Annotated in this window: 55 protein-coding genes (1 of these 55 only partly in view); 25 read left to right on the top strand and 30 right to left on the bottom strand. The window is 65.1% G+C overall.

Annotated features, from left to right (window positions below):
* Positions 1 to 155: 155 nt before the first annotated feature.
* Positions 156 to 908: a sulfate transporter family protein gene (locus HL671_RS33650; RefSeq protein WP_012040560.1), complete on the top strand. Its 753-nt coding sequence runs from the start codon at positions 156 to 158 to the stop codon at positions 906 to 908.
* Here HL671_RS33650 and HL671_RS33655 read toward each other — a convergent pair.
* The 4 genes from HL671_RS33655 to nth all read right to left on the bottom strand — a co-directional run bounded on the left by HL671_RS33655 (position 846) and on the right by nth (position 5052).
* The gene (locus HL671_RS33655) at positions 846 to 2465 is read right to left on the bottom strand and encodes a DHA2 family efflux MFS transporter permease subunit (RefSeq protein ID WP_012040559.1); all 1620 of its coding nucleotides are present in this window, start codon (positions 2463 to 2465) and stop codon (positions 846 to 848) included. The two genes, HL671_RS33650 and HL671_RS33655, sit on opposite strands and share 63 nt — an antisense overlap.
* Positions 2462 to 2968: an isoprenylcysteine carboxyl methyltransferase family protein gene (locus HL671_RS33660; RefSeq protein WP_172242585.1), complete on the bottom strand. Its 507-nt coding sequence runs from the start codon at positions 2966 to 2968 to the stop codon at positions 2462 to 2464. The genes HL671_RS33655 and HL671_RS33660 overlap by 4 nt, the downstream gene beginning before the upstream one ends.
* Positions 2965 to 4017, bottom strand: a complete 1053-nt coding sequence (locus HL671_RS33665) for a type III polyketide synthase (protein WP_012040557.1) — start codon at positions 4015 to 4017, stop codon at positions 2965 to 2967. Before HL671_RS33665 ends, HL671_RS33660 begins: the two co-directional genes overlap by 4 nt.
* Positions 4018 to 4227: 210 nt before the next feature.
* Complete coding sequence (gene nth / locus HL671_RS33670; protein WP_012040556.1) at positions 4228 to 5052, bottom strand: endonuclease III; 825 nt, start codon at positions 5050 to 5052, stop codon at positions 4228 to 4230.
* Between the two features lie 22 nt (positions 5053 to 5074).
* On the opposite strand from nth, the gene HL671_RS33675 reads away from it, so the two are divergent.
* Together HL671_RS33675 and HL671_RS33680 are read left to right on the top strand one after the other, a co-directional pair.
* Positions 5075 to 5608, top strand: a complete 534-nt coding sequence (locus HL671_RS33675) for a DUF2244 domain-containing protein (protein ID WP_041750246.1) — start codon at positions 5075 to 5077, stop codon at positions 5606 to 5608.
* Between the two features lie 248 nt (positions 5609 to 5856).
* Complete coding sequence (locus HL671_RS33680) at positions 5857 to 6756, top strand: methylated-DNA--[protein]-cysteine S-methyltransferase (RefSeq protein WP_172242588.1); 900 nt, start codon at positions 5857 to 5859, stop codon at positions 6754 to 6756.
* 324 nt (positions 6757 to 7080) lie between these two features.
* Here the strand turns inward: HL671_RS33680 and HL671_RS33685 are convergent, their stop codons facing one another.
* The 8 genes from HL671_RS33685 to dnaK form a co-directional block, all read right to left on the bottom strand.
* Positions 7081 to 7704, bottom strand: coding sequence for a 2,3-bisphosphoglycerate-dependent phosphoglycerate mutase (locus tag HL671_RS33685; RefSeq protein WP_012040553.1), 624 nt, complete (start codon positions 7702 to 7704; stop codon positions 7081 to 7083).
* 24 nt (positions 7705 to 7728) lie between these two features.
* Positions 7729 to 8547 carry a 4-hydroxy-tetrahydrodipicolinate reductase gene (dapB, locus tag HL671_RS33690; protein WP_012040552.1) on the bottom strand — a complete coding sequence of 273 codons (819 nt, stop codon included), beginning with the start codon at positions 8545 to 8547 and terminating at the stop codon, positions 7729 to 7731.
* Positions 8548 to 8640: 93 nt separating this feature from the next.
* Entirely contained in the window at positions 8641 to 8943 is a 303-nt protein-coding gene (locus tag HL671_RS33695) for a DUF1330 domain-containing protein (RefSeq protein WP_012040551.1), read from the bottom strand.
* A gap of 50 nt (positions 8944 to 8993) precedes the next feature.
* On the bottom strand, positions 8994 to 9725 hold the full coding sequence (gene pyrF / locus HL671_RS33700) for an orotidine-5'-phosphate decarboxylase (protein WP_172242591.1): 732 nt from the start codon (positions 9723 to 9725) through the stop codon (positions 8994 to 8996).
* A 6-nt stretch (positions 9726 to 9731) separates the two neighbouring features.
* On the bottom strand, positions 9732 to 10310 hold the full coding sequence (locus HL671_RS33705; RefSeq protein ID WP_172242594.1) for an NADPH-dependent FMN reductase: 579 nt from the start codon (positions 10308 to 10310) through the stop codon (positions 9732 to 9734).
* A gap of 45 nt (positions 10311 to 10355) precedes the next feature.
* The gene (locus tag HL671_RS33710) at positions 10356 to 10958 is read right to left on the bottom strand and encodes a class I SAM-dependent methyltransferase (RefSeq protein WP_012040548.1); all 603 of its coding nucleotides are present in this window, start codon (positions 10956 to 10958) and stop codon (positions 10356 to 10358) included.
* A gap of 213 nt (positions 10959 to 11171) precedes the next feature.
* Positions 11172 to 12299 carry a molecular chaperone DnaJ gene (gene dnaJ / locus HL671_RS33715; protein ID WP_172242597.1) on the bottom strand — a complete coding sequence of 376 codons (1128 nt, stop codon included), beginning with the start codon at positions 12297 to 12299 and terminating at the stop codon, positions 11172 to 11174.
* A gap of 142 nt (positions 12300 to 12441) precedes the next feature.
* Positions 12442 to 14337: a molecular chaperone DnaK gene (gene dnaK, locus HL671_RS33720; RefSeq protein WP_012040546.1), complete on the bottom strand. Its 1896-nt coding sequence runs from the start codon at positions 14335 to 14337 to the stop codon at positions 12442 to 12444.
* 493 nt (positions 14338 to 14830) lie between these two features.
* Between dnaK and HL671_RS33725 the strand changes: the two genes are divergently transcribed.
* Together HL671_RS33725 and pncA are read left to right on the top strand one after the other, a co-directional pair.
* Complete coding sequence (locus HL671_RS33725; RefSeq protein ID WP_172242600.1) at positions 14831 to 15766, top strand: hypothetical protein; 936 nt, start codon at positions 14831 to 14833, stop codon at positions 15764 to 15766.
* A gap of 166 nt (positions 15767 to 15932) precedes the next feature.
* The gene (gene pncA / locus HL671_RS33730) at positions 15933 to 16646 is read left to right on the top strand and encodes a bifunctional nicotinamidase/pyrazinamidase (protein WP_172242603.1); all 714 of its coding nucleotides are present in this window, start codon (positions 15933 to 15935) and stop codon (positions 16644 to 16646) included.
* 129 nt (positions 16647 to 16775) lie between these two features.
* On the opposite strand, the gene grpE is transcribed toward pncA, so the two are convergent.
* Together grpE and hrcA are read right to left on the bottom strand one after the other, a co-directional pair.
* The gene (grpE, locus tag HL671_RS33735; protein WP_011942705.1) at positions 16776 to 17396 is read right to left on the bottom strand and encodes a nucleotide exchange factor GrpE; all 621 of its coding nucleotides are present in this window, start codon (positions 17394 to 17396) and stop codon (positions 16776 to 16778) included.
* A 132-nt stretch (positions 17397 to 17528) separates the two neighbouring features.
* Positions 17529 to 18617 (bottom strand): heat-inducible transcriptional repressor HrcA, encoded by a 1089-nt coding sequence (gene hrcA, locus HL671_RS33740; protein ID WP_011942704.1) that lies wholly within the window; start codon positions 18615 to 18617, stop codon positions 17529 to 17531.
* 173 nt (positions 18618 to 18790) lie between these two features.
* On the opposite strand from hrcA, the gene rph reads away from it, so the two are divergent.
* From rph to hemW, 3 genes are read left to right on the top strand one after another with little or no spacing between them, the layout of a single operon-like run.
* Positions 18791 to 19504: a ribonuclease PH gene (gene rph, locus HL671_RS33745; protein WP_011942703.1), complete on the top strand. Its 714-nt coding sequence runs from the start codon at positions 18791 to 18793 to the stop codon at positions 19502 to 19504.
* Positions 19501 to 20145: an RdgB/HAM1 family non-canonical purine NTP pyrophosphatase gene (rdgB, locus tag HL671_RS33750; protein WP_011942702.1), complete on the top strand. Its 645-nt coding sequence runs from the start codon at positions 19501 to 19503 to the stop codon at positions 20143 to 20145. Before rph ends, rdgB begins: the two co-directional genes overlap by 4 nt.
* Positions 20132 to 21289, top strand: a complete 1158-nt coding sequence (hemW, locus tag HL671_RS33755) for a radical SAM family heme chaperone HemW (RefSeq protein ID WP_011942701.1) — start codon at positions 20132 to 20134, stop codon at positions 21287 to 21289. Before rdgB ends, hemW begins: the two co-directional genes overlap by 14 nt.
* Positions 21290 to 21317: 28 nt before the next feature.
* Here hemW and HL671_RS33760 read toward each other — a convergent pair whose 3' ends face one another.
* The gene (locus tag HL671_RS33760; RefSeq protein WP_011942700.1) at positions 21318 to 22565 is read right to left on the bottom strand and encodes a penicillin-binding protein activator; all 1248 of its coding nucleotides are present in this window, start codon (positions 22563 to 22565) and stop codon (positions 21318 to 21320) included.
* Between the two features lie 391 nt (positions 22566 to 22956).
* Between HL671_RS33760 and rsmI the strand changes: the two genes are divergently transcribed.
* The 4 genes from rsmI to HL671_RS33780 all read left to right on the top strand — a co-directional run bounded on the left by rsmI (position 22957) and on the right by HL671_RS33780 (position 26175).
* Positions 22957 to 23850, top strand: coding sequence for a 16S rRNA (cytidine(1402)-2'-O)-methyltransferase (rsmI, locus tag HL671_RS33765; RefSeq protein ID WP_246579752.1), 894 nt, complete (start codon positions 22957 to 22959; stop codon positions 23848 to 23850).
* Positions 23837 to 24247, top strand: coding sequence for a YraN family protein (locus HL671_RS33770; RefSeq protein WP_172242609.1), 411 nt, complete (start codon positions 23837 to 23839; stop codon positions 24245 to 24247). Before rsmI ends, HL671_RS33770 begins: the two co-directional genes overlap by 14 nt.
* Positions 24248 to 24280: 33 nt before the next feature.
* The gene (gene gshB, locus HL671_RS33775; protein ID WP_172242612.1) at positions 24281 to 25222 is read left to right on the top strand and encodes a glutathione synthase; all 942 of its coding nucleotides are present in this window, start codon (positions 24281 to 24283) and stop codon (positions 25220 to 25222) included.
* A 137-nt stretch (positions 25223 to 25359) separates the two neighbouring features.
* Entirely contained in the window at positions 25360 to 26175 is an 816-nt protein-coding gene (locus HL671_RS33780; protein WP_172242615.1) for an exodeoxyribonuclease III, read from the top strand.
* A 108-nt stretch (positions 26176 to 26283) separates the two neighbouring features.
* Here HL671_RS33780 and HL671_RS33785 read toward each other — a convergent pair whose 3' ends face one another.
* Both HL671_RS33785 and HL671_RS33790 read right to left on the bottom strand, forming a co-directional pair.
* Positions 26284 to 26727 carry a cyclic nucleotide-binding domain-containing protein gene (locus HL671_RS33785; RefSeq protein WP_041750244.1) on the bottom strand — a complete coding sequence of 148 codons (444 nt, stop codon included), beginning with the start codon at positions 26725 to 26727 and terminating at the stop codon, positions 26284 to 26286.
* Positions 26728 to 26792: 65 nt separating this feature from the next.
* Positions 26793 to 27479 (bottom strand): response regulator transcription factor, encoded by a 687-nt coding sequence (locus tag HL671_RS33790; protein ID WP_006612692.1) that lies wholly within the window; start codon positions 27477 to 27479, stop codon positions 26793 to 26795.
* 278 nt (positions 27480 to 27757) lie between these two features.
* Between HL671_RS33790 and HL671_RS33795 the strand changes: the two genes are divergently transcribed.
* Positions 27758 to 28279, top strand: coding sequence for a L,D-transpeptidase family protein (locus HL671_RS33795; protein WP_172242618.1), 522 nt, complete (start codon positions 27758 to 27760; stop codon positions 28277 to 28279).
* A gap of 22 nt (positions 28280 to 28301) precedes the next feature.
* A complete protein-coding gene (locus HL671_RS33800) occupies positions 28302 to 29087 on the top strand; it encodes a 2-keto-4-pentenoate hydratase (protein WP_172242621.1) in 786 nt (261 codons plus the stop codon).
* A 46-nt stretch (positions 29088 to 29133) separates the two neighbouring features.
* Here the strand turns inward: HL671_RS33800 and HL671_RS33805 are convergent, their stop codons facing one another.
* Positions 29134 to 29820 (bottom strand): YggS family pyridoxal phosphate-dependent enzyme, encoded by a 687-nt coding sequence (locus HL671_RS33805; protein WP_011942692.1) that lies wholly within the window; start codon positions 29818 to 29820, stop codon positions 29134 to 29136.
* Between the two features lie 109 nt (positions 29821 to 29929).
* Between HL671_RS33805 and HL671_RS33810 the strand changes: the two genes are divergently transcribed.
* On the top strand, positions 29930 to 31627 hold the full coding sequence (locus HL671_RS33810) for a sensor domain-containing diguanylate cyclase (RefSeq protein ID WP_172242624.1): 1698 nt from the start codon (positions 29930 to 29932) through the stop codon (positions 31625 to 31627).
* Positions 31628 to 31641: 14 nt separating this feature from the next.
* On the opposite strand, the gene HL671_RS33815 is transcribed toward HL671_RS33810, so the two are convergent.
* Positions 31642 to 32628, bottom strand: coding sequence for a GGDEF domain-containing protein (locus HL671_RS33815; RefSeq protein WP_172242669.1), 987 nt, complete (start codon positions 32626 to 32628; stop codon positions 31642 to 31644).
* Positions 32629 to 32951: 323 nt separating this feature from the next.
* Between HL671_RS33815 and leuS the strand changes: the two genes are divergently transcribed.
* Genes leuS through holA form a run of 3 tightly spaced genes read left to right on the top strand, consistent with a single transcriptional unit; the run spans position 32952 to position 37161 of the window.
* Complete coding sequence (gene leuS / locus HL671_RS33820) at positions 32952 to 35576, top strand: leucine--tRNA ligase (protein WP_172242627.1); 2625 nt, start codon at positions 32952 to 32954, stop codon at positions 35574 to 35576.
* The gene (gene lptE / locus HL671_RS33825) at positions 35563 to 36114 is read left to right on the top strand and encodes an LPS assembly lipoprotein LptE (protein ID WP_011942688.1); all 552 of its coding nucleotides are present in this window, start codon (positions 35563 to 35565) and stop codon (positions 36112 to 36114) included. The genes leuS and lptE overlap by 14 nt, the downstream gene beginning before the upstream one ends.
* Before the next feature lie 18 nt (positions 36115 to 36132).
* Positions 36133 to 37161: a DNA polymerase III subunit delta gene (gene holA / locus HL671_RS33830; RefSeq protein WP_172242630.1), complete on the top strand. Its 1029-nt coding sequence runs from the start codon at positions 36133 to 36135 to the stop codon at positions 37159 to 37161.
* A gap of 405 nt (positions 37162 to 37566) precedes the next feature.
* On the opposite strand, the gene HL671_RS33835 is transcribed toward holA, so the two are convergent.
* The 7 genes from HL671_RS33835 to hemJ form a co-directional block, all read right to left on the bottom strand.
* Entirely contained in the window at positions 37567 to 38463 is an 897-nt protein-coding gene (locus HL671_RS33835) for a ParB/RepB/Spo0J family partition protein (protein WP_172242672.1), read from the bottom strand.
* 159 nt (positions 38464 to 38622) lie between these two features.
* Positions 38623 to 39474 carry a ParA family protein gene (locus tag HL671_RS33840; RefSeq protein ID WP_011942685.1) on the bottom strand — a complete coding sequence of 284 codons (852 nt, stop codon included), beginning with the start codon at positions 39472 to 39474 and terminating at the stop codon, positions 38623 to 38625.
* Positions 39475 to 39503: 29 nt separating this feature from the next.
* Positions 39504 to 40172 carry a 16S rRNA (guanine(527)-N(7))-methyltransferase RsmG gene (rsmG, locus tag HL671_RS33845; RefSeq protein ID WP_172242633.1) on the bottom strand — a complete coding sequence of 223 codons (669 nt, stop codon included), beginning with the start codon at positions 40170 to 40172 and terminating at the stop codon, positions 39504 to 39506.
* An 11-nt stretch (positions 40173 to 40183) separates the two neighbouring features.
* The gene (gene mnmG / locus HL671_RS33850; protein ID WP_172242636.1) at positions 40184 to 42061 is read right to left on the bottom strand and encodes a tRNA uridine-5-carboxymethylaminomethyl(34) synthesis enzyme MnmG; all 1878 of its coding nucleotides are present in this window, start codon (positions 42059 to 42061) and stop codon (positions 40184 to 40186) included.
* 245 nt (positions 42062 to 42306) lie between these two features.
* Entirely contained in the window at positions 42307 to 43644 is a 1338-nt protein-coding gene (gene mnmE / locus HL671_RS33855; RefSeq protein ID WP_172242639.1) for a tRNA uridine-5-carboxymethylaminomethyl(34) synthesis GTPase MnmE, read from the bottom strand.
* 408 nt (positions 43645 to 44052) lie between these two features.
* Positions 44053 to 45318, bottom strand: coding sequence for a transcription termination factor Rho (rho, locus tag HL671_RS33860; protein WP_008965552.1), 1266 nt, complete (start codon positions 45316 to 45318; stop codon positions 44053 to 44055).
* Between the two features lie 236 nt (positions 45319 to 45554).
* Positions 45555 to 45977: a protoporphyrinogen oxidase HemJ gene (gene hemJ, locus HL671_RS33865; protein ID WP_172242642.1), complete on the bottom strand. Its 423-nt coding sequence runs from the start codon at positions 45975 to 45977 to the stop codon at positions 45555 to 45557.
* 416 nt (positions 45978 to 46393) lie between these two features.
* On the opposite strand from hemJ, the gene HL671_RS33870 reads away from it, so the two are divergent.
* Genes HL671_RS33870 through dnaQ form a run of 4 tightly spaced genes read left to right on the top strand, consistent with a single transcriptional unit; the run spans position 46394 to position 49218 of the window.
* Positions 46394 to 47233, top strand: coding sequence for a pyruvate, water dikinase regulatory protein (locus HL671_RS33870; protein WP_011942680.1), 840 nt, complete (start codon positions 46394 to 46396; stop codon positions 47231 to 47233).
* Positions 47234 to 47243: 10 nt separating this feature from the next.
* Positions 47244 to 47852 carry a Maf family protein gene (locus tag HL671_RS33875; RefSeq protein WP_041750243.1) on the top strand — a complete coding sequence of 203 codons (609 nt, stop codon included), beginning with the start codon at positions 47244 to 47246 and terminating at the stop codon, positions 47850 to 47852.
* A gap of 34 nt (positions 47853 to 47886) precedes the next feature.
* Positions 47887 to 48486: a dephospho-CoA kinase gene (gene coaE / locus HL671_RS33880; protein WP_172242645.1), complete on the top strand. Its 600-nt coding sequence runs from the start codon at positions 47887 to 47889 to the stop codon at positions 48484 to 48486.
* 33 nt (positions 48487 to 48519) lie between these two features.
* Positions 48520 to 49218, top strand: a complete 699-nt coding sequence (dnaQ, locus tag HL671_RS33885) for a DNA polymerase III subunit epsilon (protein ID WP_011942677.1) — start codon at positions 48520 to 48522, stop codon at positions 49216 to 49218.
* Between the two features lie 59 nt (positions 49219 to 49277).
* On the opposite strand, the gene secB is transcribed toward dnaQ, so the two are convergent.
* A complete protein-coding gene (gene secB, locus HL671_RS33890) occupies positions 49278 to 49766 on the bottom strand; it encodes a protein-export chaperone SecB (RefSeq protein ID WP_011942676.1) in 489 nt (162 codons plus the stop codon).
* A 399-nt stretch (positions 49767 to 50165) separates the two neighbouring features.
* On the opposite strand from secB, the gene HL671_RS33895 reads away from it, so the two are divergent.
* The 3 genes from HL671_RS33895 (at position 50166) to HL671_RS33905 (ending at position 53242) form a co-directional block, all read left to right on the top strand.
* The gene (locus HL671_RS33895) at positions 50166 to 50867 is read left to right on the top strand and encodes a Tim44/TimA family putative adaptor protein (RefSeq protein ID WP_011942675.1); all 702 of its coding nucleotides are present in this window, start codon (positions 50166 to 50168) and stop codon (positions 50865 to 50867) included.
* A gap of 155 nt (positions 50868 to 51022) precedes the next feature.
* Positions 51023 to 52654: a murein transglycosylase A gene (gene mltA, locus HL671_RS33900; RefSeq protein ID WP_172242648.1), complete on the top strand. Its 1632-nt coding sequence runs from the start codon at positions 51023 to 51025 to the stop codon at positions 52652 to 52654.
* A gap of 12 nt (positions 52655 to 52666) precedes the next feature.
* Positions 52667 to 53242: a Smr/MutS family protein gene (locus HL671_RS33905; protein ID WP_172242651.1), complete on the top strand. Its 576-nt coding sequence runs from the start codon at positions 52667 to 52669 to the stop codon at positions 53240 to 53242.
* 3 nt (positions 53243 to 53245) lie between these two features.
* On the opposite strand, the gene HL671_RS33910 is transcribed toward HL671_RS33905, so the two are convergent.
* From HL671_RS33910 to HL671_RS33920, 3 genes are all read right to left on the bottom strand, one after another.
* Positions 53246 to 54361, bottom strand: a complete 1116-nt coding sequence (locus HL671_RS33910) for a hypothetical protein (protein ID WP_172242654.1) — start codon at positions 54359 to 54361, stop codon at positions 53246 to 53248.
* Between the two features lie 237 nt (positions 54362 to 54598).
* The gene (hslU, locus tag HL671_RS33915) at positions 54599 to 55903 is read right to left on the bottom strand and encodes an ATP-dependent protease ATPase subunit HslU (protein ID WP_011942671.1); all 1305 of its coding nucleotides are present in this window, start codon (positions 55901 to 55903) and stop codon (positions 54599 to 54601) included.
* A 5-nt stretch (positions 55904 to 55908) separates the two neighbouring features.
* On the bottom strand, positions 55909 to 55989 hold the final stretch of the coding sequence (locus tag HL671_RS33920; protein ID WP_172242657.1) for a GNAT family N-acetyltransferase. It continues 432 nt past the right edge of the window; 81 of the gene's 513 nt are visible here — the last part of the coding sequence; the start codon falls outside the window, past its right edge — the gene reads right to left on this strand; its stop codon occupies positions 55909 to 55911.

Consider the following 55989-nt stretch of genomic DNA (forward strand, 5'->3'; position numbering starts at 1 on the left):
GAACACCTGTCAGCCATGTCCCCGGGCTGAACACTGCGCTCACAATGACGAAGGAAACAGTTGAGGCGCATCTGCGCACGGTGGGGAGGACGGGCTTGCCGAAGCCCGCTTGCATGTCTACCTCTCTCGCGTGTCTGAGAGAGAGGTCCGCCGCCATGATCGATGCCGCCGTCAAGGCGATTTCGCAGATTCTGTCGCCGCCGATGCGCTCGATCCTGTGGCGCTCGATCGGGCTGGCGCTGGTGCTGGTCACGGTGCTGGCGATCGGGCTGCAGCGGCTGTTGAGCTGGCTCGCCACCGCCGGCGAGGGCTGGGCCGAATCGATGCTCGGCCCGAATTCCCATGGCACGCTGGAGGTGCTGACCTGGATCATCTCGATCGCGGCCGGCTTCGGCGTCGTGTTCGGCGGCATCATGCTGATGCCCGCGATCACCTCGCTGATCGCCAGCCTCTTTGTCGACGACGTTGCCGATCTGGTCGAGCGCGAGCACTATCCGGCCGAGCGGCCCGGCGTCGCGCTGCCGTTCGGCGTCGCCATCATTGAAGGCCTGAAGGCGGCGGGACTCACCATCCTGGTCTATCTGGTCGCCCTGCCCTTCGTGTTCCTGGCCGGCGCCGGCTTCGTGATCTTCTTCCTCGCCACCGCCTGGCTGCTAGGCCGCGAATATTTTGAGCTCGCCGCGATGCGCTTCCGCCCGCCGGCGGAGGCCAAGGCGATGCGGCGCGACAATGCGGTCACCGTATTCACCGCCGGCCTGATCATCGCGGCCTTTGTGACGATCCCGATCGTGAACCTGGCGACGCCGCTGTTCGGCATGGCCTTCATGGTCCACCTGCACAAACGCCTATCCGGACCGCGGCCCGAGCTGATCGAGCCGTCGTCGGAGCGCCGGCTGCGCAGCCTCTAGGGCCAGCCGCCGCGGCGATGGGCTCTCGGTCCTGTTGCGGGCAAAGGGAATGAGAATGAAGCCGAGCAGCGCAACGCCGGCAAGCAGCGCCCAGGCCTCGTTGACGCAAAGCGCCAGCGACGCCTTCTCCACCAGCGGCCGGACATAGGCGATCGCGGCTTCCTCGGACACGCCGCGCGGCCGGTTGCGCAACAGCTCCGGGGCCAATCCGATCGCCTTGGCGGCCGCGGTGTCGCCAGCCATCAGCCGGTCGCGGAATGCCTGGGCATGCAGCCCGACGCGGCCGTAGATGATCGTGTCGATCAGAGCGATGCCGATCGCGCCGCCGAGATTGCGCATCAGGTTGAACAGGCCGCTGGCGTCGGCGACCTCGGCCTGCGGCAGATCGCCGAGCGCGATCCGCGTCGGCGGCAACAGGCAGAACATGATGCCGACACCGCGCACCACCTGCGGCCAGAACATTTCCTGATAGTCCGCACTGGCCGGCTGGAACGCGCTGGCGGCAAGGCCGGCGCTGAACAGCGCGAAGCCGAACGAGGTCAGCAGCCGGGCATCGACCTTGCCGTCCAGCGCTGTCACCAGCGGCGCTGCGATCAGTTGCGCCACCCCGGTCACCAGCATGATCTTGCCGATCTCGAACGCATCGTGCTGGCGCACGAAGGCGAGGAACACCGGCATCAGATAGACCGAGCCGAACAGGCCGATGCCGAGACAGAAGCTCGACACGCAGCCGAGCGTGAACGAGCGGCGCTGAAAGCTGCCGAGCCGCAGGATCGGATGCGGCGAAGCCAGCAGCCGCTGGATCAGCAGAGTCAGGCAGGATCCGCTCAGCACCAGCAGCGCGATGCAGTTCGACGAGAGCCAGCCGCCCTTGGGGGCCTCCTTCAGGCCGAGTTCGAGGCTCGCCAGCGACACCGCGAGCAGCATCAGCGCCAGCAGGTCGAGCTTGTCGAGCTCGATGAGATTCATCCGCTGCTTCGGCAGCAGGCTCGGCGTCATCAGCGCAGCGATGATGCCCGGCACGATGTTGATCAGGAACAGCCAGGGCCACGACCAGGTGTTGGTGATGAAGCCGCCGACGACGGGGCCGATGGTCGGCGCGAGCACGGCAACCACGCCGCCGATCGTGGTTGCGACCGCGTGCAGCCGCGCCGGAAACAGCAGGAACACCGCCGAGAACACCACGGGGATCAACAGGCCGCCGAAGAAGCCCTGCAGCACGCGGAACGCCAGCAGCATGTGGAAGCTGCCGCTCATCGCGCAGCCGAGCGAGGCCGCCGTGAAGATGCTGACGGCGCCGACGAATAGCCAACGCAGGCTGAAGACGCGGGTGAGCAGGCCGGTCAGCGGAATGGCGATGATCTCGGCGATCAGATACGCGGTTTGGACCCAGCTCATGGCGTCCGGCGTGATGCCGAGCGCTTCCTGGATCGTCGGCAGTGACGTCGCCACCACCTGGATGTCCAGGATCGCCATGAACATGCCGACGCACATCAGGATGAAGCCGAGCCAAGTGGCGAGGCCTGGCGTCTCCTGCGGCGTCGCCGGTGCGCTCATGCGGTCTGGCTGCGGCTGATGCCCGACAGCGCCTCCGATTCGGCGCGGATCCGGATGACGAGGACGGCCGCATTCAGGCCGGAGAAGATCAGCGCGATCAGCGGCAGGTGCAGCGCCAGCGGCAGCAAGGCGATTTCCGCGGCGACCACCAGATAGTTCGGATGGGAGATGTAGCGGTAGGGTCCATCCGCCACCAGCGGCGCGCCGGGCAGGATGATGATGCGGGTGGTCCAGCGCGGGCCGAGCGTCGCCAGCACCCACCAGCGCAGCCCCTGCAGCAGCACGAAGCCTGACAGCAGCCAGGGATCAACCTCCTGGTCGGTGCCGAGCAGCCACAGCGACACCAGCCAGGCCGCATGCATCGTGATCATCAACGGATAATGATCCGCGCCGACCTCGACCGCGCCCATGGCACGGAGCCGGCGTGTGTTGTGGCGGGCGAGCACGAGCTCGCCGAGCCGTTGCATCGTGACGAGCGCAAGGATGAAGGCTGCAAAGGTCATGCGGCGTGCCTCAGTGAAACGCAGCTTGCGGTGAAGCCAGGTCCGAGCGCCGTCAGCACCGAGCGCGGCGGCAGCCCGCGGGCGCGGGCACGCTCCAGTACGAACAGCACCGTTGGCGCCGACATGTTGCCGTAGTCGGCGATGATTTCGCGTTCATGATCCAGCGTGCCCTGGCCGAGCGACAGCGCGCGCTCCAGCGCCGTGATCACCTTGGCGCCGCCAGGATGACAGACGAAGCGATCGACGTCCGACGAAGCGAGCTTCATGCCGCCGAGGATCTCGTTGACCGCAGGACCCATATTCTCGGTGACGAAGTCCGGAATGGTGCGCTGGAAGATCACGCCGAAGCCTTCCGGATCGACGCTCCAGCCCATGATATCGAGCGTCTCCGGCCACAGCTTCTCGCCGGTCGCCTCGACCCTGATAGCGCCGCCATCGCCGGCGCGCAGGATCGCGGCCGCGGCGCCATCTCCGAACAGGCTGAGCGCGACGATGTTGGCTTTCGTCAGCTCGTCGTGGCGCACCGCGAGGGTGCACAATTCGAAGGTCACAAACAGCACGTTGGTGCCGGGCCGCGCCTGCGCCAGCCGGGCCGCGATCGACAGGCCCGACACGCCGCCGGCGCAGCCGAGCCCGAACACCGGCACGCGCGACACGTCGGAGCGGAAGCCCATGCGACCGGCGACGCGCGCCTCCAGCGTCGGCGTGGCGATGCCGGTCGAGCTCACGCTGACGATGGTGTCGATCTCGTCCGCTTTGAGATCGGCCTGCGCCAGCGCCTTGGTCGTCGCGTCGATGAACAGCGCCTCGGCGCCTTGAAGATAGGCTTCCGTGCGCTCCGGCCAGCCGCGCCGCTCCATGTACCATTCGATCGGCTTGACGCCGTAGCGCTGGCGGATGCCGGTGTTGGCGAACAGGCTCGCCATCGTCTCGAACTGCGGGAAGCGCGGCGACAGCACCACGCGCGCCGCCTCTGTCACTTCGTTCTGGCGAAACTGATGCGGCGGCACCGCGGTCGCAAGCGACATGAGGGCGGCGGTATGGTCCATGCGTCTGATCCTTCCCACGTCCCGGCGCAGCAAAAGTCCGAGAACGCGAGAATCCTCACGCGCCACTCACATCGCCCGGATAACGGGTTTCATCTTATGTCCAATGCGGGCGCCGATGTGGCCCGGCCATGGTGAGACGGCGTCGCCGCGTGACGCAATAGTGACTGTCAAACGCGTTCTCGCGTGCAACCGTTCGTCACGTACAACGTATCAGGCGGTCTTCTCCGGCCAGCGGCACAGGTCCTTGATCAGGCACAACTCGCAGCGCGGCTTGCGCGCCAGACACGTGTAGCGGCCGTGCAGGATCAACCAGTGATGGGCATGCAGCATGAACTCCGCCGGGATCACCTTCTCCAGCCCGAGCTCGACCTCGAGCGGGGTCTTGCCGGGCGCAAGCCCCGTGCGGTTGCCGACGCGGAACACATGGGTGTCGACCGCCATCGTGTGCTCGCCGAACGCCATGTTGAGCACGACATTCGCGGTCTTGCGTCCGGCGCCGGGCAGCGACTCCAATTCAGCGCGGGTGCGTGGCACCTCGCCGCCGAACTCGCTGATCAGCTTCTGCGACAGCGCGATCACGTTCTTGGCCTTGGTGCGGTAGAGGCCGATGGTCTTGATGTAGTCGCGCAACTGCTCCTCGCCGAGCGCGATCATCTTCTGCGGCGTGTCGGCGACCGCGAAGAGCGGCCGCGTCGCCTTGTTGACGCCGGCATCGGTGGCCTGCGCCGAGAGCACCACCGCGACCAGCAAGGTATAGGGGTTGAGATGCTCGAGCTCGCCTTTCGGCTCCGGGTTGGATGCCGCGAAGCGGCTGAAGGCCTCACGGATCTCGGCGGGAGTCCAGGGTTTGGCCGCCTTCAACGCTTTCTTCACCGCGCGGGCAGGGGTCTTCGGCACGGTCTTCGCGTTCGCCGCCGTCTTCGGAGCCTTGGCGGCCGTCTTCGGAGCTGTCTTGGGCGCGGCTTTCGCGGCCTTTTTGGCGGGGCTGCGAACCGGTGCCGGCTTGGCGCGTTGGGGGCGGGTGATTTTGGCCATGATCCGGGTATACTGAGGCCCCATGATGCCAAGCAATGCTTTTGCGTCTCAGGAGACCGGCACCGACGCCGCGGATCAGGAGCTGTTCGCGGCACGGCTGACGCCGCACCGGTCGCTGAACCGCACCGGCTTCGTGGTGCTGATGGTCGTGGTCTGCGCGATCAGCTTCATCGGCGGCATCGCCTCGCTGCTGATGGGCGCCTGGCCGGTGTTCGGCTTTTTCGGGCTGGACGCGTTGGCGATCTACTGGGCCTTCAAGGTCAATTTCCGCCGCGCCCGCGCCTATGAGGAGGTCTCGATCACCCTGACCGAGCTGCGCCTGCGGCGGGTGAGCCACAAGGGCCACGTCATGGAATGGCGCTTCAACCCGCTCTGGGTGCGGCTCGACCAGGTCAGCCACGAGGAGTTCGGCATCGAGAACCTCTACCTCGTCGCCCGCGGCCAGCGCGTGGCGATCGCGAGCTTCCTCGGCCCGGAGGAAAAGGCGAGCTTTGCGAAGGCTCTCACCGCCGGCTTGCAGGCCGCGAAACGGGGGCCGGTGTATAATCCGCTGTAGAAGATATTGTTTCGAGGGAACGAGCACACAGCCCCGAGCTCCGTTCACCTCTCCCCGGCGGGGAGAGGTCGGCGCGGAGCGCCGGATGAGGGGGCCTATCCACCCGATCAGTCCACGTGAGCCTCTCACCCGGTCCGCGAGAGGTGGACGGAGATCGCTGCGCCTGCGGGGGCCGACCGCTTCCACCTATGGCCCCCGGATCAGAAATCGGGTGGAGTCCCCGTCCCGGCCGCCCTACATCCGGACTCATGATGACCCTTGCCATTCACGATTCCGCCCTGGCCAAGCCGGGCCCGCACCAATCGGCCGCGCTGCGCGACTACGACGCCGTGCGCCGGGCGATCGCCTTCATCTCGGAGCATTGGCGCCGGCAGCCGACCATCGAGGACATGGCCGACGCCGCCAGCCTCACGCCGGACGAGCTACACCATCTGTTCCGGCGCTGGGCCGGGCTGACGCCGAAGGCGTTCATGCAGGCGCTGACGCTCGACCACGCCAAGGGCCTGTTGAAGGGCTCGGCCAGCGTGCTCGACGCCGCGCTCGACTCTGGCCTGTCAGGCCCCGGCCGGCTGCACGACCTGTTCGTCACGCATGAAGCGATGTCCCCCGGCGAATGGAAGACCGGCGGCGCCGGCACGACCTTGCGCTACGGCTTCCACCCCTGCCCGTTCGGCATGGCCCTGGTCATGGCGACCCCGCGCGGCCTCGCCGGCCTCGCCTTCGCCGACCCCGGGGAGGAGGCCTCCGCACTATCAGACATGAAGAGCCGCTGGCCCCGCGCTGCTTACATCGAGGACGTCCCCGGCACCGCCGGCCTTGCGCAACGCATCTTCGACAAGAGCCTGTGGCGCCCCGACCAGCCGCTCCGCGTCGTCCTGATCGGTACCGATTTCGAGGTCCGCGTCTGGGAGACCCTGCTCAAGATCCCGATGGGCCGCGCCGTCTGCTACTCCGACATCGCCACCCGGCTGGAGTCACCAAAAGCGTCGCGCGCGGTGGGCGCCGCCGTCGGCAAGAACCCGATCTCATTCGTGGTGCCGTGCCATCGCGCACTCGGCAAGACCGGCGCGCTGACCGGCTATCATTGGGGCCTGACGCGCAAGCAGGCGATGATCGGGTGGGAAGCCGGGCAGGTTGGGATGGGGTAGGACGGCGGCACCACGCCCTCATTGGCCGGGCTTGTCCCGGCCATCCGCGTCGTTCAGCACGCGAGGAGACATGTGGATGCCCGGGACGAGCCCGGGCATGACGAGTAACTAATTAGCAGGATGGCTTGGGGGGACGTTGGGGATGAGGCACTGCCCGTCTGGCGGCCCTCGCCCCAGCCCTCTTTCCGTGAAGAACGGGGAGAGGGGCGCAGCGGCGCTGCGGACGACCGTGGGTCTTCAGCTGACAAGACGCATTCAACTGGCGAGAAACCAACCGACTAGAAACGCCATGGCGCGCGGAGACGGAGCGCCTTGAGTGCGCGATCAGCCCGCCAGGTCCAGCTTCGACTCCACCGTCGAATCCGCCTTCAGCCGGTAGATGATCGGTACGCCGGTGGCGAGTTCGCGCTTCAGAATGCCTTCGGGCGTGAGCTTCTCCAGCACCATGATGAGCGCGCGGAGCGAGTTGCCGTGGGCGGCGACCAAGGTGCGCTGGCCGCGGAGGACGCCGGGCAGGATCTCCTGGACGTAATAAGGCAGCGCGCGGGCCAGCGTGTCCTTGAGGCTTTCGCCGCCGGGCGGCGGGACATCGTAGGAGCGGCGCCAGACATGGACCTGCTCTTCGCCCCATTTGGCGCGGGCGTCGTCCTTGTTGAGGCCGGAGAGATCGCCATAGTCGCGCTCGTTGAGCGCGAGATTCCTGCTGGTCGGCAGGCCGGGCTGGCCGAGCTCATCCAGGATCAGCTTCAGCGTGTGCTGGGCGCGCGTCAGCTCGGAGGTGAAGGCAACATCGAAGGTCAGGCCGTGCGCTTTAAGCTTGCGGCCGGCCTCCTTGGCTTCGCTGACGCCCTGCTCGGTCAGGTCCGGATCCTTCCAGCCCGTGAACAGGTTCTTCAAATTCCACTCGCTCTGGCCGTGGCGCACCAGCACCAGGAGACGTTCGCTCATTGCTCACTGATCCACTTGGTTGGTTTAGAACAGGTCCTTGAGGCCGAGCACATCGCTCATCGTGTAGTAGCCCGGCGGCTTGCCATGCGCCCACAGCGCCGCCTTCAGCGCGCCATGGGCAAAGATCATGCGGTCCTCGGCCTGGTGCGACAGCACCAGCCGCTCCGAGGGCCCGGCGAAGATGACGCTGTGATCGCCGGCCGCGGTGCCGCCGCGCAGCGAGGCGAAGCCGATGTCGCCAGAGCGGCGCTCGCCGGTAATGCCGTCGCGGCCGCGCGCGGAATGCTGGTCGAGCACGACGCCGCGGCCCTCGGCGGCGGCGCGGCCGAGCATCAGCGCGGTGCCGGAGGGCGCATCGACCTTGTGCTTGTGATGCATCTCGAGGATCTCGATGTCGAAGCCGGCATCGAGCGATTTCGCGACCTGCTTGACCAGCGCCGACAGCAGATTGACGCCGAGGCTCATATTGCCGGACTGCACGACGATGGCGCGCTTGGTGACGCTCTTGATCACGGCATCGTCGGAAGCCGACAGGCCGGTGGTGCCGATGATGTGGGCGATGCCGCGCTCGGCCGCGATCGCGACATTGGCGATCGTCGCCGCCGGCACGGTAAAGTCGAGGATGCCGTCGGCCTCGGCCGACATGGTCCAGAGGTCGCCCGACAGCTTGATACCGTTGGCGGGAAGGCCGGCGAGCACGCCGGCATCCTTGCCGATCAGCTCCGACCCCGGGGCTTCGAGCGCCCCGGCCAGTTCCGCGCCGTCGCTGTCGGCGATCGCCCGCACCAGCGCGCGCCCCATGCGGCCGCCGGCCCCGGCAACGATCAAGCGCATCTTTGACATGTCAGTTCCTCCGCCGGATCAGGGCTATAGCCGGGGCTGACAGCGCGGGCAACCGAGCCCGGCGCGGAGCAGCCCCAGCCCCCGCGCAACAGGTCAGGGCTGCGGGCCGTCATAGCCCTCGATGATGACCAGATCGCCTTCCGAGTGCGGCGAACGCATCGCGACCAGACGCTGGTATTCCGGGGAATTGTAGCACGCGAGCGCGGTCTCGTAGTCCTTGAACTCGATCACGACGTTGCGCGACCGCGAGGTGCCTTCCTTGGTCTCGTACTGACCGCCGCGGACCAGGAACCTGGCACCGTACTGATGGAACACGGCGCCGTTCTGCGCGACATAGTCCTTGTAGCCATCCATGTTGTGCACGTCGATCCGCGCGATCCAATAGGCCTTGGCCATCCCTGTGGTCTCCTTGTTATGAGGCGGTCCTGCTTAGGTTCGATTGGTCTCTACGTGCGATTGGTCTTGCCGACCAGCGCGAGGGCGCTGGCGATATCGGCGACGATGCTTTCGGCGGCGGCCGCCGGATCGGCGGCGCCGGTCACCGGACGGCCGACGACGAGACGATCGGCCCCACCGACGATCGCCAGCGCCGGCGTCATGATGCGCTTCTGATCGCCAACGTCGGATCCCGCCGGGCGGATCCCGGGGGTCACGAGCTGCATGTCAGGTCCCACGAGCGGGCGCACCAGCTGGGTCTCCTCCGGCGACAGGATCAGGCCGTGGATGCCGATCTGCTTGGCCTGCACCGCGCGGCGGGCGACCAGCTCCTTGACGCCCATGGCGTAGCCGGCCGCGGCGAGGTCGGCATCGTCGTAGGAGGTCATGACGGTGACGGCGAGCAGCTCGAGGGGGGAGCCGGCGGCACCGGCGAGCGCGGCGGTCATGCTCTGCGAAAAGCCGTGCACGGTGAGGAAGCGGGCGCCGAGCCGGGCGATCTGGCGGGTGGCGCGTTCGACCGTGTTCGGGATGTCGTGCAGCTTGAGGTCCATGAAAACCTGCTTGCCGTCGGCCGCAAGGCGTTCGGCGAGCCCAAGACCGCCGGCATAGGTCAGCTCCATGCCGATCTTGTAGAACGTCACGGCATCGCCGAGCCTTGTGATCATGGCTTCGGCTTCCGCCACGCCCGGCAGGTCGAGCGCCACGATCAGACGGTCGCGCGGGGCAATCTCGGTCGGCATGTCACCTCACATCGTATGTTGCACCAGATCGATCAGCTGCCGCACCAGAGCATCGAGCGCGGCGATGTCGGCCGGCAGCCTGAGCCGATCCATGTCGTTATAGGCCTTGTCGGCGAAGGCCAGCGCGAGCTGGCTCGGGATGACCTGTGCGTCGCAGGCCGTCAGCATCAGCCGCAACGCCGCCAGCGCACGGACACCGCCGAAACGGTGTTCGGAGGCCGCGGCGATCGCGAACGGGCGGGTGCGGAACACCCGGCCACGGGCTTCCGGTGGCTCCTCCACGCGCGACAGCCAGGCCAGGGCATTGCTGAGCAGCGGCGGCGGGGCAGCGTTGTATTCGGGGGTCACCAGCAGAACCCCGTGATGGACCGCGATCATGCGCTTCAGATTGACCGCCTCGCGCGGCACGCCCGATCTCGCCTCGTGGTCGGCATCGTAGATCGGCAGCGGATAATCGGCCAGCGAGATGCGCGTCACGTCGGCGCCGGCCTGCACGAACTGATAGGCGGCGACTGCGGCAAGCTTGACATTGTGCGAGCCGGCTCGCGTCGAGCCGGGGATGATCAGGATTTTCAGGGCGGACATCGTGTGGCCGGACGGCGACCCGCCACGATGAGCCGCGGCTGCCGGTCAGGGCTTGCGATACACCCAGACGCGCGCGGGCGGAAGGTTCATCCAGATCCGCTCAGAGGCTTCGGTCGTGACGCCCGGCAGCGACTTCGGGATCGGCGGCACCACCGAATAGGTGAACTGCACGAACGGCGCGTTGGGCGCCATCGCCGCGAACGCATCGCGCACCAGCTTCATGCGGGTCAGCATCGGCTTGGTGACCAGCGGCAAGCCGGAGACGACGGCCGAAGCCGGCATGCCCAGAACGTTCCAGAGCGTGTCGCGAAGCCGGTAGGCATCGCCCTGAACGACCTTCGCCTGCGGATAGCGGTCGCGCAGCAGCGCACAGAAGCCCGGATTATATTCGACCAGAACCAGCCGCTTCTGGTCGATGCCGTGCTGAACCAGCGCATTCGTTATCGCGCCCGTGCCCGGCCCGAGTTCGATGACCGGTCCGGTGCCATGAGGATCGACATATTGCGCCATGGTGCGGGCCAGCAGCCGACCCGACGGCATGACGGCACCCATGTGCAGCGGCTTTTCGATCCATGAGCGGAGGAATCGCACCTCGTCGTCGAGACGAAGAGGTTTTTTCGACGCACGCACGGACGTTTGCAGGGGCATCTCAGTACCGGACGGGACCGTTTTCACGGCGATGTCAGAAAAGAGTCACAAAGACGTATAGGTCGCAGGCGGGGCGGTCAAGCCGAACCGTAACGCACGATTAAGGCTCGCGCTCCGCCCTCTTACAGAGGCATTCGATAATTTTTTGCATGTGCAGAGCAGCAAAGTCACACGACGCCCGCGCGCAAGCGCGGCGTCGCGTGAGGGCACGACTCAGCTCGCCGCCTTGCCGAAGAAATCCTTGACCTTGGTGAAGAAGCCGGCGGCCTCGGGCTGGGTTGCGCCGGACGACAGCTTCTCGAACTCGGCCAGCAGCTCCTGCTGCTTCTTGGTCAGGTTCTGCGGCGTCTCCACGACGATCTGGACATACATGTCGCCGGTCTGGCGTGAGCGCAGCACCGGCATGCCCTTGGCGGCGATCCGGAACCGGCGCCCGGATTGCGCACCGGCGGGAATCTTGACCTTGGTCTTGCCCTTGTCGATCGTCGGCACCTCGAACTCGCCGCCGAGCGCCGCGGTCACCATCGAGATCGGCACCCGGCAATGCAGGTCGGCGCCATCGCGCTGGAAGAATTCGTGCTGAGACAGCGACAGGAAGATGTAGAGGTCGCCCGGCGGCCCACCGCGCAAGCCGGCCTCGCCTTCGCCGGCGAGACGGATGCGGGTGCCGTCCTCGACGCCCTGGGGAATGTTGACCGACAGCGTGCGATCACGCGTGACCCGGCCGGAGCCGGAGCATGACGGGCAGGGATCCTCGATCATCTGGCCGCGGCCGTGACAGCCGGGACAGGTGCGCTCCAGCGTGAAGAAGCCCTGCGCCTGCCGCACGCGGCCGGCGCCGCCGCACATCGCACAGGTCTTCGGCTTGGTGCCGGCCTTGGCGCCGGTGCCGGAACAGGACTCGCAGGTCACCGAGACCGGAATCTCGATCTGGGCCGTCTTGCCCTGGAAGGCCTCTTCGAGGGTGATCTCCATGTTGTAACGGAGATCGGCACCGCGCTCGCGACCGGTGCCGCCGCGGCGCTGTCCGGCCATGCCGAACAGGTCTTCGAAAATATCGGAGAACGAGGACGCAAAGCCGGCGCCGAAGCCGTGCGGACCACCGGCGCCCTGCTCGAACGCGGCATGGCCATAGCGGTCATAGGCGGCGCGCTTGTCGGCGTCGCGCAACACCTCATAGGCCTCGTTGATTTCCTTGAATTTGACTTCACTGGAGGCATCGCCCGGATTCTTGTCCGGATGCCATTTCATGGCCAGCTTGCGGAAGGCGGCCTTGAGCTTGGTCTCGTCGGCGTCGCGTTCGACTTCCAGGGTCTCGTAATAGCAGCGCTTGGTGGACATCAATCAAACCCGCCCGAACATGGTCAGACCTGAACGGCTCGCGCGATCGCCGCGCGCCAGTTCAATGAAAATGACCCCCATCCAACGAGACGCAGGCTGCGCTCTTTGGCGTGGGGGTCATGGCTGTCGCCTCTACCGTCGTTTAAGCAGATTTCTTCTTGTCGTCGTCGACCTCGGTGAACTCCGCGTCGACAACGTCATCCTTGGCGGCATCGCGGGCCGCGTCGCTCTCGGCCTGCTGCTTGTACATGGCCTCGCCGAGCTTCATCGACGCCTGGGCCAAGGTGTTGGTCTTGGCCTTGATGGCCTCGGCATCGTCGCCCTTCAGCGCTTCCTTCAGATCGCTGACAGCGTCCTCGATGGCACGGCGCTCGGTGTCGGCGACCTTCGAGCCATGCTCGGCCAGTGCCTTCTCCGTGGAGTGCACCAGCGCGTCGGCATGGTTCTTGGCGTCGACCGCCTCGCGGCGTTTCTTGTCCGCCGCGGCATTCGCTTCGGCGTCCTTGACCATCTTGTCGATGTCGGCCTCCGACAGACCACCCGAGGCCTGGATGCGGATCTGCTGCTCCTTGCCGGTGGCCTTGTCCTTGGCCGAGACGTTGACGATGCCGTTGGCGTCGATATCGAACGTCACCTCGATCTGCGGCATGCCGCGCGGGGCCGGCGGAATGCCCATCAGGTCGAACTGACCGAGCATCTTGTTGTCGGCCGCCATTTCGCGCTCGCCCTGGAAGACCCGGATGGTCACCGCGTTCTGATTGTCCTCGGCGGTCGAGAACACCTGGCTCTTCTTGGTCGGGATCGTGGTGTTACGGTCGATGATGCGGGTGAACACGCCGCCCAAGGTCTCGATGCCCAGCGACAACGGGGTCACGTCGAGCAGCAGCACGTCCTTGACGTCGCCCTGCAGCACGCCGGCCTGGATCGCCGCACCGATCGCCACCACCTCGTCGGGGTTGACGCCCTTGTGCGGCTCCTTGCCGAAGAACTGCTTCACCATCTCCTGGATCTTCGGCATGCGGGTCATGCCGCCGACCAGCACCACTTCGCCGATCTCGCCGGCGGTCAGGCCGGCATCCTTCAGCGCCTTGCGGCACGGCTCGATGGTCTTCTCGACGAGGTCGGCCACCAGCGCCTCGAACTTGGCGCGGGTCAGCTTCATCGTCAGATGCTTCGGACCGGACTGGTCCGCGGTGATGAAGGGCAGGTTGATCTCGGTCTGCGTGGTCGACGACAGCTCGATCTTCGCCTTCTCGGCAGCTTCCTTCAGGCGCTGCAGAGCGAGCTTGTCGTTGCGCAGGTTGATGCCCTGCTCCTTCTGGAATTCGTCGGCGAGGTAGCTGACCAGACGCATGTCGAAGTCTTCACCACCGAGGAAGGTGTCGCCATTGGTCGACTTCACCTCGAACACGCCGTCGCCGATCTCCAGGATCGAGACGTCGAAGGTGCCGCCGCCGAGGTCGTACACGGCAATCGTACCGGCCTTGGTCTTGTCGAGGCCGTAGGCCAGCGCCGCCGCGGTCGGCTCATTGATGATGCGCAACACCTCGAGGCCCGCGATCTTGCCGGCATCCTTGGTGGCCTGGCGCTGGGCGTCGTTGAAATAAGCGGGGACGGTGATGACGGCCTGATCGACCTTCTGGCCGAGATGGGCTTCCGCGGTCTCCTTCATCTTCTGCAGGATGAAGGCGGAGACCTGCGAGGGCGAATAGGTCTTGCCGTCGGCCTCGACCCAGGCGTCGCCGTTGCCGGCCTTGACGATCTTGTAGGGGACGAGCTTCTTGTCCTTCTCGACCATCGGGTCGTCGTAGCGGCGCCCGATCAGGCGCTTGACCGCGAAGAAGGTCCGCTCGGGGTTGGTCACGGCCTGGCGCTTGGCCGGCTGACCGACCAGACGTTCGCCATCGTCACTGAACGCGACGATCGACGGCGTGGTGCGCATGCCCTCGGCATTCTCGATGACCTTCGACGATTTGCCGTCCATAACGGCCACGCACGAATTCGTGGTGCCGAGATCGATCCCGATGACCTTTCCCATGGTCTCATATCCTTCTTTTTGCGGCAGGTTGGGTGGGGCCCTGACGGCGCCCCCATCCAAAACCCCCTCAGATCAAATGCTCGCGATATTGCGACGATGAGCGTCATATAGGAGGGGGTGACTGACCCGCAAGGACCGGACAGGACCCTGGCACGCGGAAAAACCGCGGATTTTTGCCCGCTGCGCGAAAGCGCCGGCCGGCGGCGCCCAACGGTATCTCAACCGGACCTTTGCATCGCGCCGCGTCCGTTTCCGAGCCTGATCCGCAGCGCCGCCGCAAAGGCGCCATATCGGCTGGCGCGGCGACCACGTCGAATCATCCTTAGCGAAGTCATAATCGGAGCGACCGTCGCCGGCACCGGAACTTCTGGTCGCAGCCAATTGGTCTGTTGCTGGCTTGGCAAACCCGCTAAAAGGCGTGCCGTCCTATGGCGACCGTACGGGGGCTGCGGCCGGCCGCATGCCCTGGGTTTGTGAACGAGGCTGCTTCTTCATGATGTTCTCCCGACTTCTCGCCGCGGCCGTCGTTTCGCTGTCGCTGCTCGGCCCGGTATCGGCTGCGGACGCGATTTTCCCGCCGGGCGTCCGGATCGGACTGGCGCCCCTGGTCGGCCTCACCAAGGCCAAGACGTTCCCCGGCTTCGAGACCGAGGATCAGAGCGTCAAGGTGCTGCTGACCGAGCTGCCGGCAGCAGCCTATGGCGAGGTCAAGAATGCGTTCACGGCGAATCCCGGGGGCACCGGCAACATCAAGCCGGAAAGCATTGAGACGGCTGCAGGGACGGCCTACTATACAGTCGAGAACGGCCGCGACGGTGCCGCCGCGGTGCGGCGCTACTCGATGATCCTGCCCGGCACCGGCTTCTCCGGCTACGTCGCGGTGCAGGTCCCGGAGACGGCGAGCAAGATCTACACGGATGATGCCGTGCGCCAGATGTTCGCCACGGCGGTGGTTCGCAAGGACGTCCCGGTGGACGAGCAATTGTCGACCATGCCGTTCAAGGTGACCGAGCTCTCCGGATTCAAGACCGTGCGCACGCTCGGACCGGGCGCGCTGCTCCTCGCCGACGGCGAAGAGGACAAGGGCATTGAAGCAGCGCCCTTCGTGGTGATCGGGCTCGTGGCCGGAGCGACACCGGAGGCCGGCGACCGGAGCCGTATCGCGCAGCAGGCCGCGACGACCATTCCCGGCGTTCGCGAAGCCCGCATCACGATGTCGGAGCCCATTCGGATCGACGGGCTGCCAGCCTATGAGACCCGCGTCGACGCCGTCAGCGGCAAGGACAACACGCCCGTCACCGTCGTTCAATGGTTGCGCTTCGGCGGACCGAACACGCTGCGGATCATCGGCAGCGCCCCGCGAGACCAATGGTCAACAGCGTTCCCGCGCTTCCGCGCGGTGCGGGATGGCATCCAGCCGAGGGGCTGAGCGCGCCGCCCGGCCCGATCGAATTGTTGCCAGCTCTGCCAGCAATCTGAGGTAACCTGAAGCCCGCGCGCCAAGCGCCGATGCCGCCGCCTCCTTTGCGATCGCGCGTTCCGCGCGTTGACGAGGAGGTGCCGCGGCCTGAGATCAATCAGGGGAGGAAGGTTACATGGACAGACGAGGGATTTTGGCCGGTCTCGGTGCGACGGCGCTAATGTCAGCGCTTCCCGCCCGCGGCTGGGCAGCGGCATCAATCAAGCCGGACGAGACATCGGCGCTGCTCGTGATCGACGTGCAGAATTGTTTCCTGCCCGGCGGCAGCCTCGCCGTAAAGGACGGCGAGCAGGTCGTTCCGATCATCAACCGGATCGCGAAGGCCTTCAGCAATGTAGTTCTGACGCAGGACTGGCACACGCCTGCGCACGTCTCTTTCGCTTCCAGCCACGCCGGAAAGAAGCCGTTCGAGCTGGTCGACCTCGCTTACGGCAAGCAGGTGCTGTGGCCGGACCATTGCGTGCAGGGCACCGAGGGAGCGGCGCTCTCCAAGGATCTCGCGATCCCGCAGGCCGAGCTCATCATCCGCAAGGGCTTTCACAACGCGGTCGACAGCTACTCGGCTTTCACCGAGGCCGATGGCAAGACCACCACGGGTCTCGCCGCCTATCTGCAGGCGCGTGGCATCACCCGCGTCTTCGTTGCCGGACTGGCGACCGATTTCTGCGTCGCCTGGACTGCGCTCGATGCCCGCAAGGCAGGACTGGAGACTTATGTCGTCGAGGACGCCTGCCGCGGCATCGACACCCAGGGGTCGCTGGCCAAGGCATGGACCGACATGGCGGCGGCCGGCGTCAAGCGGATCAGTTCCGAGGATATCGCGGCATAGTCCGGTGCGCCGCGACCGGCTTGACAGCACGCGCCACCAACTAGAACTAAGAAGGCCACTTAAAAAATGAAGAAGGCCACGAGCTGACGGCTCGTGGCCTTCTGCTTGTCTTGGACTCGGGCGCCGCCGTCAGGCCGCGTTGTTGGGCTGATCGTTGTTCGCAGCGGGCGCCGGCTTGGCGCCGCCCTTGGACACGCCGACCAGCGCCGGGCGCAGCACGCGCTCGCCGATCATGAAACCGGCCTGTACGACCTGCACCACCGTGCCCGACGGCACCGAGGCATCGGGGACCTCATACATTGCCTGTTGGAAGTTCGGGTCGAACTTCTGTCCGGTCGGATCGAATTTCTTGACGCCGTTCTTCTCCAGCGTGTTGAGCAGCGAGCGCTCGGTCAGCTCGACGCCTTCGATCAGCGCCTTGAGGCCGGGATCGGCATTGGCCCGCGTCTCGGCCGGCACGGCATCGAGTGCACGCTGCAGATTGTCGGCAATATCGAGCACGTCGCGCGCGAAGCCGGTGATGCCGTAGATGCGCGCATCGGCAACCTCACGGGCCGTGCGCTTGCGCAGATTCTCCATCTCCGCCAGCGTGCGCAGCATCTTGTCGCGCGCGTCGGCGGCTTCCTTGGCCAGTGCCTCTGCTGAGCCGGTCTCGGGGTCGTCGGGCATGATATAGGGTTTGGAGACGACGGGTTCGCTGGCCTGCGCCGGGTTTTCCGGATCGTTTTTATGCAGGTCGGGATCGGTCATGGACAGACTTCTCGCAAGTTCGGCTGAACGGGTTTTCTGGATGTCGGGCGGGATATCGTGCTTTAGTCAGCGAAAATCAAGCGCGGGCTCGCGGCTCCACGCGATCGCAGGGTTAACCGGACCGATCGCGCATCAGCCACCGAGCAGACGGCTGACCAGGCGCGCCGCATAATCGACCGTCGGTATCACGCGGGCATAGTTCAGCCGGGTCGGACCGATCACGCCGAGCACACCGACAATGCGGCCGGTGGCGTCGGAATAAGGCGACACGATCGTCGAGGAGCCCGACAGCGAAAACAGCTTGTTCTCCGAGCCGATGAAGATGCGGACGCCGTCGGCATTCTCGGCGCGCCCCAGGAGGTCGACGACGCCGCGCTTGGTCTCGAGATCGTCGAACAGCCGCCTGACCCGTTCGAGATCTTCGAGCGCGTGGAGATCCTCGAGCAGATTGGCATGGCCGCGCACGATCAACTGGCGATCGTCGCTGTCGCCGCCCGACCAGCTCGCGACACCGGCCGCAATCACTTTCTGCGTCAGCTGATCGAGCTCGGCGCGATCGTGCGCCAGCGCGGTCTCGAGCTCGAGCCGCGCTTCCGCCAGGGTGCGTCCCCTGATCCGGGCATTGAGGAAGTTGGAGGCCTCGGTGAGCGCCGAGGATGGCACGCCGGGCGGCAATGCCAGCACGCGATTTTCGACTTGGCCGTCCTCGCCGACCAGCACCACCAGCGCCCGCTCCGGCTCCAGCCGCACGAACTCGATATGCTTGAGCCGGGTGTTGGATTTCGCGGTCAGGACCACGGCCGCGGCACGGGTCAGGCCCGATAGCCGCGTCAGCGCCTCGTCGAGGGCAGCTTCCACTGACTGCGCCCGTCCCACGGACGCAAGCTGACTCTGGATCGATTGCCGCTCCGCCTCGGTCATGTCGCCGACCTGCATCAGGGCGTCGACAAAGAAGCGGAGCCCCGCCTCGGTCGGCAAACGGCCGGCAGAGGTATGCGGCGCATAGATCAGGCCGAGCTGCTCCAGGTCGGCCATCACGTTGCGCACCGACGCAGGCGACAGCGGAACCGCGATCAGACGCGAGATATTGCGCGAGCCGACCGGCTCGCCGGTCGCCAGATAGCTTTCGACGATCTGGCGAAAAATCTCGCGCGAGCGCTCATTGAGCTGCGCGAGCCCCGCCGGCGGTGTCATCAGGTTGATCGGATCGTGGTGGGCCACCAGAGACTCTCCTCCCCAGTTGCCTATAATGTGTCCATGCGGCGGCTCGGTGGCAAGCTGGTCTTGAGCAGGGGCCCCCTGGCGTGATCCCCCCTGATAAGCCCTTGCCGCTGCCGGCCCCGGCTCCTACAAGGCCATTCAACACCCGTCTTTGCCCTGCCACGGAGAGAATCATGCGGCCGAGCCGCCGTGCACCGGATGAATTGCGGCCCGTGAGCCTGGAACGGGGCGTCGTCAAATACGCCGAGGGCTCCTGCCTGGTGAAGTTCGGCGACACCCATGTGCTGGTCACCGCCACGCTGGAGGACCGGCTGCCGCCATGGCTGAAGGGCCAGGGCCGCGGCTGGATTACGGCCGAATACGGCATGCTGCCGCGCGCCACCCTGGAACGGACCCGGCGGGAGGCCTCCGCAGGCAAGCAGACCGGCCGCACGGTCGAGATCCAGCGTCTGATCGGCCGCTCGCTGCGCACGGCGATCGACCTGGAGGCGCTCGGCGAGCGCCAAATCACGGTCGATTGCGACGTGCTGCAGGCCGATGGCGGCACCCGCACGGCGTCGATCACCGGGGCCTGGGTCGCGCTCGCCGACTGCATCAAATGGATGAAGACCCGCAATATGCTGAAGACCGAGGTCTTGCGCGCCAATGTCGCCGCGATCTCCTGCGGCATCTACAACGGCACGCCAGTGCTCGACCTCGACTACGCCGAGGATTCCGAGGCCGAGACCGACGCCAATTTCGTCATGACCGGCGATGGCCGCATCATCGAGGTGCAGGGCACGGCGGAAAAGACCCCATTCACCGAGGCCGAGTTCCTGGCGCTGATGGCGCTGGCGCGCAAGGGCGTGGCCCGGCTGGTCGATCTACAGAAGATGGCGGTCGCGTGAGCAGCAGCCATCGCAAGCTCAGCGGTCGCATCGTCATCGCGACCCACAATCCCGGCAAGCTGGCCGAGATGCGCGAGCTGCTGGCCCCCTACGGCGTCGAGGCCGTATCGGCCGGCGAACTCAGCCTCGGCGAGCCGGACGAGACCGGCGAGACATTCCAGGCCAATGCACGAATCAAGGCCGTGGCCGCCGCGGACGCCGCGCAGTTGCCGGCCTTTGCCGATGATTCCGGCATCGTCGTCCATGCGCTGGACGGCGCGCCGGGCATCTACTCGGCCCGCTGGGCCGGGCCGGACAAGGATTTCACGGCGGCGATGACCCGGATCGAGCGTCTGCTGCAGGAGCGCGGTGCGACCGGACCGGACAAGCGCGGCGCGCATTTCGTCTCGGCGCTGTGCGTCGCCTGGCCGGACGGGCATGTCGAGGAGGTCGAGGCGCGCGTCGACGGCACCTTGGTATGGCCGCCGCGCGGCTCCGCCGGCTTCGGCTACGACCCGATGTTTCTGCCCGAAGGACATGATCGCACCTTCGGCGAGATGACGAGTCTCGAGAAGCACGGCCTGCCGCCGCTCGGCCTCGGCCTGTCGCACCGGGCCCGCGCTTTCGTGAAGCTCGCGGAGATCTGCCTTGACCAGCGCTGAGAACGAAGCGTTCGGCGTCTATGTGCACTGGCCGTTCTGCCTGTCGAAATGTCCGTATTGCGACTTCAACAGCCACGTCCGCCACACAGCCATCGACCAGGACCGCTTTGCCCGCGCCTTCGCCAGGGAAATCGAGACCACCGCCGCGCGCATCGGCGCGCGTACCGTCTCCTCGATCTTTCTCGGCGGCGGCACGCCGTCGCTGATGCAGCCGCAGACCGTCGGCGCCATTCTCGATGCGATCGGCAAGCACTGGCACGTCGCTTCGGATGTCGAGGTTTCGCTGGAGGCCAATCCAACCAGCGTCGAGGCGACCCGCTTTGCCGGCTATCGCACCGCCGGCGTCAACCGCGTGTCACTCGGTGTTCAGGCGATGGACGACGCCTCGCTGAAAATGCTGGGCCGCCTGCACACCGCCGAAGAAGCCATGAAGGCGGTGGCCATCGCGCGGCAAGCTTTCACGCGCTATTCGTTCGACCTGATCTATGCCCGGCCTGACCAGACGCCGGCGATGTGGACCGAGGAATTGACGCGCGCCATCGGCGAGGCGGCCGAGCATCTGTCGCTGTATCAGCTGACGATCGAGGAGGGCACGCCGTTCTTCGGCCTGCACGCCGCCGGCAAGCTGAAGACCCCCGACGAAGGTCTGGCGCGCACGCTCTACGATGTGACGCAGGAGGTCTGTGCGCGTCACGGCCTGCCGGCCTATGAGATCTCCAATCATGCGCGGCCGGGCGCGGAGTGCCGGCACAATCTCGTCTATTGGCGCGGCCAGGAATATGCCGGCATCGGTCCCGGCGCCCACGGCCGGCTCGATATCGACGGCATCCGGCACGCCATCGCGACCGACAAGCGGCCGGAAGCCTGGTTGATGCGAGTTGAATCCAACGGTCATGGCGTGATGACCGACGACGAGCTCAACCGCGAGGAGCGCGCCGACGAATTCCTGCTGATGGGGCTGCGGCTCGCCGAGGGCATCGACCCGAAGCGCTATGCCGCGATCTCCGGACGGCCGCTCGACCCGCGCCGCATCGCGCTGCTGCGCGAGGAGGGCGCGATCATCGTCGATGGAGACGGTCGCCTGCGGGTGACGCAGGACGGCTTTCCGGTGCTCGATGCCGTCGTGGCCGATCTCGCCGCCTGACGCTGCGCGCTTTTGTGTGGCGTTGAAGCTATGTGGCGTTAAAGCTCTTGGGCGCACCGGCGACAGCCTGCCCGCCCCCTGAGCCGACGCGCATGACCGCGAGCCCGCGCTCATTGGTGCCGTCGCTGCGGAAACGAAACAACCCGTCGATGCCGGCAAAGCCGGACGCGTTGGTCAGCACGTCTGGCGCGAAACGCTGCGCGCCTTGCGTCCGCGCCAGCGCCGCGACGAGGGCGACCGCATCATAAGCCAGAGTCGCTGTCCGGACGGGATCGCCGCCGAACCGCGTGCGATAGCGTCCCGCAAACGCGCGGAAGCCTGCGGGATCGGGCGCCGCGTAAAGGCCGCCCTGGAGACTGGCGCTGTTGTAGACCCGCGGATTATCCCACAGCCCGGTGCCGAGCAGCTGGATGTTGCGCAGATTGGCCCCCGCCGCCGTCAGCGCATCCGCCGTCGCAACTACCGAATCGCCGTCGTCCGCCAGCAACAGCGCGTCGGCACCGCCGAGCGACTGCGCCACGGTGCGCGCCGCCGTGTTGCGATCGCCGCTATATTTCTCGAAGGCCACGATCCGGCCGCCGCGCCGGCTGACCGCCGTCTTGAACGCACCTTCGACCACCGTGCCATAGGCGTTGTCGGGCAGCAGCGCCGCGAAGGAGCGCTTACCGACACTCGCCGAATAATCCACGATACGGATCGCGTCGGACTCCGGCAGGAAGCTCAGCAGGTACACGCCACGACCGGCGACGCTCGAATCGGTGGAAAAGGCGATCACCGAGATGTTGCGCGTGCGCGCGACCTGGGCGGTCGCTGGCACCGAGCCGGCGAACAGCGGACCGAGAATGATCTCGGCGCCCTCGTCGCAGGCCTGCTGTGCGCCCTGTTGCGCGCCTTGCGGACTGCCGGCGTCATCCTTGATCAACAGCTGGATATTGGGGTTCTGGAACTCGGCCAGCGCCATCTCGGCGGCGTTCTTCATCGACTGCGCCGCGATGCCCGCATTGCCCGAGGCCGACAAGGGCAGCAGCAGCCCGACCTTGACTTGGCCGTTTCCGGCTACCGCCGGTTGTAGCGGTGGCCCGGAGGGGCCGGTCGGTTGCTCGAACGGGTTGGGGATGCTCATGCCCTGCTGCACGCCCGAGCAGGCCGACAACAGCGGCGCGCCGACGATCAGGCCCAGCGCCGTTCGTCGGGCAACCCCATGCGAGTCCGGGCCGTGAGACTTGAGGCCGAAAGACCTGGGACCGTGAGACTTGGGATGACGCGGGCCCACCATGGCATCTCTTCGTTCGGCCGAGACGGCCAGAAGTTCCTTTATCGCACGCCCGTCGGGTCGCACTGATTCAGTCATATTGTCGATGAATAGTTAAGCAAAACAAAAGGCTGTCAGGGCCACACAGCCGATCAATTCGACGTTTTGCACGGCATATCCCCCGCTCGCACGCTGCCGCTTCCTTGACCGTTTCGAACTTGCCGGTCCGAACTTGAAGCTCCGATGAACGGGACGCCCCCGTCTGGATCGGAAGGTCGATCGGCCGGACGCCCGTTCCGCGGTGGCTTTCCCCGGCCGGGCCATTTAAATTACCCCGATGGGCGCGCACGCAACCTCGAACATGTCGCCGAACCCCGGCAATTCTTCCACCACATCTGCCACCACGCGGGGCTATATGGTGGCCGGACACCGCGTGACTGCCCCGAAGGCGCGACCGGGACTTTATCTCGTGGCGACGCCGATCGGCAATCTCGCCGACATCACGCTCCGGGCGCTGGAGACGCTGGCCGGTGTCGACGTCATCTTGTGCGAGGACACGCGGATTACGCGACGGCTGACCGAACGCTACGGCCTGTCATCGGAACTCGCCGCCTATCACGAGCACAATGCCGAAGCCGTGCGGCCAAGGATCCTGCAGCGCCTGGCCGAAGGTGCCGCCATCGCGCTCGTGTCCGATGCCGGCACGCCGTTGATTTCGGATCCCGGCTACAAGCTGGTGCGCGAAGCGTGCGGGGCCGGTCATGCCGTGACCGCACTGCCCGGCCCCTCGGCGGTGCTGGCCGCCTTGAGCGTGGCGGCGCTGCCGACCGATCGCTTCTTTTTCGAAGGCTTCCTGCCGGCCAAGCAGCAGGCGCGACGCGCGCGGCTGTCCGAGCTGGCGCGCGTCGAGGCGACGCTGGTGATGTTCGAGTCCGGCAACCGCGTGCAGGAGTGTCTGGCGGATCTCGCAGACGGCCTGCCCGGACGACAGGCCGCGATCTGCCGCGAGCTGACAAAGCTCCACGAGGAGGTCCTGCGGGGCGCGATCAGCGATCTGGCAGCGCAGGCCAATGAGCTGGAAACGCGCGGCGAGTTCGTGCTGGTGATCGGACCGCCGGCGCGCGATGCCGAGGTGCTGACGACGGATCAGCTCGACGCGCTGCTCGCGGATCTGCTGCAACGGTCGAGCGTCAAGGACGCTGTCATGCACGCCGTCGAACTCTCAGGCCGTCCGCGGCGCGAGGTCTATGCGCGCGCCCTCGAGCTCGCCAAGACCAAGCGGGCGGGAGAGGCCGATGGCGAAGGCTGAGCACACCAGCACGGCCAAGCCTTCCAAGCCAGCCGCGCCTGAGCGTGTCGCCGCATTTCGCACCGGGCTTTCGGCGGAAGCACGCGCCGCCGCGCTTCTGATCGCCAAGGGCTATCGGATTCTCGCCAAGCGCTTCCGCACGCCGCATGGCGAGATCGACATCATCGCGCGCAAGCGCGACCTCGTCGCCTTCGTGGAGGTCAAGGCCCGTGCCTCGCTCGACGATGCCGCCTATGCGGTGACGCCGCGTCAGCAGCAGCGCATCATCGATGCCGCGCAGGCTTGGCTGATGACGCATCCCGAACATGCCGAATTCGAGCTGCGGTTCGACGCAATTCTCGTTGCGCCGCGCAGCCTGCCGCGCCATCTGATAGCGGCATTCGACGCGAGCACCTGACATGACCTTACTGCAGCGAGCAGGGACCTGCCCATGAAACTGAATGTCGCCGTCCAGATGGACCCGATCGCGCGCATCAATATCCGCGGCGATTCGACCTTTGCGCTGCTGCTGGAGGCGCAGCGGCGGGGCCATGGCCTCTCCTACTACACGCCCGACAAGCTCTCGCTGCGCGGCGAGGAGCTGTACGCGCCGGTGCAGGCCTTGGCCGTGCGCGATGAAATCGGCGATCATTTCACGCTGGGCGAGCCGAAACCGACCGCCTTGGCCTCCTTCGATGTCGTGCTATTGCGACAGGATCCGCCGTTCGATCTCGCCTACATCACGTCGACGCATTTCCTGGAGCGGATCCATCCGAAAACGCTGGTGGTCAACGATCCCGCGAGCGTCCGCAACGCGCCGGAGAAACTGTTCGTGATGAACTTCCCGCAGTTGATGCCGCCGACGCTGATCTCGCGCGATCTCGACGAGATCAACGCCTTCCGCGCTCAGCACGGCGCCGTGGTGATGAAGCCGCTTCACGGCCATGGCGGGGCGGCCGTGTTCCGGGTCATGCCGCAGGACATGAATTTCGGCTCGCTGTTCGACATGTTCTCGGTGACCTTCAAGGAACCCTGGGTGATCCAGCGCTTCCTTCCCGAGGTGAAGCATGGCGACAAGCGCATCATCCTGGTCGACGGCGAGTTCGCCGGCGCCGTCAACCGGGTCCCGGCGGCCGACGATCTGCGCTCCAACATGGTTCGCGGCGGCGCCGCGCAGGCCACCGAGCTCAGCCCGCGCGAACGCGAGATCTGCGATACTCTGGGACCGGAATTGCGCGCCCGCGGCCTGTTGCTGGTCGGCATCGACGTGATCGACGGCAATCTCACCGAGATCAACGTGACCTCGCCGACCGGCATCCGCGCCATCTCGCGTCTGGGCGGGCCCGACATCGCCGCCCGCGTCTGGGACGTGATCGAGGCCAAGCGGCGTTGAGTGCGCCGACGTTCACGTTCGGCGCGCCGATAGCTGGGGATAAGGCCGATCAAAACGCCGGTGCGGCCCGCTCCGGGGCTGGTGGTCCGCGCCCAGAGCGCTGACGAGCGCGCAATCCATGGTATGACGCACGTCTCATGCGTCTCGTCCTGACCACCTGGAACATCAATTCGGTGCGCCTGCGCATCGACCTCGTCGCCAAGCTCATCAAGCAGGTCAGGCCCGATGTGCTGTGCCTGCAGGAGACCAAGTGCATCGACGACGCCTTTCCGCTGAAGCGATTCAAGCGGCTCGGCTATGAGCATATCGCGCTGAACGGCCAGAAGGGCTATCACGGCGTCGCCGTGATTTCGAAATGGCCGTTCGACAGCACCGACGTCAGGACGTTCTGCGACAAGGTGGATTCCCGGCATATTTCGGTGGCCTTCGGCGAGAAGGCGCAGCTGGCCCGGCCGCTGGTGCTGCATAATTTCTACGTGCCTGCCGGCGGCGACATTCCCGACCCCGCGCTCAATCCGAAATTCGAGCACAAGCTGCAATTCCTCGACGAGATGAAAGCGTGCGAGCCGTTGCACCCGCGCGGCGACGACCGCCACATCCTGGTCGGCGACCTCAATGTCGCGCCTCACGAGCACGACGTCTGGTCGCATAAGCAGCTTCTGAAGGTGGTGTCGCACACGCCGATCGAATGCGAGAAGCTGCTGGCGGCGCAGAGCCACGGCGCATGGGTCGATGTCGCCCGCGAGCGGATCCCGATGTCGGAGAAGGTCTACACTTGGTGGAGCTATCGCGCCGCCGACTGGACCGTCGGGAATCGCGGCCGGCGGCTCGACCACATCTGGGTGTCGCGCGCGCTGAAGGACAATGTCACCGATTTCAGCATCCTGCGCGACGCCCGCAGCTGGGAGCGTCCGTCAGATCATGTCCCGGTGACGGTGACGCTCGACGTGTAATTCGGGCATGATCCGGACAAGTGGAGACCGCATTTTCCGAAAAGACCCTGGTCAACAACGCGGAATGATCATGATGCGTTTCCGTGGAAACGCCTCATGGTCCAGAGGTCACGACATCAGCTTGGCGCCGGCCTTCAGGATGTCGCCGGCCAGCCGTGTCGCCCGATTGGCGAACTCCTCGCGCAGCCGCCGTGCCGCGACGGCATCGCTTTCCAACACGCGCTGGAACAGGCTGCGCGAAAGCCGAACCACCGACGCATATTCCAGGGCCGTCGCGGTCGCAGGGCGTCGCATCTCCACCAGCAGCGCCAGCTCGCCGATCAGCATGCCCGGCGTCGCGACAACCTCGGCTCCGACCTGGTCGCTGACGCGCAGCGAGCCGCGCTGCACCACATAGCCGCAATCAGCCGTGTCGCCCTCGCGGAACAGCGCCTCGCCGCTCTGGATGTTGCGCGGTTCGGACCCGATCGCAAGCATGCGCAGGGATTCGCGTCCCAACAGCCGCAGCGTCGGGACGCGCTCCAACAGCGCAATATCATCTTCGATCGACATCGAGAGCCCGGGGAAGGCAGAATTAATCCAATATCATAGACGGCGGACCGCCATCCCCGAACGTATCACGGCACCAGCTTGTAGCCACCGGCCTCCGTGACCAGAATCTCTGGATTTGCGGCATCTTTCTCGATCTTCTGCCGCAAACGGTAAATATGCGTTTCCAGCGTGTGGGTGGTGACGCCGGAATTGTAGCCCCACACCTCCTGCAGCAGCGTCTCGCGCGACACCGGCTGCTGGCCGGCACGGTAAAGGAACCGCAGGATGGCCGTTTCCTTTTCCGTGAGCCTGACCTTGCGGGCGTTCGCGCCGGTCAGCATCTTCGAGCCGGGGCGGAAGCTGTACGGACCGACCGAAAACACCGCATCCTCGCTGGCCTCGTGCTGGCGCAGCTGGGCGCGGATGCGCGCCAGCAGCACGGCGAAGCGGAACGGCTTGGCGACATAGTCATTGGCGCCGGATTCCAGGCCCAGGATCGTATCCGAATCAGTGTCGTGCCCGGTCAGCATGATGATCGGGGCCTTGAAACCGCCCTTGCGCAGGCTGCGCACCACCTCGCGACCGTCGGTGTCGGGCAGCCCGACATCCATCAGGACCAGATCGGGGGAATTGGCCTTCGCCGCGCTGGCGCCCTTGGCGCCGGTATCGACCGCCTGAGCCTCGAACTCGTCATGCAGCGACAGCTGCTCCATCAGTGTGTCGCGCAGATCGGTGTCGTCATCAACGATCAGGATCTTGCGGGCATTGGCCATTGGTACAAATCCTCTTGCTGGCGCCGGCGGGGATCGAATGATGGGCGCCTTCGACGGTGGGCAAAACAGGCTCATCAGCCCTGTTTCGTCTTGAAGTAGGGGGCTGTTACCGATTCACAAGCGCCCGACACTGTACTCCAGATTTGGGAAGGGAATGAGGTGAATGTCCTGTGTGACCCCGCGCGGGACCATTTGCCGACATTAAGGCAATTGACGGGCAATGCATGGCAATGAAAAGGCGCGTTGTTTCATATCATGACGCAAAGGGATCATCTGGTATGCCAACTACCACGATCCGGGTCCGGGCCGCCGCCGGGAATCGGCGGCGCGGCTGGCTGATCATGGAGGGACTGATCATCCCCGTTGCCCTGGGCCGCGGCGGCATCCTGGCCAATAAGCGCGAGGGCGACGGCGGCACGCCGCGCGGCCGCTTCCGGCCACACCGGCTGTGGTGGCGGGCCGACCGCCACCGGCGGCCGCAGACCCGGCTCCCCGTCCGTCCGATCGGCCCCGAGGACGCCTGGTGCGAGGATCCGGCCGATCGCCGCTACAACCGGCCGTTTCGGCTGCGCGGCGATCAGCCGGGGGACCGGCTGGCGCGCAGCGACCATCTCTATGACTTCATCATTGAGATCGACCACAACACGCGGCCCCGGATCGCCGGACGCGGCAGCGCTGTGTTCCTGCATTTAGCGCGGCCGAATTTCGGCCCCACCGCCGGCTGCGTGGCCATGACCCGGTCGGCAATGTTGCGGCTGTTGCAAAGCATCGGCCCGCGCACCAGGATCATCATCGAATGACAAGATTCTGAGGGAGGACACCATGCTCACGCCGAGCCAGGCCGTATCGGCCTCGCGGATCCTGCGTGAGCATTGGCGCAAGGGCAGCAAGGTCGCGGCATTGCCCCCAGATCTGCAGCCACGCAACCGCGCCGAAGGCTACGCCATCCAGGCCGAGATCGAGTCGCAATCCAGCGCGCCCTTGTTCGGCTGGAAGATCGCGGCGACCAGCGAAGCCGGGCAGCGCCACATCAACGTGGCCGGACCGCTGGCGGGCCGGATTCTCGCCGAGACCGTGCTGCCCGATGACGGCACGGCATCGATGGACGGCAATGCGATGCGGGTCGCGGAGCCGGAATTCGCCTTTCGCATGGCCAACGACCTGTCGCCGCGGACCACGCCCTACGACGTCGCCGAGGTGCTCGCCGCCGTGGCGACGCTGCATCCAGCCATCGAGATCCCTGATTCGCGGTTCGCCGATTTCGTCACGGCCGGCGAGGCGCAGCTGATCGCCGACAATGCCTGCGCCCATCTGTTTGTGCTGGGCGCTCCGGCGACTGCGGATTGGCGCAGCCGTGATCTGGTCGAGGAACGCCCCCGGATTACGCTCAGCGGCCGGGACTTCATCGGCCACGGTCGCAACGTGCTCGGCGATCCCCGCGTGGCGCTGGCGTGGCTGGTCAACGAACTCCGGGCGCTGGGACTGACGTTACGGGCAGGGCAGGTGGTCACGACCGGCACCTGCCATCCGCCACTGCCGATCGGCAGTGGCGACAGGATGGACGTCGATTTCGGGGACATCGGACGGGTCTCGGTGCGCTTCGCCTAACGACGCTCATTCTCGCGCGCGGTGGCCTCAGCCGCTGCGTGGCCCGTCAGCGATGGCCGAAGATCGCCGAGCCGACGCGCACATGCGTGGCGCCGAACTGAATGGCCGTGGCGAAATCGGCGCTCATGCCCATCGACAGATTCGCAAGGCCGTTGCGCGCCGCGATCTTGGCGGTCAGCGCGAAATGCGGACCCGGTGCCTCGTCGACCGGCGGAATGCACATCAGGCCGGAAATCTCCAACCCATAATCCTTGCGGCAGGCCGCCACGAACGCGTCGGCTTCACCGGGCGCGATGCCGGCTTTTTGCGGCTCCTCGCCGGTGTTGATCTGAACGAACAGCTGCGGATGCCTGTTCTGCGCCGCAATTTCCTTGGCGAGCGCGGCGCACAGGCTCGGACGATCCACCGAATGAATGGCGTCAAACAGCGCCACCGCCTCCTTGGCCTTGTTGGACTGCAACGGCCCGATCAGATGCAGCGACAGCCCCGGATGCGCCGCCATCAGCGCCGGCCATTTTCCTTTGGCTTCCTGGACCCGGTTCTCGCCGAACACGCGCTGGCCGGCCGCGATGACCGGCTCGATCGCATCCGCCGCAAACGTCTTGGACACGGCGATCAAGGTGACTGAGGCTCGCTCGCGTTTGGCGTCGCGGCACGCCCGCAGGATCTCCTGCTCGACGGCAGTGAGCGCGGATGGTGAAGACGAGGTGAAGCTGGTCGGGGCATCTGGCACGAGGGTGTCCGTCGGTAGATTTACGGGTTTGGCTGCAATTTTACGGAGTTCGGGAAAGGCTTCTTGAACCCTTCTCCCTACCTTGCGCGATCGGGGGCAGGGGGAAAAAATGCCAAGCATCCGCTTCAATCGCAATAGAGTGAAGCTGAACCGGCTGTTGGGGATTCGGGCACGGCTGGCGCTGCTGGCCGTGATCCTGGTTGCGCCGTTGATGCTGGAACGCGCGCGGTCGCTCGAAACCGCCCGCACGCGACAGATTGCGCTCGCTTCCGAAGAGTTCTTCAATATCGCCCGACAAAGCGCCGACATGCAGCGCGAGGTCATCATGTCGGTCGAAACGGTGCTGAAATCCACCGCCTATGTCCGCGCGTCGGCGTCCGGCGTCAGCCGCAGCTGCGATATGCTGCGCGCCAGCCTGCCGACAACGCTGCCCTGGATCCGCACCCTGATGATCGCCGGACGGGACGGACGCATCCAATGCTCCACCAATAATCAATATGTCGGTCTCGACTTCAGCGAGCGGCCTTATTTCCGCGGTGCGCAGGAGACCCGCGACTTCGTGTTCAGCGACTATCTGCTGTCGAAACCGACGCACATGCCGATCGTCATGGCCGCCTATCCGGTCGCAGCGATCACCGGGGAGCCAGACGCCGTCATGCTGGCGAGTGTCAATCTGGAATGGATGTCCAAGATCATGAGCAATCTTGGCGGCCGTCCGGGAATCACGGCGGTGCTGATCGACAGCGAGGGAACCGTGCTGGCCGCCCCGACCGATCGCACCGAGCTGATCGGACGGCCGCTCGACAGCGTGCCCCTGCTGTCGGCGGTGGCCGAGACCGCGATGAGTTCCGACAAGCCTTCAGACACCGTCTCGTTCACGGCCGCCGACGGATCAAAACGCGCGATCAATTTCACGCGCATCGCCGACACCGGCTCGCGCCTGATCGTCAGCATCGATGAAACCCGCGTCACCGCCGCGATCGACCGGGACATCCGCAACGCCTATCTGCAGGCCGGGCTGGTTTGCCTGATCGTGCTGCTCGGCGCGCTGATCGCGGCGGAGAAGCTGATCGTCAAGCCCGTCAACATGCTCGCGGCGACCGCGAAGCGCTTCGGGCTCGGCCAATGGTCGGCGCGTGTCGCCACCAAGAACCTGCCCTCGGAATTCGTGCCGCTGGCGAAGTCGTTCAATGCCATGGCCGCCAAACTCGGCCAGCGCGAGCGCGAGCTCATTGCCGCCAATGACCGGCTCACCGTGATGGCTTCGATCGACATGCTGTCCGGACTGGCCAACCGGCGCGGCTTCCAGAACCATATCGACGTCGAATGGGCACGCGCCCTGCAGACCGGCGCCGAGCTCTCGCTGCTGATGATCGATGTCGATCACTTCAAGCTCTACAACGACACCTATGGCCATCCGGAAGGCGATGCCTGCCTGTCCCGGCTTGGCGAGACCTTGGCGCAGATCGCGCAAGCCACCGACGCCTTTGCCGGACGCTATGGCGGCGAGGAGTTCTGTCTCTTGATTCCCGGAATCGATGCGCGGCAGGCTTTCGAGATCGGCGAGCAGATCCGTTATGCGGTGCTCGAGCTGAACCTGCCGCATGCGACTTCGGCGTATCGCTGCGTCACCGTCAGCGTGGGCGTGGCCTCTGCGCGGCCCAACGACGCGCTCGCGACGACCGACCTGATCGAAGCCGCCGACGCCGCGCTCTATGCCGCAAAGCACCACGGCCGCAACACCGTCATTGCGCACGGGCTGGTGGACTCTGCTCGCGAAACAACCGGCGTGGCGCGCGCGGGATAAGCAGCGCAAGATGGTCAGCCGACCGCGAGCTTGCGGTCGAGCTCGAGCTCGGTGATGACGCGGTTGCGGCCGAGCTTCTTGGCGAGATAGAGGGCGCGGTCGCAGCGGTCGATCAGATCGGCCATCGATTCGCCGAACTGAAACTGGCCCACGCCGATCGACACGGTGATCTGGGGCAGCACCTCGCCGGTTGAACGCCGGGTGAACTGACAATCCGCGATCGTGCGCCGGATCCGTTCCGCAATGGCATGGCAGCCTTCGAGATCGGTCTGCGGCAGCACTGCGATCAGCTCCTCGCCACCATAGCGTGCCGGAAGATCCTGGTCGCGGACCCGCTCGCGGAGTGCCTTGGCCACCAGGCGCAGCACCTGATCACCGACACCGTGACCGTAATTGTCATTGAACTTCTTGAAGTGATCGACGTCGATCAGCAGGATGCTGAGCGGCTCGTCCCTCTCCATCGACTCGATCTGGGCGTGACGGAAGAATTCCTCGAGCGCGCGGCGATTTGGCAGACCAGTCAGCGTATCGGTGCGCGCGCGCTGCTCCGATTTGTTGAGCGAGTCTCTGATCGTGTCGAGCTCGCGCGACTTCTCGGCGAAGCTCGCTTCGAGCTTGGCCGCCCGCGCGGTGGCCTGGGCGAGTTCGCTGACGAGATTCTCGATCAGGATCTTCGGATCGACACCCTGCTCGCTGCGCTCGGCGACGCCGTCGATCGCCGCCATATGCGTGCGGTTGTCGGCGATGGCGGCGGTCAGATAGCTCTCGGCGGAATCCATCACGCCATGCAGCTGTTGCGAGACCTTATGGACGACAGCCGCTTCCGTTCCCTGCTGGCCGATATAGGTGTCGAACAGCGCCTGGTTTGTGGTCTTGTCGAACTTCCGCTTGTTGCTGACAAGAATGTCGACGGCACGCTTCAGGTCCGACGCCGATCCCAGCGAGTACTTGAACCACAAATGGAAGTTGTTAGGCGTGGGGGGCACGCGCTGCTGAGCCATGGAACGCATGGCCTTGTCCGCGACCGTCGTCGCGTACTCGAAGTCAAGCTCGTCGAACGTAGCGCCGGACACGATGCGGAGTGTTCCAAGATGCTGGCTGGGGATCTTGATTATGCACTCAGTCTCCCATTCAAGTCTTAACCGTGCCTCAATCGAACCTTCGACACCCCTGACGGAGCCGCTAAAAAACGCGCAATTACCGTCGCTTAGTTGATGCTCGAAATGGTATCATCATCTCCCGCCCCATTGACCCGCGTGCCGCTTTTGTGGCCTAGTCCGCCGTCTTGAAACGACGCGAATCCTCGAAAATTACAAGCGATTCCATGACATCCGAACGCTACAACGCCCGTGAAGCCGAGCCGCGCTGGCAGCGCCAGTGGGACGAGAAGGCGATCTTCGCCACCAAGAACGACGATCCGCGTCCGAAATACTACGTACTCGAGATGTTTCCCTATCCATCGGGGCGCATCCATATCGGCCATGTCCGTAATTATACGCTGGGCGACGTGCTGGCGCGCTTCATGCGCGCCAAGGGTTTCAACGTACTGCACCCGATGGGCTGGGACGCGTTCGGCCTGCCGGCCGAGAACGCCGCGATCGAGCGCAAGGTCGCGCCGAAAGCATGGACCTACGACAATATCGCGGCAATGAAGAAGCAGCTGCGCTCGATCGGCCTGTCGCTCGACTGGGCCCGCGAGTTCGCGACCTGCGACCCGTCCTACTACAAGCACCAGCAGAAGATGTTCCTCGACTTCATGCAGGCGGGGCTGGTGGAGCGCGAGCAGCGCAAGGTGAACTGGGATCCGGTCGACATGACCGTGCTCGCCAACGAGCAGGTCATCGACGGCCGCGGCTGGCGCTCCGGTGCGGTGGTCGAACAGCGTGAGATGAACCAGTGGGTGTTCAAGATCACGAAGTACTCGCAGGAGCTGCTGGACGCGCTGGACGGACTGGACCGCTGGCCCGACAAGGTGCGGCTGATGCAGCGCAACTGGATCGGCCGCTCCGAGGGCCTGCTGATCCGCTTCGCGCTGGATCCGCAGACCACACCGGCGGGCGAGACCGAGCTGAAGATCTTCACGACGCGACCGGACACGCTGTTCGGCGCCAAGTTCATGGCGATCTCGGCCGACCATCCGCTGGCGCAGGCGGCCGCGGCCAAGAACCCGGAACTCGCCGCGTTCATCGCCGAGATCAAGCGCATCGGCACCGCCCAGGAGGCAATCGACACCGCGGAGAAGCAGGGCTTCGATACCGGCATCCGCGCGGTGCATCCGTTCGACCCGAGCTGGACCCTGCCGGTCTATGTCGCCAATTTCGTACTGATGGAGTACGGCACCGGCGCCATCTTCGGCTGTCCGGCGCATGACCAGCGCGACCTCGACTTCGTCAACAAATACGGTCTCGGCAACACGCCGGTGGTCTGCCCGGAGGGGCAGGACCCGGCGTCGTTCGTGATCACCGACACCGCCTTCGACGGCGACGGGCGCCTGATCAATTCGCGCTTCCTCGACGGCATGACCATCGCGCAGGCCAAGGACGAGGTCGCCAAGCGGCTCGAGGCCGAGCAGCGCGGCGGCGCGGCGGTCGGCGAGCGCCAGGTCAATTTCCGCCTGCGCGACTGGGGCATCTCGCGGCAGCGTTATTGGGGCTGCCCGATCCCGGTGATCCATTGCCCGACATGCGATGTCGTGCCGGTGCCGGCTAAGGACCTGCCCGTGGTGCTGCCGGACGACGTCACCTTCGACAAGCCGGGCAACGCGCTCGACCACCATCCGACCTGGAAGCACGTCACCTGCCCGAAATGCGGGGGCAAGGCGACCCGCGAAACCGACACCATGGACACCTTCGTCGATTCGTCCTGGTACTTCGCCCGCTTCACCGATCCGTGGAACGAGACCGCGCCGACCACACCCGATGTCGCCAACCGGATGATGCCGGTCGACCAGTATATCGGCGGCGTCGAGCACGCGATCCTGCATCTGCTCTACAGCCGCTTCTTCACCCGCGCGATGAAGGCGACCGGGCACGTCGCGATGGACGAGCCGTTCGCCGGCATGTTCACGCAGGGCATGGTGGTGCATGAGACCTATCAGAAGGCCGACGGCACCTACGTCAATCCGGCCGAGGTCAAGATCGAGGTCGGCGGCAATGGCCGCCGCGCGGTGCTGACCGCGACCGGCGAGGACATCACGATCGGCCCGATCGAGAAGATGTCGAAGTCGAAAAAGAACACGGTCGATCCCGACGACATCATCGAGAGCTACGGCGCCGACGTCGCCCGCTGGTTCATGCTGTCGGACTCGCCGCCGGACCGCGACGTGATCTGGAGCGACGAGCGGGTCCAGGGCGCGGCACGCTTCGTCCAGCGTCTCTGGCGGCTGGTCAACGAATCGGTCGCAGCAGGCCAGGAGGCGCCCTCCTCCCGCCCGGCCACGTTCGGCCCGGACGCGCTGGCGCTGCGCAAGGCCGCGCATGGCGCGCTCGACAAGGTGACCGGCGGCATCGAGCGGCTGCATTTCAACGTCTGCCTGGCGCATATCCGCGAATTCGCCAATGCGCTGGCCGAGGTGCTGGCGCGGCCGGCCAAGCCGGCGCCCGACCTGGCCTGGGCGATCCGCGAGGCGGCCCGGATCCTGGTGCAGCTGTTCTCGCCGATGATGCCGCATCTGGCTGAGGAATGCTGGCAGGTGCTGGGCCAGGGCGGGCTGATCTCGGAGGCCTCCTGGCCGCAAATCGAACGAGATTTGCTGGTTGAGGACAGCGTGACCCTGGTCGTGCAGGTCAACGGCAAGAAGCGCGGAGAAGTCACAGTCGCCAGCAACGCGCAGAATCCGGAAATTGAGTCTGCCGTTTTGGCCCTTGATGCAGTAAAATTGGCGCTGGATGGCAAGCCCGTCCGCAAGGTGATCATTGTTCCCAAGAGGATCGTGAATGTCGTCGGCTAGGTTTCGGATCGCTGCGCGCCTGGTCGCCGTGGCCGCTTTGGCTGGCCTGACGGCCGGCTGCTTCCAGCCGATGTATGCCGAGCATGCCGACGGCACGCCCGGACTGCGCGACAAGCTGGCCGGCATCGAGCTGCCGCCGGTCGACAAGCCGAACGCGTCGCCGGAGGCCCGCATCGGCGTCGGCATCCGCAATGCACTCGCCTTCAAGCTCTACGGCACCGCGACCGGCACGGCGCCGACGCACAAATTGGTGCTGAAGTTCCAGACCAGCCGGTCGTCCCTGATCGTGTCGCAGACCACGGGCCTGCCGACCACCGAGAATGTCGGCATCGACGCCCAGTACAATCTGGTCGAGCTCGCCACCAACAAGTCGGTCATGACCGGGACCACCTTCGCCCGCACCTCCTACGACATTCCCGGATCGTATCAGCGCTTCTCGCGCCAGCGCGCGTTCCGCGACGCCGAGGACCGCGCCGCCGAGCAGATCGCCGAAAACATCAAGACCAGGCTCGCGGCCTATTTCACCGCGGGCACCTGAGGCACGGCTGACACCGCCGTGGTTGCGCTGCGCGGAAAAGACATCGACGCCTTCCTGGGCCGACCCGATCCCGCGCGGCCGCTGATTCTGCTGTACGGCCCGGATACCGGGCTGGTCCGCGAGCGCGCCGACGCGCTGATGGCGTCAGCCGTCGACAATCCGGACGATCCGTTTTCCGTCGTGAAACTCGATGGCGACGAACTCGCCGCCGAGCCCTCAAGGCTCGTCGACGAGGCCATGACGGTGCCGCTGTTCGGCGGCCGCCGCGCCATCCGGGTGCGCGCGGGATCGCGCAATTTTGCGTCCGGGGTCGAAACGCTCAGCCAGATGACCGTGCGGGACTGCCGCATCGTGATCGAGGCCGGCGATATCAGACCGGATTCACCGCTGCGCAAGATCTGCGAAAAGGCGACGACAGCGGCGGCGATCGGCTGCTATCCGGACACCGAGCGCGATCTGGCCCGGCTGATCGACGAGGAGCTCCGCGTCGCCGCTTTGCGCATCGCGCCGGATGCCAGGGCCTCGTTGATGGCGCTGCTCGGCGGCGACCGTCAGGCCTCGCGCAACGAGTTGCGCAAGCTGACCTTGTTCGCCCATGGCGAGGGCGAGGTGACGCTCGATCATGTCATGGCTGTCGTCGCCGATGCCTCGGAGATGAAGCTCGACCCGATCGTCGACGGCGCGTTCGGCGGCAAGCCGGATGTCGTCGAAACCGAGTTCGGCAAGGCGATGATCGCCGGCACCTATCCCGGCGTCATCATCTCGGCGGCGCAACGGCACGCCGCATGGCTGCACAAATCAGCGCTCGCCGTCGCCTCGGGGACGCCGGTATCGAGCATCCTGGAGGGTGGTTTTCCGCGACTGCATTTCTCACGCAAGCCGAGCGCCGAGATGGCGCTGCGCAACTTCTCCCCTGCCCGGCTGCTGCCGATCATCGACCAGCTGGCCACCGCCGCACTCGACATGCGCAAGCAGACGGGACTGGCCGCGGCCATCGCGCAGCGGACGTTGTTGTCGATCGCGGTGAATGCGCGGCGGAAGGGCTGATCGGTCCTCATCAGGATGCCGGCTGATCTCACATCGACATCGCATTGAGGCACAAGGCGGAGCGCCAACCTCCAGCGTCATTCCGCGGCGACGCCCGCCAGCGCGGCGAGACCGGAATGACCAAGGAGAGCGCGGAAGCGCCTTGGGCAAGCGCGATCGTTCGCGTCGTCGGATGCGTAGCTCCGTCAAAGTAGAACTGCGTCAAGCCCGCCCATGACGAAAGGTGAGAGCAGAGCAACATACTCACAGGGATGTCGCAGGCGCGGGCGGGCCGACACGAGTAGCATCCTCGGGGACCTCACACCTCAATCATCAGGCGTTTCCACGGAAACGCCTCATGATCTTTCTTCTTTATTTGAGCAAGATCTTTTCGGGAAACCGGTTTCCACTTTTCCGGATCATGCTCTAACCCTGCTCCAACCTCCGCATCACCTCATCGAGCTGCTCGAGGCTGCGATAGGTGATCTGCACCGTGCCGCCGGGATCGCGGTGGCTGATCGACACCGTGAGACCGAGTGCATCACCGACGCGCTTCTCCAACGCCAGCGTGTCGGCATCCTTCTTCTCCGGCGCTGCGCCGCCGCCGGAGCTGCGCGGCTTCTGCGGCTTGCGCTCGGGCACACCCTCGTCATGCGCGAGTGCCTCGGTCTGACGAACGTTCAACCCTTCGGCGATGATCTTCTTCGCGGCGGTCAGCGGATCCGGCAAGTTGATCAGCGCGCGCGCATGGCCGGCCGAAATCTCGCCGGTGGCAATGAAGCCCTGCACCTCGGCCGGCAGCTTGGTCAGCCGCATCATGTTGGCGACGTGGCTGCGGCTCTTGCCGACAATCTTGGCAATCTCTTCCTGGTTGCGTTTGAACTCGTTGGCGAGCGCGTGATAGCCCTGCGCCTCCTCCATCGGGTTCAGATCCTCGCGCTGCACATTCTCGATGATCGCGAGCTCCAGCGCATCGCTGTCGCTGACATCGACGGGAACGATCGGCACCTCGTGCAGACCCGCGGCCTGCGACGCCCGCCAGCGCCGTTCGCCGGCGATGATCTCGTAGCGATCCTGCTGGCCCTTGATCGGACGCACCACGATCGGCTGGATCACGCCATGCTGCTTGATCGAGGCCGAGAGCTCGGCGAGCTCGCTGTCGGAAAACGTCTTGCGCGGATTGCGCGGGTTCGGCTTGAGAAACTCGATCGGCACCTTGCGCTGATTGCGCGGCCGTTCCGGCGGCGCGCCCGCCTCGCGGCCGACGTCACCGATCAAACTTGCAAGACCCCGGCCCAACCGCGATCGCGACTCGTCCGCCATCGCCTTCTCCTTTGGATTCACGTCAAGCTCCGCTCGCGTCCTGCTGCCGAGCTACGCGTCGGCACAATAAAAAGGGATCGCGAACCCCGCGACCGGGATCCGCCGTCATCCTCGAATAGAGCCCGGATGACGCAAGGTCACCCGGAGCAAAGGCATTGATCAGTTGGCGCGCAGATCGCGCTCGCGCTGGATGACCTCGGTCGCGAGCTTCAGATAGGCTTCGCTGCCGACGCATTTGAGGTCATAGACCAGCACCGGCTTGCCATAGGACGGCGCTTCCGAGATGCGGACGTTGCGCGGGATCATCGTGTTGTAGACCTTCGATCCCATGAACTGACGCACATCGGCGACGACCTGATTGGACAGGTTGTTGCGCGAGTCGAACATGGTCAGCACGATGCCGTGGATCGACAGGTTCGGATTCAAGGTCGAGCGCACCTGCTCCACGGTCTGCAGCAATTGCGACAGACCTTCGAGCGCGAAGAACTCACATTGCAGCGGCACCAGGATCGCGTCCGACGCCGCCATGGCGTTGACGGTCAGCAGGTTCAGCGACGGTGGACAGTCGACCAGCACATAGGTGTAGTCGTTCTCCGGCGAGACATTGTTGTTCAGGCCGGCGATCGCATCGCGCAGACGGAACGCGCGGTTGGCGCTGTTGCCGAGCTCGAGCTCCAGACCCGACAGGTCCATCGTCGAGGACGCGATGTGCAGCCGCGGCACGGCGGTCGCCACCACGGCGTCGCGCAGCGAGGCCTCGCCGATCAGCACATCGTAAGTCGAGCAGTTGCGGCTGCCGCGGTCGATGCCGAGTCCGGTCGAGGCGTTGCCCTGCGGATCGAGATCGACGATCAGCACGCGCTCGCCGATGGCCGCCAGCGCCGTGCCGAGATTGATCGCGGTCGTGGTCTTGCCGACCCCGCCCTTCTGGTTGGCGAGCGCCAGGATGCGCGGATGCCCATCCGGGTGAGGGGCTCTATCTTCTTGATAAATTTGATCAATTACGGCCATGCGCGATCGCCATCGGTTGTCAGCGGAATTCAGTTGTGTCGCTCGATGCAATCGATTGCGACGATCCAGCCCTGCCCGCCCGTCCGGCTGGAGTAAAGTTTCGGCTCAATTTTCCAATACTTAGTAGATTCGGTCAATTCCGCTTCTACATCTTGACCCTTGAGAAACAGCGCTTTCGCGCCTCTTTTCACCAAGGGCTCCGCAAAGCCGATGAGTTGATGTAGCGGAGCCAGGGCGCGTGCGGTCACGCAATCGACTCCCCCGCTCCACTTCTCCACGATATCCCCGATTTCTGACAAATGCACGATCCCCGGAGCGCCGGTGACGCGAATGGCTTCGCGAAGAAAGGCCGCCTTCTTGGCGATGCGCTCCACCAGGTGGACCTGCGCGCCCGGCCGCTCGGCCAGGGCGCAAGCAAGGACCACACCGGGAAAGCCGCCGCCGCTGCCGAGATCGACCCAGATCTTTGCGTCGGGCACGAGATCCAGCAGCTGCAGCGAATCCGAAATGTGCCGAGTCCACAAATGCGGCAGAGTCGAAGGCGCGACCAGATTCGTCTTGGCCTGCCATTCCAGCAGCAACGCAACATAGCGATCAAGGCGCTGTTCCGTTTCACGTGAAACGGGTGTCAGCGCGAGGGCTGCCGCCTTGTCCGCCGCGATCAATTTGGACGCCACCACCGCCGATGTCTGTTTCACGTGAAACGCCTTCAGACCATAGCTTTGCTGCGCCGGGCTTCACGGCGGAGATAGGCTGCCAGGATTCCGAGCGCTGCCGGCGTCATGCCGTCGATCCGTCCCGCCTGCCCGATCGTCCACGGCCTGGCGGCGGTCAACTTCGCACGGGCTTCGTTCGAGAGACCCGGCACGAGCGCGTAGTCGATGTCGCCCAGCACCAGACCCTCATCGCGTCGGAACGCGTCGACGTCCTCGCTCTGCCGACGAACATAGACATCGTATTTCGCATCGATCTCGAGATGGACGGCAATGGCTGGTTCGATCGTGCCGAGCTCGGGCCAGATGCCTCGCACCTCGGAGAAACCGATCTCCGGATAAGCCATCAGCTCGAAGGCCGAGCGGCGCTGGCCGTCCCGGTTGAGCGTGAGTCCGTACTTGGCGGCCTCGTTCGGCGTGATGGTCACAGACCTTGCCAGCGACCGCGCCGCTTCGAGCGCATCCATCTTCGTCCGGTGGAAATGCGCGCGATCCGCCCCGACACAACCGAGCGCAATGCCCTTGTCGGTCAAGCGCTGGTCGGCATTGTCGGCGCGCAGGGTGAGACGATACTCCGCCCGCGAGGTGAACATCCGGTACGGCTCGGTGATCCCGCGGGTCACGAGGTCGTCGATCATGACACCGACGTAGCCGTCGGCGCGATCGAAGACGATCGGCTCCCCGCCTCCCGCGGTAAGAGCCGCATTGAGCCCGGCCACCAGACCCTGCGCCGCAGCCTCTTCGTATCCGGTGGTGCCGTTGATCTGGCCGGCCAGAAACAGACCTCGCATCCGCTTGGTCTGAAGCGTCGGCTCGAGTTCGCGCGGATCGACATGATCATATTCGATCGCATAGCCCGGCCGGATCATCCGGACGCGCTCGAGCCCCGGAATAGTCGGAAGCAGCGCGAGTTGAACCTCTTCCGGCAGTGACGTCGAAATGCCGTTCGGATAGACGGTCGTGTCGTCGAGCCCCTCGGGCTCCAGAAAAATCTGATGACCATCGCGATCACCGAAGCGAACGATCTTGTCCTCGACCGAGGGACAATAACGTGGGCCGGTCGACTTGATCTGGCCGGAATACATCGGCGAGCGATGTACATTGGCGCGGATCACGTCATGGGTCGCGGTCGTTGTCCGGGTAATGCCACATTGGATCTGTGGCGTCGTGATAGTCTGGGTCAGGACGGAGAACGGCTCCGGCGGATCGTCTCCCGGCTGCATCTCCACAGCCGACCAATCGATCGTCGTCCCATCGAGCCGCGGCGGCGTTCCGGTCTTGAGCCGGCCGAGACGAAATCCAATCGCTTCGAGCGATTGCGACAAACCCAGCGCTGGCGCTTCGCCGACGCGACCGGCGGGCCAAGTCTTCTCGCCGAGATGGATGAGCCCGCGGAGGAAGGTGCCGGTGGTGATAACGATGGCACCGCAGGCCAAGGGCCGGCCATCAGCCAGCCTGAGTCCAGTGATCTGTCCATCCGCAACCATCAGCTGATCCGCCTCACCTTCAACCACGGTCAGGTTCGCCGTCTCGCGGATCGCGGCCTGCATCGCCGCGGCATAAAGCTTACGATCGGCCTGGGCGCGGGGGCCCCGGACGGCAGGACCCTTCCGGCGATTCAGGACGCGAAACTGGATACCGCCCGCGTCAGCGACCCGGCCCATCAATCCATCCAGCGCATCGACTTCCCGAACCAGGTGACCTTTGCCAAGTCCACCGATCGCCGGATTGCAGGACATGGCGCCGATGGTCGCGAAATGATGCGTGACCAGCGCGGTGCGGGCGCCCATGCGCGCCGAAGCCGCGGCCGCCTCGCAGCCCGCATGGCCGCCGCCAATGACGATGACGTCGTAGGATGTCAGGTGATCGCTCATGGCCGACTATCTAACGCTCAAGGACGATGCTCGGAAGACGTTTCACGTGAAACATTGCGCACAGGTGTTTCACGTGAAACATCGAGGCCGCGCTGACGCCGTTTCACGTGAAACGTCCCGCTGAAGTGCTCTGCGGACGTCGGCCGAGTTCGCGTTGATCAGTTCTCTGGTTCCGCTGTGTTTCACGTGAAACAATTGACGCCCGGTTAACCAAAGAACGATTGGTTAAGTATATCTGCTCTCCGCTACTTCCCGATACAGAACTCGCGAAAGATCACGTCGAGCAGATCCTCAACATCCACCCGTCCCAAAAGACGTCCGAGCGCAAGCGCGGCGATGCGCAGCTCCTCAGCTGCGAGCTCCTCGCCCAAGTCGACGACCGCGATGCTCCGGCGAAGCGCTGCAGCGGTCTCGCTCAGCAACGTCCGCTGCCGCTCTCGCGTGATCAGGCCGTGCTCCGTCGAGCCGAAATAGTCCCGCGCGAAACCGACCAGAGCTTCCAGCAGATCTGACATCCCTGCTCCGCTTCGCGCCGAGATCGCGAACACGGGACTCTCGGGGCTGACAGAGATCGCTCCGCTCTGCTCCGTGATCATTAGATCGATCTTGTTACGGACGAACCAGATCGGACCATCAGTCTGGCGCTCCAGCTCTGCCTGGTCATCTTCGGTCAGCCAGAGCACGAGATCGGCTTGAGCCGCACGGTCCCTGGCACGCCGGACCCCCTCCTGCTCCACTGGATCATCAGTCTGCCGGATGCCCGCGGTATCAATCACGGTCACCGGATAGCCGTCGAGGTCGAGCGCGACCTCGATCAGGTCACGCGTCGTGCCCGCATGCGGGGACACGATCGCGACCTCGCGCCGCGCCAGTTGATTCATCAGCGTCGACTTGCCGGCATTCGGCGGTCCGGCGATGACCACAGTCAGCCCGTCGCGCAGCCGCTCTGCCCGGCCCTGTGCCGCCAAGACCTCCTCGATCTCTGCCAGGAGTTGCCTGATCCACGCGAGCGCCGGAGCGATCAGCTCCGCCGGTACGTCTCCCTCATCGGCAAAGTCGATGCCGGCTTCGATCAGTGCCGCCGCCTGGATGATCTGGTCGCGCCAACTCCGGGCTTTGTCCCCGAGCAGTCCCTTGAGCTGTCGGAGCGCCTGGCGCCGCTGCCGGTCGGTGTCGGCATGAATGAGATCATCAAGGCCTTCGGCCTCGGTCAGATCGATCTTGCCGTTCTCGAAAGCACGCCGGGTGAATTCACCGCGATCGGCGGCGCGCATCTGCGGCATCGCTGACAGCAGGGAGACCAGCGTGGTGATGACGGCGCGACTGCCATGGACATGTAGCTCGGCGACATCCTCACCGGTCGCGCTGGCCGGTCCCGGAAACCACAGCACCACCGCATCGTCGATCGGATCGCCACGATCGTCGCGAAGCAAAGCGCGGGTCGCCAGACGTGGCGGCGGCAGCTTGCCTGTCAGCGTCTGAAGCGCCGGGCCGGCACCAACTCCCGACAGCCTGACGATAGCGATCGCGCTCGGCGGGCGTCCGGAGGACAGCGCAAAAATGGTCTGATCATGAGGATGCATAATCCTCAGTTGGGCTCACCGGATCCGAAAGACAATCGGTTTGCGCTGGCATGCTTTACGCTGGATGGCGAACGCCCCGTCACGAGTAGCCCTCGGCTCGAGAACTGCGCGCCGGCGTCGCGAATCGTGAGACTGCGATAAGGGCCTTAGGGCTCGAGATCTTACCAGGGGGCGCGCAAGCTCCGACTCGATCTCAGAGGGATCATGCGCCGAATGGAGACGGAGAGCTGATCGTCATGCAGGCTGATCCGGATGTCTCATTCGTTGTCACGACAGACCTGCATACTCGGACCGAGTCCGGCATGAGCGGCAAAGGCAGCACGGTCACCCGTGGCGCCACAAAACAAGCCAAAACAAAAAGGGCGCTCCGAAGAGCGCCCTTGCCGGATCCGGAGATCGGTCCGTCGATCAGGTGTTCATCGACTCGAAGAACTCCGCATTGCTCTTGGTGCTGCGCAGCTTGTCGAGCAGGAAGTCGATCGCGTCCATGGTGCCCATCGGATTGAGGATGCGGCGGAGCACGTACATCTTCTTGAGGTTCTGCGGCTCGGTGATGAGCTCTTCTTTGCGGGTGCCAGAGCGCGCGATGTCGATCGCCGGGAAGGTCCGCTTGTCCGCGACCTTGCGGTCGAGGATGAGCTCGGAGTTGCCGGTACCCTTGAACTCTTCGAAGATGACCTCGTCCATGCGGCTGCCGGTATCGACCAGCGCGGTCGCGATAATGGTCAAGGAGCCGCCCTCCTCGATGTTGCGGGCCGCACCGAAGAAGCGCTTCGGCCGCTGCAGCGCATTGGCGTCGACACCGCCGGTCAGCACCTTGCCCGAGGACGGCACGACGGTGTTGTAGGCGCGGCCGAGGCGGGTGATCGAGTCCAGCAGGATGACCACGTCGCGGCCATGCTCGACCAGGCGCTTGGCCTTTTCGATCACCATCTCCGCGACCTGAACGTGACGCGCAGCCGGTTCGTCGAAGGTCGACGACACGACCTCGCCCTTGACCGAGCGCTGCATGTCCGTGACTTCCTCCGGACGCTCGTCGATCAGGAGCACGATGAGGTAGCACTCGGGATGATTGGCCGTGATCGAGTGCGCGATGTTCTGCATCAGCACGGTCTTGCCGGTCCGCGGCGGGGCGACGATCAAAGCGCGCTGACCCTTGCCGATCGGCGCGACGATGTCGATGACGCGCGGCGACAGATCCTTGCGGGTCGGATCCTCAAGCTCGAGCCGGAAGCGCTCGTCCGGGAAGAGCGGCGTGAGATTGTCGAAATTGACCTTGTGCTTGGACTTCTCGGGATCCTCGAAGTTCAGCGTATTGACCTTCAGCAGCGCGAAATAGCGCTCGCCCTCCTTCGGGCTGCGGATATGGCCTTCGATCGTATCACCGGTGCGCAGGCCAAAGCGGCGGATCTGCGACGGCGATACATAGATGTCATCCGGGCCTGGAAGGTAGTTGGCGTCCGGCGAGCGCAGGAAGCCGAAGCCGTCGGAGAGAACCTCGACGACGCCTTCACCGATGATGTCCGTTTCCTGAATCGCAAGCTGTTTGAGAATGGCAAACATCAACTCCTGCTTGCGCATCGTGCTGGCGTTCTCGACCCCGTTTTCCTCCGCGAAGGAGACGAGCTCGGCCGGCGTCTTTGACTTGAGGTCCTGTAGTTTGATTTCCCGCATTGGGGTGGTCCTGTGGAAGCGACTTGGGAGGGATGCGAGGTGGCTGTGGGAAGGCGGACGAAATGAGGTCCGCAGGTCTGAGCAGGCCGGCGCGATCAGCGCCAGACCTGATGCGGCGGCCGGTCGAGCCGGGACGCAACCACATCCGCCTGCGTGGGGTGGGATTTGAATAATATAGAAAATCGCGCCGTCGTTCGCAAGCCGCTCGGTAACCGAGCGGTCCACGCCGGGGAGCGTCAGAACGGCTTGACGATGACGAGAATCACGATCCCGATCATGAGGATTGTCGGTACCTCGTTGATATAGCGATAGAATTTATGAGTATGGGTGTTTCGATCGGCGGCAAAGTCCTTGACCCAACGGGTGAACAGACCGTGGACGCCGGACAGGATCAGAACGAGCAGGAATTTGCCATGGAACCAGCCGCTGGCATACCAATGTCCAGCCCACACCATGTAGAGACCGGCCAGCCAAGTCACCATCATCGCTGGATTGATGATCGCCTTCAGCAGCCGGCGTTCCATGATCTTGAACGTCTCGGACTGCTTCGAGCCGATCTCCGTGTCGCAGTGATACACGAACAAGCGGGGCAGATAGAGCATGCCGGCCATCCAGGCGATGACAGCAATGACATGCAGCGCCTTGATCCACTCGTACATCTGGTGACGCGATCCTCTGCCGGCTGTCCCAATCTTTGGGAGGCGAGACATATCCGCTCGCTCGATCGCTTCCAAACTAAATATTATTAGAATCTTAAGGTTTGAGTCTAAGTAGCGGTGGATTGGACTCATGCAATCCTGTCAGCCAATTTCCCGCAGCTTGTTCACATCCTTCAACAGCACCGGGAGGCAGAGCCTTGCGCGCTGGAGTCCCATGAGACTCAAAAGCTTGCCGATAATCACGAACAGCTTATCCAGAGACAAGCGCGGCCCTTCCCGATATCATCGAACCCAGCCACTTGCTGTATCCCGGCTTGCGACCGTGTGAACAACGACGGGAGTTATACAGAGGGGTCCGCCAAGGGCCGCTTTTTCACCCCATCCTTCACAGTGATTCACAGATCGTTAAGGATTTGATGCCCACCACCGGAAATTACTTTCACCTCCATCTGGTTTCCGACTCGACGGGCGAAACTCTGATCACGGTCGCGCGAGCCGTGGCCGCGCAGTACGCCAATGTGACGCCGGTCGAGCACGTCTACCCGCTGGTCCGCAGCCAGAAGCAGCTCGACCGGGTCCTCGACGAGATCGAGGAGGCGCCGGGCATCGTGCTGTTCACGCTCCTGGAGAAGGATCTGGTCAGCCGGTTGGAAGCCAAGTGCCAGCAGATCAACATCCCAAGCCTGTCGATCATCGGGCCGGTGATGCAGCTGTTCGAGGCCTATCTGGGTGCCTCGACCGCAGGGCGCGTCGGTGCGCAGCACGTGTTGAACGCCGAATATTTTGCCCGGATCGACGCGCTCAACTACACGATGCTTCACGACGACGGTCAGATGGTCGACGGCCTGGAGGACGCGGATGTTGTCCTGGTCGGTGTGAGCCGCACCTCGAAGACGCCGACCTCGATCTATCTCGCCAACCGCGGTGTGCGAACGGCGAACGTTCCCTTGGTGCCGGGGATCCCGATCCCGCATCAGCTCGAGACGTTGAAGAAGCCCCTGGTGGTCAGTCTGCACGCCACCCCGGAGCGCCTGATCCAGGTGCGGCAAAATCGTCTGCTGAGCATGGGTGCGGAATCCGGCAACGAGACCTATGTCGACAAGCAGTCGGTGACCGATGAGGTCGCCTATGCGCGCAAGCTCAGTGCGAGATTCAACTGGGTCATGCTCGACGTGACGCGACGCTCGATCGAAGAGACCGCCGCGGCCATCCTCAAACTCTATACCGACCGGCAGCGGCAGCGCCTGCCGGAATGAGCTGATAACGATGACCTTATGGTGTGGTGACGAACGCCTCGTTCTGGCTTCGCAAAGCCGCGCGCGGCGCATGCTGCTTGAAAACGCCGGTCTGGCCTGCGAGGCAGTGCCCGCCGATATCGACGAGCGCGCCCTGCAGTCCGAGGCCGGGCTGGTGGCGCCCTACGAGATCGCGTTGCATCTCGCGCAGGCCAAGGCCCGCGCCGTCTCGGCGGCGAAGCCGAACTGCTATGTCGTTGGCGCGGACCAGACGCTTGCGCTCGGTGAGCGCATGTTCAACAAGCCGGCCGGCCGGCAGCAAGCCATGCAGCAACTGCTCGCATTGGCGGGACGTACGCATGCCCTGCATTCCGCGATTGCGGTGGTTCGCAACGGAGAGGTGCTGTTCTCCCATGTCGCGGTCGCCTGGATGACGATGCGGAGCCTGACTGAGAGCGACGTGGCCACCTATCTCGACACGGCCGGTCAGGCAGTGCTGTCGAGCGTCGGCGCCTATCAGCTCGAAGGGCTTGGCGTGCATCTGTTCGACCGCATCGATGGTGACCACTTCACCATTCTCGGCCTGCCGTTGTTGCCGCTGCTCGCCTATTTCCGCGAAGCGCGGCTGCTCAGGTTTTGACGCGGGACGAGATCACCGACAGGAGCCGACGCGAATGAGGGTGCTGGGGCTGACCGGCTCGATGGGGATGGGCAAATCGACCACGGCCAGGCTGTTCGCAGAAGCCGGCGTGCCCGTCTATGATGCCGATGCCACGGTTCACAAGGTGTATGAAGGCGAAGCTGCGCCAGCGATCGAGGCTGCCTTTCCCGGCACCACGGTCGGCGGCAAGGTCGACCGCAGCAAGCTGTCGGCCAAGGTCGTCGGCGATCCCGAGGCGATCCGGCGGCTTGAAGCGATCGTGCATCCGATGCTGCGCTCCTATCATCAGGATTTTCTCGACAAGGCCGCCCAGTCCGGTGTGCCGGTCGCGGTCGTGGATGTCCCGCTGCTGTTCGAGACCGGCGGCGACAAGCGGGTCGACGCCGTGGTGGTGGTCTCCACCTCGCCGGAGATTCAGCGCCAGCGCATCCTCGCGCGCGGGACGATGACGGAAGAAGCGCTCGATGCGCTGTTGGCGCGGCAGATGCCTGATGCGGAGAAGCGCGCGCGGGCCGATTTCGTCGTGGATACGTCCAATGGTCTCGATCCGGTGCGGGCCCGAATCCGCGACATCCTTGCCGAGGTCGTTAAGATGCCGCAGCGGCGCGCGTGATTCGCCACGCGCTTTGCAGCGACGGACACAGCCATGCGTGAGATCGTACTCGACACTGAAACCACCGGACTCGACGCGCTGCGCGGCGACCGTCTGGTCGAGATCGGCTGTGTCGAGATCATCAACCGCATGCCGACCGGCCAAGTCTTCCATCGCTATATCAATCCCGAGCGCGACATGCCGGCCGAGGCATTCGCAGTCCACGGCCTGTCGAGCGAGTTCCTGGCAGACAAGCCGCTGTTTCACGAGATCGTTGAGGAGTTCCTGGAGTTCATCGGCGATGCGCCGCTGGTGATCCACAACGCGTCGTTCGATATCGGCTTCATCAACGCCGAGCTCGACCGGGTCAAGCGTGCGGCAATCCCGCGGGAACGCCTGGTCGATACGCTGCTGCTCGCCCGGCGCAAGCATCCGGGCGTGTCTAACCGGCTCGACGATCTGTGTTCGCGTTATGCGATCGATAATTCCCGGCGCACCAAGCACGGCGCGCTGCTCGACGCGGAACTGCTGGCCGAGGTCTATGTCGATCTGGTTGGGGCCCGGCAGTCGCAGCTGATCCTGACGCAGGACACGCAGGAGATCCGGGTCGGCGCCGCCGGCGACACGCCGCGGCGGCAGCGCGAGACCCCATTGGCTGCGCGCGTGACGGATGCGGAGCGCGAGGCGCACCGCGCCTTCATCGCCACCCTGGGCGACAAGCCCATCTGGATGGAATTTCTCGCCGGAACGTGACCCGGGCCGTCCGGCTGCGGATCACGTCCGTCAATCATCGCAAATAATACTCTAACGGATCAGCTCGGACGGATCTGTGCGCCCTGGGCAGCCGCCTGACGTTCCATGTTCTGCCGGTAGAGGCTGACGAAATCGACCGGGTCCAGCATCAAGGGCGGGAAGCCGCCGTCACGGACCGAATTCGCAACGATCTCGCGGGCGAACGGGAACAGCAGCCGCGGGCATTCGATCAGCAGCATCGGTGAGAGATGTTCCTGGGGAACATTGACCAGCCGGAACACGCCGCCATAAACCAGCTCGAAGCTGAACATGACCTGGGTGCCGCTCTCGGCCTTGCCCTCGATCGTGAGCGTCACCTCGAATTCGGTGTCCGCGAGGGCGTTGGCGCCGACATTGATCTGGATGTTGATCTGCGGCGGTTGACCCTGCGGTGCCAGGGATTGCGGCGCATTGGGGTTCTCGAAGGACAGATCCTTGATGTATTGCGCCAGCACGTTGAGTTGGGGAGGAGGGGCCGCCTCAGGGTTGGCGCCGTTACCGTTGGTCATCGCAGTGTTCTCCTGGCACAAAGGGCGGGTCGTTGCGGCGCGTGGCTACCATAGGGCCGGCTTGTTCCACAAGGACGAGGCTTAGAGGCTGTTTCGGCCGCCGACCATCGCTGGTCCAACCCGATATGCCTCCATTTGTCGCACAAGGTACCAGGCTGCAACGGGGCGTCGGCGATGGCGGGAAACCTCGGCCGGGACCATCCTGATCCGATTTCCCCTTGGCCTGGAAACGGGTTAGGATCGCCGTGCCACAATGTGCCATTGGCCCGGCTCATTTCGATGACTACATCGGGGTGGATGGACCGATTCATTGGTCTTTACCCGATTCTCGGTAAACGGGTGTCCGATGGCCAGACCCCCGCGTCCGGCCCGACAGGTCAGTCAGAAAGCGAACACGACGTGGATATTTATACCATCATCTTCCTGGCATTGGCGGTCTTTATCTTCGTGCGCCTGCGGGCCGTGCTCGGTCAGCGCACCGGCAGCGAGCGCACGCCGTTCGACCGGGCCGCCCGGAATGCGGTGCAGGGAGCTCCGGACAATCATGTGATGCCAGTCCCGGGCGCGCCGCTTGATCCAGCGGTTGCAACCGCTGGTGCAGAGCCGGGCGTGCCGAGCGATCGCTGGCGCGGCGTGGCGGAGCCGGGCACGCCGCTGGCGCGCGGCCTCGATGCCGTCGTCGCCAATGATCCCTCGTTCGACCCGCGCCATTTCCTCACCGGCGCGCGCAGCGCCTATGAGATGATCGTGCTGGCTTTTGCCAATGGCGACCGTCGCGCGCTGCGCGACCTGTTGTCGTCGGAGGTCTATGACAGCTTCGACGCCGTCATCAAGGATCGCGAGAAGCACGAGCAGAAGACCGAGACCCGGTTCGTATCGATCGACACGGCAGAGCTGGTCAGCGCTGACCTCCGGGACCGGACGGCACAGCTGACGGTTCGCTTCGTGTCACAGATGATCTCGGTGACGCGCGACAAGATGGGCAACATCGTCGACGGCAATCCGGACAAGGTCGCCGACATCACCGACATCTGGACCTTCGCGCGCGACACCGGTTCGCGCGATCCGAACTGGAAGCTGGTCGGCACCGGCAGCCACTGACGCTGACATCGAACAGCCGATCGTATTCCATGATCGGCGGTATAAGAGGTCGATCAAGGTCGCGGTCGTGAAGGGAGGCACATCGAGGGCGGCACCGGTTTTTTGATCCTGTTTTTTCCGAGCTTCGCGTTGAGTGGTACTTAGACGGTGCAGACATGGTTCGCGAAATTTGGAAGCGGGGTTTTTCCGCCCATCGTCTCAACTCCTGGACCGCGGCGCTCGCTTTGGCCGTCGTCGCCGTGGTGCTCGCGCCCTATGCGGCAGAGGCGGTGCGCGCGCGTCATCGCTCCGCTCCGCCGATGCGTCACCTGCCCTACCCTCAGCTCGATTGGCCGCTCGAGATCACCAACAGCCAGTATCTGCCATTGGCATGGAGCGATGTTCCCGGCTGGACCGACGACGATCAGCTCGCGGCATACCGGACATTTCGCGCCAGCTGCAAGCCGATCACGGCCAAGCCCGACGGTACGCCCGAAGACAAGGCGCTTGGCGACTCGTTGCGTGATCCCTGCCGGGAGGCGCGGGCGTCCGATCTGGCCGACAATGCCGCAGCGCGCGCCTTCTTCGAACGGCATTTCGAACCGCTGAAGATCTCGAAGCTCGGCGACGCCGACGGCTTTGTCACCGGCTACTACGAGCCCGTGATCGAAGGCTCGCGCACCCAGAACGAGGTTTACAACGTTCCGGTCTATCGCCGTCCCTCCAACCTGTTCGTCCGCGGCTTCAAGCAGGACGCGACCAGCCTGCCCAACAAGGGCCCGGTCTATCGCAAGATCGGACGGCGCAAGCTGGTCCCTTATTATGACCGTGCCGAGATCGAGGACGGCGCCATCGAAGGCCGCGGTCTCGAAATCGCGTGGCTCAGGAACCAGACGGATCTGCTGTTTGCACAGATCCAGGGTTCGGCCCGGATCAGTCTCGACGATGGCTCGACCGTGCGCATCAACTACGATGCCTATAATGGTCACCCCTATACGCCGGTCGGCCGCATCCTGATCGAGCGCGGCATCATCCCGCGCGAGCAGATGTCGATGCAGCGCATCCGCGAGTGGATGGAGCAGAACCCCGAAGGCGCCAACGAGCTGCGCCGGATGAACCGCTCCTACATCTTCTTCCGCGAGGTACAGCTGTCGGAGAAGGACGAGGCGGTCGGCGCGCAGGGCATTCCGCTGACGCCGGGCCGCTCGATCGCCGTCGACAAGTCGCTGCATGTCTACGGCACGCCGTTCTTCATCACCGGTGAGCTGCCGATCGACTCCGAGAAATCAAAGACAGCGTTTCATCGCCTGATGATCGCGCAGGACACGGGATCGGCGATCGTCGGCCCGGCTCGCGCCGATCTCTATTTCGGCGCCGGTCAGGACGCCGGCAAAGTGTCGGGCCGGCTCAAGCACAATATCCAGTTTGTGATGCTGGTGCCGCGCAGCCTCGACCCGGTGGCGCGCGGCCGCAAGATGCCGCTGCCGGATGCGCGGCCCTCGGAGAAGATCGCAAAACTGTTTCCCCAGGTGCTGCCGAAGGACGCGCCGAAGGAGACGGCCAAGGATCAGACAAAGGACCAGTCGAAAGATCAGGTGAAGGGGCCGGATCAGCCCAATCCCGCCGCCTCTACCGTCAAGGATGCCAAGGCCCCTGCCCCGGCTGCCAGCGCAAGCCCGCCGACCACAGTGGCGCAGAACGTGACGGCCCCGCAGCCGGTGCCCTTACCCGAGGCCAGGCCGCGGCTTGAAAGTGATCGCAATATCCGCCGATTGCGTTATGGCAGACGCCACCGCAACCGCCGATGATCCGTCGCCTCCATGTCGCATGATCCCGAGCCGCCCCGTGGCCGCCGCAGGCGCGGTCTCACCGAGGACGAGCGCACGCTGTGGGAAACGGTCGCGCGACAGGTCAAGCCGCTGCGCAAGATCCAGCGCCCGGTTCGCCCGCACCCGCCGATGGTGACGGCTGAGCCGCAGCCGGACAAGCCGACCATGACGCAGCGGCAGGTCGTACCGGCCGCCGCGCCCAAGCCGGTCAGGCCGGCGATCCCGCCACTGGTCTCGCTCGGCCGCAAGGAGCGCTCGAAACTGTCGCGCGGCCGTAGCGAGATCGATGCACGGCTCGACCTGCACGGCATGACCCAGAGCCGGGCGCATCAGGCGCTGCACCACTTCCTGCACCGCGCCCAGCATGACGGCCTTACGTTCGTGCTGATCATCACCGGCAAGGGCACGATCGGGGCGGATCCCGAACGCGGCGTCCTCAGGCGCCAGGTGCCGCATTGGCTCAGCCTGCCGGAATTCCGCTCGCTGATCGTCGGCTTCGAGGAAGCCCATGTCGGTGATGGCGGCGCGGGCGCGCTCTATGTGCGCATCCGGCGGCCGCGCGGCTGACGGTCAGAACGGCCGTATGATGCCGAGACGCGGGATGACCGTGACGATCCAGCCCAGGATCGTGGTCTTGCGATCGTCGCCATCGACGAGGACCGCCGGCTTGGCCGGCAGCGTCTTCACCGCATGCAGCATCAGCACCATGCAGACCACCCAGCTCGAGATCCAGCGCGAATAGTCGAACACCATCGCGAACATCACGAGATAAGCGAGGCTGATCACGCCGAGCGAAGCGATGACGATCTGGCGATGACGCTGCTCGTGCAGTGCGCCGATCAGGCTCTTGAAGCTCGACCATAACGGCAGATGCAGCCAGAGCAGCAGCGCATAGACGGGCACGCCGAGCAAGTTCGACGGCAGCCGCGCCCATGTGTCCTGCACTTCCTTCGCGAGCGGCTGGTACCAGACATAGGCGAATTGCAGCAGCTCCGTGCGCGACGGATCGGCCATGCGGGATCGCAAATAGGTCACGAAGTCCGCTTCCGGGAGCGGCATCGTGCCGAGGAATTGCGCGCCGAGAAAGAGCGCGCCGAGGCCAGCCAACACACCGGCGCCGGTCGCGATATCGAGCGTCGTGATCGTGCGGGGGAGATAATAGCGCAGCACCACGATCGCTGTGATGGTCGGAACATACATCAGCAGATGGATGTGGTGGATCAGCACCAGTACCGCCGAGAGGAAGGCCGCAAGCAGCACGAAGAGCAGCGAGCCCGCCGGAACCAGCAGCAGGATGATCGCGCCGAGACAGCCATAGACATCGAAATGGCCGAGCGTGAACAGGAAGTTCTTGAACACGAAGGGCGAGCCGGCGGTGAAGACGAACAGCGGCAACGTCGTGCGGTCCAGGCCAAAGGTGCGGCGGAAGAGCTGCACGAACAGAGCGAAAGTGATCAGCCAGACGGTGCCCCCCAGCGCAAACACCAGCCACACCGGCACCTTCGTCGTGAACAGCCCGACGATCGCGCCGATCAGCGCGCGCTTGATGAAACCGTGGTGATAGTCGACCAGCAGATGGATATAGGGGATGTAGGGCGGCAGCGTGAGCTTGTGCAGGACCACGCCGAGCATCACGGCGGCGTTGACGGCGAGCATCGCCCGCCAGTGTTTGCTGAACGCGATCATGCAGCGTCCGAGCGATGGCAGATGGAGAAGAGGTCGTCGCCACGCGCAAAACCATTGTCCCGGCCTTGAGCCGGGACCCGTAACCACCGCTGTCTGTGCCGAGGCAGGTCTGGAGCCGCCATCTCGAATGATAAATCAGCTTTCGTGGTTATGGGTCCCCGCGTTCGCGGGGACGACGGCGGAGTTTGAGGCTGCGCCGGGGCGGACGAGCGAAGCGGCTCCAAGCGCAACAACCTCTTACAAAATGAACCGGCTCAAATCCGCGTTCTTGGCGAGATCGCCGATATGCTGCTGCACATAGGCGGCATCGACGCGCATGGTCTCGCCTGATCGGTCCGAGGCGGTGAAGGAGATCTCGTCGAGCACGCGCTCCATCACCGTCTGCAGCCGGCGCGCGCCGATATTCTCGACCGTGGAATTCACCGCGACCGCGATGTCGGCGAGCGCATCGATCGCGTCATCGGTGATGTCGAGCGTGACGCCCTCGGTCTTCATCAGCGCCACATATTGCTTGATCAGCGACGCCTCCGGCTCGGTGAGAATGCGACGCATGTCGTCGCGCGTCAGCGCCTGCAGCTCGACGCGGATCGGCAATCGGCCTTGCAGCTCCGGCAACAGGTCGGACGGTTTTGCGATGTGGAACGCGCCCGACGCGATGAACAGGATGTGGTCGGTCTTGACCGCGCCATGCTTGGTCGAAACCGTGGTGCCCTCGATCAGCGGCAGCAGATCGCGCTGCACGCCCTCGCGCGACACATCGCCGCCGTGGCGGTTCTCCCGCACGCAGATCTTGTCGATCTCGTCGAGGAACACGATGCCGTTGTTCTCGACCACGCTGATGGCCTCCTGCACCAGCTGGTCATTGTCGAGCAGCTTGTCTGACTCCTCGGCGATCAGGATGTCGTGCGATGACTCGACCGTCACGCGCCGCGTCTTGGTCCGGCCGCCGAGCTTGCCGAAAATGTCGCCGATCGAGATCGCGCCCATCTGTGCGCCCGGCATGCCCGGGATCTCGAACATCGGAAAGCCGCCGCCGGAGGACTGCGTCTCGATCTCGATTTCCTTGTCGTTGAGCTCGCCGGCGCGCAGCTTGCGGCGGAACGAGTCGCGGGTCGCCGCACTTGAATTGGCGCCGACCAGGGCGTCGAGCACGCGCTCTTCGGCCGCGAGCTGGGCCCGCGCGGCAACGTCCTTGCGCTTGCGCTCGCGGACTTGGACGATCGCGACCTCGACGAGGTCGCGGATGATCTGTTCGACGTCGCGGCCGACATAGCCGACCTCGGTGAACTTGGTGGCTTCGACCTTGAGGAACGGCGCGCCGGCGAGCTTGGCCAGCCGCCGCGCGATTTCGGTCTTGCCGACGCCGGTCGGGCCGATCATCAGGATGTTCTTCGGCAGCACCTCTTCGCGCAGGCCGGCGTCGAGCTGCAGCCGGCGCCAGCGGTTGCGCAAGGCGATGGAGACTGCGCGCTTGGCGTCAGCCTGGCCGACGATGTAGCGGTCGAGTTCGGAGACGATTTCGCGGGGAGAAAAGTCGGTCATGGGCTCTAGCTAGGCTCGGATTGACGGGGTGGCAAGTCGCCGGGCTCGCGGGACATCAGAAGCGCTGGGCCATCCGGTGTTTCGAC

The organism is Bradyrhizobium denitrificans, assembly GCF_013179005.1.
In the GTDB taxonomy this organism is placed as follows: Bacteria; Pseudomonadota; Alphaproteobacteria; order Rhizobiales; family Xanthobacteraceae; genus Bradyrhizobium; species Bradyrhizobium denitrificans.

What these genes read in the sequence shown, in the direction of transcription:
- mnmE (WP_172242639.1), bottom strand. Translation starts at nt 43,644, where the DNA reads ATGCATCCTCATGATCAGACCATTTTTGCGCTGTCCTCCGGACGCCCG.
- HL671_RS33770 (WP_172242609.1), top strand. Translation starts at nt 23,837, where the DNA reads ATGGCGAAGGCTGAGCACACCAGCACGGCCAAGCCTTCCAAGCCAGCC.
- leuS (WP_172242627.1), top strand. Translation starts at nt 32,952, where the DNA reads ATGACATCCGAACGCTACAACGCCCGTGAAGCCGAGCCGCGCTGGCAG.
- HL671_RS33760 (WP_011942700.1), bottom strand. Translation starts at nt 22,565, where the DNA reads ATGGTGGGCCCGCGTCATCCCAAGTCTCACGGTCCCAGGTCTTTCGGC.
- HL671_RS33675 (WP_041750246.1), top strand. Translation starts at nt 5,075, where the DNA reads ATGATGCCAAGCAATGCTTTTGCGTCTCAGGAGACCGGCACCGACGCC.
- HL671_RS33705 (WP_172242594.1), bottom strand. Translation starts at nt 10,310, where the DNA reads ATGTCCGCCCTGAAAATCCTGATCATCCCCGGCTCGACGCGAGCCGGC.
- rho (WP_008965552.1), bottom strand. Translation starts at nt 45,318, where the DNA reads ATGCGGGAAATCAAACTACAGGACCTCAAGTCAAAGACGCCGGCCGAG.
- HL671_RS33660 (WP_172242585.1), bottom strand. Translation starts at nt 2,968, where the DNA reads ATGACCTTTGCAGCCTTCATCCTTGCGCTCGTCACGATGCAACGGCTC.
- rsmI (WP_246579752.1), top strand. Translation starts at nt 22,957, where the DNA reads ATGGTGGCCGGACACCGCGTGACTGCCCCGAAGGCGCGACCGGGACTT.
- dapB (WP_012040552.1), bottom strand. Translation starts at nt 8,547, where the DNA reads ATGTCAAAGATGCGCTTGATCGTTGCCGGGGCCGGCGGCCGCATGGGG.
- dnaK (WP_012040546.1), bottom strand. Translation starts at nt 14,337, where the DNA reads ATGGGAAAGGTCATCGGGATCGATCTCGGCACCACGAATTCGTGCGTG.
- secB (WP_011942676.1), bottom strand. Translation starts at nt 49,766, where the DNA reads ATGACCAACGGTAACGGCGCCAACCCTGAGGCGGCCCCTCCTCCCCAA.
- hemJ (WP_172242642.1), bottom strand. Translation starts at nt 45,977, where the DNA reads ATGTACGAGTGGATCAAGGCGCTGCATGTCATTGCTGTCATCGCCTGG.
- dnaJ (WP_172242597.1), bottom strand. Translation starts at nt 12,299, where the DNA reads ATGTCCACCAAGCGCTGCTATTACGAGACCCTGGAAGTCGAACGCGAC.
- gshB (WP_172242612.1), top strand. Translation starts at nt 24,281, where the DNA reads ATGAAACTGAATGTCGCCGTCCAGATGGACCCGATCGCGCGCATCAAT.
- mnmG (WP_172242636.1), bottom strand. Translation starts at nt 42,061, where the DNA reads ATGAGCGATCACCTGACATCCTACGACGTCATCGTCATTGGCGGCGGC.
- mltA (WP_172242648.1), top strand. Translation starts at nt 51,023, where the DNA reads ATGGTTCGCGAAATTTGGAAGCGGGGTTTTTCCGCCCATCGTCTCAAC.
- HL671_RS33870 (WP_011942680.1), top strand. Translation starts at nt 46,394, where the DNA reads ATGCCCACCACCGGAAATTACTTTCACCTCCATCTGGTTTCCGACTCG.
- coaE (WP_172242645.1), top strand. Translation starts at nt 47,887, where the DNA reads ATGAGGGTGCTGGGGCTGACCGGCTCGATGGGGATGGGCAAATCGACC.
- grpE (WP_011942705.1), bottom strand. Translation starts at nt 17,396, where the DNA reads ATGACCGATCCCGACCTGCATAAAAACGATCCGGAAAACCCGGCGCAG.
- HL671_RS33695 (WP_012040551.1), bottom strand. Translation starts at nt 8,943, where the DNA reads ATGGCCAAGGCCTATTGGATCGCGCGGATCGACGTGCACAACATGGAT.
- HL671_RS33840 (WP_011942685.1), bottom strand. Translation starts at nt 39,474, where the DNA reads ATGGCCGTAATTGATCAAATTTATCAAGAAGATAGAGCCCCTCACCCG.
- HL671_RS33780 (WP_172242615.1), top strand. Translation starts at nt 25,360, where the DNA reads ATGCGTCTCGTCCTGACCACCTGGAACATCAATTCGGTGCGCCTGCGC.
- pyrF (WP_172242591.1), bottom strand. Translation starts at nt 9,725, where the DNA reads ATGCCGACCGAGATTGCCCCGCGCGACCGTCTGATCGTGGCGCTCGAC.
- nth (WP_012040556.1), bottom strand. Translation starts at nt 5,052, where the DNA reads ATGGCCAAAATCACCCGCCCCCAACGCGCCAAGCCGGCACCGGTTCGC.
- HL671_RS33815 (WP_172242669.1), bottom strand. Translation starts at nt 32,628, where the DNA reads ATGGCTCAGCAGCGCGTGCCCCCCACGCCTAACAACTTCCATTTGTGG.
- HL671_RS33655 (WP_012040559.1), bottom strand. Translation starts at nt 2,465, where the DNA reads ATGAGCGCACCGGCGACGCCGCAGGAGACGCCAGGCCTCGCCACTTGG.
- HL671_RS33790 (WP_006612692.1), bottom strand. Translation starts at nt 27,479, where the DNA reads ATGGCCAATGCCCGCAAGATCCTGATCGTTGATGACGACACCGATCTG.
- HL671_RS33650 (WP_012040560.1), top strand. Translation starts at nt 156, where the DNA reads ATGATCGATGCCGCCGTCAAGGCGATTTCGCAGATTCTGTCGCCGCCG.
- HL671_RS33875 (WP_041750243.1), top strand. Translation starts at nt 47,244, where the DNA reads ATGACCTTATGGTGTGGTGACGAACGCCTCGTTCTGGCTTCGCAAAGC.
- HL671_RS33910 (WP_172242654.1), bottom strand. Translation starts at nt 54,361, where the DNA reads ATGATCGCGTTCAGCAAACACTGGCGGGCGATGCTCGCCGTCAACGCC.
- rph (WP_011942703.1), top strand. Translation starts at nt 18,791, where the DNA reads ATGCGGCCGAGCCGCCGTGCACCGGATGAATTGCGGCCCGTGAGCCTG.
- HL671_RS33800 (WP_172242621.1), top strand. Translation starts at nt 28,302, where the DNA reads ATGCTCACGCCGAGCCAGGCCGTATCGGCCTCGCGGATCCTGCGTGAG.
- HL671_RS33785 (WP_041750244.1), bottom strand. Translation starts at nt 26,727, where the DNA reads ATGTCGATCGAAGATGATATTGCGCTGTTGGAGCGCGTCCCGACGCTG.
- pncA (WP_172242603.1), top strand. Translation starts at nt 15,933, where the DNA reads ATGGACAGACGAGGGATTTTGGCCGGTCTCGGTGCGACGGCGCTAATG.
- HL671_RS33665 (WP_012040557.1), bottom strand. Translation starts at nt 4,017, where the DNA reads ATGGACCATACCGCCGCCCTCATGTCGCTTGCGACCGCGGTGCCGCCG.
- HL671_RS33685 (WP_012040553.1), bottom strand. Translation starts at nt 7,704, where the DNA reads ATGAGCGAACGTCTCCTGGTGCTGGTGCGCCACGGCCAGAGCGAGTGG.
- HL671_RS33810 (WP_172242624.1), top strand. Translation starts at nt 29,930, where the DNA reads ATGCCAAGCATCCGCTTCAATCGCAATAGAGTGAAGCTGAACCGGCTG.
- dnaQ (WP_011942677.1), top strand. Translation starts at nt 48,520, where the DNA reads ATGCGTGAGATCGTACTCGACACTGAAACCACCGGACTCGACGCGCTG.
- HL671_RS33795 (WP_172242618.1), top strand. Translation starts at nt 27,758, where the DNA reads ATGCCAACTACCACGATCCGGGTCCGGGCCGCCGCCGGGAATCGGCGG.
- HL671_RS33725 (WP_172242600.1), top strand. Translation starts at nt 14,831, where the DNA reads ATGATGTTCTCCCGACTTCTCGCCGCGGCCGTCGTTTCGCTGTCGCTG.
- lptE (WP_011942688.1), top strand. Translation starts at nt 35,563, where the DNA reads ATGTCGTCGGCTAGGTTTCGGATCGCTGCGCGCCTGGTCGCCGTGGCC.
- hslU (WP_011942671.1), bottom strand. Translation starts at nt 55,903, where the DNA reads ATGACCGACTTTTCTCCCCGCGAAATCGTCTCCGAACTCGACCGCTAC.
- HL671_RS33710 (WP_012040548.1), bottom strand. Translation starts at nt 10,958, where the DNA reads ATGCCCCTGCAAACGTCCGTGCGTGCGTCGAAAAAACCTCTTCGTCTC.
- HL671_RS33680 (WP_172242588.1), top strand. Translation starts at nt 5,857, where the DNA reads ATGATGACCCTTGCCATTCACGATTCCGCCCTGGCCAAGCCGGGCCCG.
- HL671_RS33905 (WP_172242651.1), top strand. Translation starts at nt 52,667, where the DNA reads ATGTCGCATGATCCCGAGCCGCCCCGTGGCCGCCGCAGGCGCGGTCTC.
- HL671_RS33835 (WP_172242672.1), bottom strand. Translation starts at nt 38,463, where the DNA reads ATGGCGGACGAGTCGCGATCGCGGTTGGGCCGGGGTCTTGCAAGTTTG.